Source organism: Streptomyces curacoi (assembly GCF_001513975.1).
GTDB classification, from domain to species: domain Bacteria; phylum Actinomycetota; class Actinomycetes; order Streptomycetales; family Streptomycetaceae; genus Streptomyces; species Streptomyces curacoi.
In genome coordinates this window covers 341067-393633 of sequence record NZ_KQ947992.1, presented here as the reverse complement: position 1 = coordinate 393633, position 52567 = coordinate 341067, and the positions used below count along the sequence as shown (strand labels likewise).

At 70.0% G+C, this 52567-nt stretch carries 39 protein-coding genes (1 of these 39 running past the window's edge); 18 read left to right on the top strand and 21 right to left on the bottom strand.

The features are described 5' to 3' along the window. The 4 genes from AQI70_RS29890 to glgB all read left to right on the top strand — a co-directional run. Positions 1 to 339 (top strand): alpha-glucosidase C-terminal domain-containing protein (locus tag AQI70_RS29890; RefSeq protein WP_244181884.1); only part of this gene is annotated, 339 nt, incomplete at its 5' end. Next, complete coding sequence (gene treS / locus AQI70_RS29885) at positions 336 to 2036, top strand: maltose alpha-D-glucosyltransferase (RefSeq protein ID WP_062155495.1); 1701 nt, start codon at positions 336 to 338, stop codon at positions 2034 to 2036. The genes AQI70_RS29890 and treS, both read left to right, overlap by 4 nt. A gap of 86 nt (positions 2037 to 2122) precedes the next feature. After that, entirely contained in the window at positions 2123 to 3580 is a 1458-nt protein-coding gene (locus AQI70_RS29880; RefSeq protein ID WP_062155493.1) for a maltokinase N-terminal cap-like domain-containing protein, read from the top strand. Then, entirely contained in the window at positions 3577 to 6294 is a 2718-nt protein-coding gene (glgB, locus tag AQI70_RS29875) for a 1,4-alpha-glucan branching enzyme (RefSeq protein WP_079051533.1), read from the top strand. Before AQI70_RS29880 ends, glgB begins: the two co-directional genes overlap by 4 nt. A 108-nt stretch (positions 6295 to 6402) precedes the next feature. Here the strand turns inward: glgB and AQI70_RS29870 are convergent, their stop codons facing one another. From AQI70_RS29870 to AQI70_RS29840, 7 genes are all read right to left on the bottom strand, one after another. After that, a complete protein-coding gene (locus AQI70_RS29870) occupies positions 6403 to 8643 on the bottom strand; it encodes a HelD family protein (RefSeq protein WP_079051543.1) in 2241 nt (746 codons plus the stop codon). A gap of 181 nt (positions 8644 to 8824) precedes the next feature. After that, a complete protein-coding gene (gene trxA / locus AQI70_RS29865; protein WP_244181883.1) occupies positions 8825 to 9133 on the bottom strand; it encodes a thioredoxin in 309 nt (102 codons plus the stop codon). Positions 9134 to 9190: 57 nt separating this feature from the next. Next, on the bottom strand, positions 9191 to 9577 hold the full coding sequence (locus AQI70_RS29860) for a MerR family transcriptional regulator (protein WP_062155487.1): 387 nt from the start codon (positions 9575 to 9577) through the stop codon (positions 9191 to 9193). Positions 9578 to 9688: 111 nt separating this feature from the next. After that, positions 9689 to 12886 (bottom strand): tetratricopeptide repeat protein, encoded by a 3198-nt coding sequence (locus tag AQI70_RS29855; RefSeq protein WP_062155485.1) that lies wholly within the window; start codon positions 12884 to 12886, stop codon positions 9689 to 9691. A 267-nt stretch (positions 12887 to 13153) separates the two neighbouring features. Continuing rightward, positions 13154 to 13441, bottom strand: coding sequence for a hypothetical protein (locus AQI70_RS29850; RefSeq protein WP_062155483.1), 288 nt, complete (start codon positions 13439 to 13441; stop codon positions 13154 to 13156). A 24-nt stretch (positions 13442 to 13465) separates the two neighbouring features. Beyond that, positions 13466 to 13936: a hypothetical protein gene (locus AQI70_RS29845; RefSeq protein WP_062155481.1), complete on the bottom strand. Its 471-nt coding sequence runs from the start codon at positions 13934 to 13936 to the stop codon at positions 13466 to 13468. A gap of 393 nt (positions 13937 to 14329) precedes the next feature. Continuing rightward, positions 14330 to 15718, bottom strand: a complete 1389-nt coding sequence (locus AQI70_RS29840) for a cation:dicarboxylate symporter family transporter (RefSeq protein ID WP_062155479.1) — start codon at positions 15716 to 15718, stop codon at positions 14330 to 14332. Positions 15719 to 15913: 195 nt separating this feature from the next. On the opposite strand from AQI70_RS29840, the gene AQI70_RS29835 reads away from it, so the two are divergent. Beyond that, positions 15914 to 17572 (top strand): sensor histidine kinase, encoded by a 1659-nt coding sequence (locus AQI70_RS29835; RefSeq protein WP_062155477.1) that lies wholly within the window; start codon positions 15914 to 15916, stop codon positions 17570 to 17572. Further along, positions 17569 to 18303: a response regulator gene (locus AQI70_RS29830; RefSeq protein WP_062155475.1), complete on the top strand. Its 735-nt coding sequence runs from the start codon at positions 17569 to 17571 to the stop codon at positions 18301 to 18303. The genes AQI70_RS29835 and AQI70_RS29830 overlap by 4 nt, the downstream gene beginning before the upstream one ends. A gap of 27 nt (positions 18304 to 18330) precedes the next feature. On the opposite strand, the gene AQI70_RS29825 is transcribed toward AQI70_RS29830, so the two are convergent. Further along, positions 18331 to 18891, bottom strand: coding sequence for a hypothetical protein (locus AQI70_RS29825; RefSeq protein ID WP_062155473.1), 561 nt, complete (start codon positions 18889 to 18891; stop codon positions 18331 to 18333). Between the two features lie 68 nt (positions 18892 to 18959). On the opposite strand from AQI70_RS29825, the gene AQI70_RS29820 reads away from it, so the two are divergent. The 5 genes from AQI70_RS29820 to AQI70_RS29800 all read left to right on the top strand — a co-directional run bounded on the left by AQI70_RS29820 (position 18960) and on the right by AQI70_RS29800 (position 25090). Next, the gene (locus AQI70_RS29820; RefSeq protein ID WP_062155471.1) at positions 18960 to 19838 is read left to right on the top strand and encodes a 5'-methylthioadenosine/S-adenosylhomocysteine nucleosidase family protein; all 879 of its coding nucleotides are present in this window, start codon (positions 18960 to 18962) and stop codon (positions 19836 to 19838) included. Positions 19839 to 20025: 187 nt separating this feature from the next. Then, entirely contained in the window at positions 20026 to 21924 is a 1899-nt protein-coding gene (locus AQI70_RS29815; RefSeq protein ID WP_062155541.1) for a tetratricopeptide repeat protein, read from the top strand. A gap of 70 nt (positions 21925 to 21994) precedes the next feature. Next, positions 21995 to 23368 carry an extracellular solute-binding protein gene (locus AQI70_RS29810; protein WP_208607468.1) on the top strand — a complete coding sequence of 458 codons (1374 nt, stop codon included), beginning with the start codon at positions 21995 to 21997 and terminating at the stop codon, positions 23366 to 23368. 10 nt (positions 23369 to 23378) lie between these two features. Beyond that, entirely contained in the window at positions 23379 to 24245 is an 867-nt protein-coding gene (locus AQI70_RS29805; protein ID WP_062155469.1) for a carbohydrate ABC transporter permease, read from the top strand. Positions 24246 to 24250: 5 nt separating this feature from the next. Beyond that, the gene (locus tag AQI70_RS29800) at positions 24251 to 25090 is read left to right on the top strand and encodes a carbohydrate ABC transporter permease (RefSeq protein WP_062155467.1); all 840 of its coding nucleotides are present in this window, start codon (positions 24251 to 24253) and stop codon (positions 25088 to 25090) included. On the opposite strand, the gene AQI70_RS29795 is transcribed toward AQI70_RS29800, so the two are convergent. Continuing rightward, entirely contained in the window at positions 25080 to 27224 is a 2145-nt protein-coding gene (locus tag AQI70_RS29795; protein WP_062155465.1) for a tetratricopeptide repeat protein, read from the bottom strand. The genes AQI70_RS29800 and AQI70_RS29795 overlap by 11 nt on opposite strands. Before the next feature lie 432 nt (positions 27225 to 27656). Here AQI70_RS29795 and AQI70_RS29790 point away from each other — a divergent pair, with 432 nt between their 5' ends. Beyond that, positions 27657 to 28391 (top strand): helix-turn-helix transcriptional regulator, encoded by a 735-nt coding sequence (locus tag AQI70_RS29790; protein ID WP_079051542.1) that lies wholly within the window; start codon positions 27657 to 27659, stop codon positions 28389 to 28391. A 51-nt stretch (positions 28392 to 28442) separates the two neighbouring features. On the opposite strand, the gene AQI70_RS29785 is transcribed toward AQI70_RS29790, so the two are convergent. After that, positions 28443 to 29468, bottom strand: a complete 1026-nt coding sequence (locus tag AQI70_RS29785) for an ATP-dependent 6-phosphofructokinase (protein ID WP_062155461.1) — start codon at positions 29466 to 29468, stop codon at positions 28443 to 28445. 322 nt (positions 29469 to 29790) lie between these two features. On the opposite strand from AQI70_RS29785, the gene pta reads away from it, so the two are divergent. The 3 genes from pta (at position 29791) to pyk (ending at position 34621) form a co-directional block, all read left to right on the top strand. Further along, a complete protein-coding gene (pta, locus tag AQI70_RS29780) occupies positions 29791 to 31896 on the top strand; it encodes a phosphate acetyltransferase (protein WP_062155459.1) in 2106 nt (701 codons plus the stop codon). Further along, complete coding sequence (locus tag AQI70_RS29775; protein WP_062155457.1) at positions 31893 to 33104, top strand: acetate kinase; 1212 nt, start codon at positions 31893 to 31895, stop codon at positions 33102 to 33104. Before pta ends, AQI70_RS29775 begins: the two co-directional genes overlap by 4 nt. An 86-nt stretch (positions 33105 to 33190) precedes the next feature. After that, positions 33191 to 34621, top strand: coding sequence for a pyruvate kinase (pyk, locus tag AQI70_RS29770; RefSeq protein ID WP_062155455.1), 1431 nt, complete (start codon positions 33191 to 33193; stop codon positions 34619 to 34621). 614 nt (positions 34622 to 35235) lie between these two features. Here the strand turns inward: pyk and AQI70_RS29765 are convergent. The 6 genes from AQI70_RS29765 to AQI70_RS29740 all read right to left on the bottom strand — a co-directional run bounded on the left by AQI70_RS29765 (position 35236) and on the right by AQI70_RS29740 (position 44979). Beyond that, positions 35236 to 35658, bottom strand: a complete 423-nt coding sequence (locus AQI70_RS29765) for a hypothetical protein (protein ID WP_062155453.1) — start codon at positions 35656 to 35658, stop codon at positions 35236 to 35238. Continuing rightward, positions 35651 to 40045, bottom strand: a complete 4395-nt coding sequence (locus tag AQI70_RS29760; protein WP_244181881.1) for an RICIN domain-containing protein — start codon at positions 40043 to 40045, stop codon at positions 35651 to 35653. The genes AQI70_RS29765 and AQI70_RS29760 overlap by 8 nt, the downstream gene beginning before the upstream one ends. Positions 40046 to 40625: 580 nt before the next feature. Next, complete coding sequence (locus tag AQI70_RS29755) at positions 40626 to 42008, bottom strand: hypothetical protein (protein WP_062155448.1); 1383 nt, start codon at positions 42006 to 42008, stop codon at positions 40626 to 40628. Continuing rightward, positions 41998 to 42570: a DUF6114 domain-containing protein gene (locus AQI70_RS29750; protein WP_062155446.1), complete on the bottom strand. Its 573-nt coding sequence runs from the start codon at positions 42568 to 42570 to the stop codon at positions 41998 to 42000. Before AQI70_RS29750 ends, AQI70_RS29755 begins: the two co-directional genes overlap by 11 nt. Positions 42571 to 42733: 163 nt before the next feature. After that, a complete protein-coding gene (locus AQI70_RS29745) occupies positions 42734 to 43378 on the bottom strand; it encodes a DUF6230 family protein (protein ID WP_062155444.1) in 645 nt (214 codons plus the stop codon). Positions 43379 to 44004: 626 nt separating this feature from the next. Further along, positions 44005 to 44979 carry a tetratricopeptide repeat protein gene (locus tag AQI70_RS29740; RefSeq protein ID WP_062155442.1) on the bottom strand — a complete coding sequence of 325 codons (975 nt, stop codon included), beginning with the start codon at positions 44977 to 44979 and terminating at the stop codon, positions 44005 to 44007. A gap of 203 nt (positions 44980 to 45182) precedes the next feature. Here AQI70_RS29740 and AQI70_RS29735 point away from each other — a divergent pair, with 203 nt between their 5' ends. Beyond that, positions 45183 to 45806: a TetR/AcrR family transcriptional regulator gene (locus tag AQI70_RS29735; protein WP_003997804.1), complete on the top strand. Its 624-nt coding sequence runs from the start codon at positions 45183 to 45185 to the stop codon at positions 45804 to 45806. A gap of 4 nt (positions 45807 to 45810) precedes the next feature. Here AQI70_RS29735 and icmA read toward each other — a convergent pair whose 3' ends face one another. The 5 genes from icmA to AQI70_RS29710 all read right to left on the bottom strand — a co-directional run bounded on the left by icmA (position 45811) and on the right by AQI70_RS29710 (position 50126). After that, the gene (gene icmA, locus AQI70_RS29730) at positions 45811 to 47511 is read right to left on the bottom strand and encodes a coenzyme B12-dependent isobutyryl-CoA mutase large subunit (protein WP_062155440.1); all 1701 of its coding nucleotides are present in this window, start codon (positions 47509 to 47511) and stop codon (positions 45811 to 45813) included. A gap of 74 nt (positions 47512 to 47585) precedes the next feature. Next, positions 47586 to 47918 (bottom strand): DUF3817 domain-containing protein, encoded by a 333-nt coding sequence (locus AQI70_RS29725; RefSeq protein ID WP_062155438.1) that lies wholly within the window; start codon positions 47916 to 47918, stop codon positions 47586 to 47588. Positions 47919 to 47967: 49 nt separating this feature from the next. Beyond that, positions 47968 to 48477 carry a MarR family winged helix-turn-helix transcriptional regulator gene (locus AQI70_RS29720; RefSeq protein WP_003997807.1) on the bottom strand — a complete coding sequence of 170 codons (510 nt, stop codon included), beginning with the start codon at positions 48475 to 48477 and terminating at the stop codon, positions 47968 to 47970. 64 nt (positions 48478 to 48541) lie between these two features. Then, positions 48542 to 48847 (bottom strand): antibiotic biosynthesis monooxygenase family protein, encoded by a 306-nt coding sequence (locus AQI70_RS29715; RefSeq protein WP_062155436.1) that lies wholly within the window; start codon positions 48845 to 48847, stop codon positions 48542 to 48544. 10 nt (positions 48848 to 48857) lie between these two features. Next, positions 48858 to 50126, bottom strand: a complete 1269-nt coding sequence (locus AQI70_RS29710; protein WP_062155434.1) for a cytochrome P450 family protein — start codon at positions 50124 to 50126, stop codon at positions 48858 to 48860. 144 nt (positions 50127 to 50270) lie between these two features. On the opposite strand from AQI70_RS29710, the gene AQI70_RS29705 reads away from it, so the two are divergent. Together AQI70_RS29705 and AQI70_RS29700 are read left to right on the top strand one after the other, a co-directional pair. Continuing rightward, complete coding sequence (locus AQI70_RS29705) at positions 50271 to 51902, top strand: FAD-dependent oxidoreductase (RefSeq protein WP_062155537.1); 1632 nt, start codon at positions 50271 to 50273, stop codon at positions 51900 to 51902. A gap of 63 nt (positions 51903 to 51965) precedes the next feature. Continuing rightward, positions 51966 to 52567, top strand: partial view of an amidohydrolase family protein gene (locus AQI70_RS29700; RefSeq protein ID WP_062155432.1) — the 5' portion only. It continues 367 nt past the right edge of the window; the window shows 602 of its 969 coding nt (coding positions 1-602); the start codon lies at positions 51966 to 51968; the stop codon falls past the right edge of the window.

Below are 52567 nucleotides of genomic sequence, written 5' to 3'. Positions count from 1 at the left end.
AGGGCGAGTCCGGCCCTGCGACAGCTGCGCGACCTCCACTTCCACCACGCGGACCAGGAAGCGGTGATCGCGTACTCGAAGCGAAGTGGATCGAACACGGTTCTAGTGGTCGCCAACCTCGACCCCCACCACACCCAGGAGGCCACGGTCTCGTTGGACATGCCGCAACTCGGCCTGGACTGGCACGAGTCGGTTCCGGTGCGCGACGAGCTCACCGGCGAGACCTATCACTGGGGCAGGGCCAACTATGTGCGTCTGGAGCCGGGACACAGGCCCGCGCACATCCTCACCGTCCTGCGACCGTCCACCCCGCAGATCGGAGGGTCACCCACAAAATGATCGTCAACGAGCCCGTTCAGGACACCTTCGAGGACACTCCTGCCAAGGACCGTGACCCGGATTGGTTCAAGCGCGCCGTCTTCTACGAGGTCCTGGTCCGCTCCTTCCAGGACAGCAACGGCGACGGCGTCGGCGACCTCAAAGGCCTGACCGCCAAACTCGACTACCTGCAATGGCTCGGCGTCGACTGCCTGTGGCTGCCGCCCTTCTTCAAGTCACCGCTCAGGGACGGCGGCTACGACGTCTCCGACTACACCTCCGTCCTGCCCGAGTTCGGCGACCTCGCCGACTTCGTGGACTTCGTGGACTCCGCCCACCAGCGGGGCATGCGGGTCATCATCGACTTCGTCATGAACCACACCAGCGACCAGCACCCGTGGTTCCAGGAGTCGAGGAGGGACCCGGACGGCCCCTACGGCGACTACTACATGTGGGCCGACGACGACAAGGCGTACGCCGACGCCCGCATCATCTTCGTCGACACCGAAGCCTCCAACTGGACCTTCGATCCCGTCCGCAAGCAGTACTTCTTCCACCGCTTCTTCTCCCACCAGCCGGATCTGAACTACGAGAACCCGGCCGTGCAGGAGGAGATCCTCTCCGCGCTGAGGTTCTGGCTGGACCTGGGAATCGACGGCTTCCGGCTGGACGCGGTTCCCTATCTCTACGCGGAAGAGGGCACGAACTGCGAGAACCTTCCCGCGACCCATGAGTTCCTCAAGCGGGTGCGGAAGGAGATCGACGCCCACTACCCGGACACGGTGCTGCTGGCGGAGGCCAACCAGTGGCCGGAGGACGTGGTCGACTACTTCGGCGACTACCAAAGCGGCGGCGACGAATGCCACATGGCCTTCCACTTCCCCGTCATGCCGCGGATCTTCATGGCCGTCCGGCGGGAATCGCGCTACCCGGTCTCGGAAATCCTCGCCAAGACCCCGGCCATTCCCTCCGGCTGCCAGTGGGGCATCTTCCTGCGCAACCACGACGAGCTGACCCTCGAAATGGTCACCGACGAGGAACGCGACTACATGTGGGCGGAATACGCCAAGGACCCCCGCATGCGCGCCAACATCGGCATCCGGCGCCGGCTGGCGCCCCTGCTCGACAACGACCGCAACCAGATCGAGCTGTTCACCGCCCTGCTGCTGTCGCTCCCCGGCTCGCCGATCCTCTACTACGGCGACGAGATCGGCATGGGCGACAACATCTGGCTCGGCGACCGGGACGCCGTCCGCACACCGATGCAGTGGACCCCGGACCGCAACGCCGGCTTCTCCTCGTGCGACCCGGGACGGCTGTATCTGCCGACCATCATGGACCCGGTCTACGGCTACCAGGTGACGAATGTCGAGGCGTCGATGTCCTCGCCCTCGTCGCTTCTGCACTGGACCCGCCGGATGATCGAGATCCGTAAGCAGAACCCGGCTTTCGGACTCGGCTCCTACACGGAACTCCAGTCGTCGAACCCGGCCGTGATCGCCTTTCTCCGCGAATACGAGGACGATCTCGTCCTGTGCGTGAACAACTTCTCCCGGTTCGCCCAGCCGACGGAGCTGGATCTGCGGAGGTTCACCGGGCGACATCCGGTCGAGCTGTTCGGCGGGGTGCGATTCCCGGCCATCGGTGAACTGCCGTACTTGCTGACCCTGGGCGGGCACGGCTTCTACTGGTTCCGGCTGCGCAAGGACGCCGCCTGAGAGCCCGGGCGGGGCGGTTTCTCCCGCCCCGCCCGGGGCACGCATCAGTAACCACCCCGACCGGCCCGGGGAAAGGACACGACGCCATGTCGGAAGCCGTCACCCGTACCCTCACACCCCCTCCCGGCCTTCTCGGGTCGCTGGACCCCCTACTGCGGGAGTGGCTGCCGCGGCAGCGGTGGTTCGCGGGAAAGGGGCGCCCGGTCACCGGATTCTCGCTGGTGGCGGCCACCGAGCTGCTGCCGCCCGGCGGCAAGCTGGGCCTGTACCACCTGCTGGTGCGCGCCCATCAGCCGCTCGCCCCCGTGCCCGGCGCCCCCGAGCAGCCCGCGGACTGCTACCAGCTCCTCATAGGAGAGCGCGAGGCGCTGCCGCCCCGGCTGGCGCCCGCGCTGATCGGACACGTGGCCGAGGGCCCGCTCGCCGGACGCACGGTGTACGACGCCCTGCACGACCCCCGCCCCACCGAGCTGCTCCTGGAGGCGCTGCGCACCGGGGCCCGGATCGGCGGGCTGCGGTTCGAACGCGACGGGAGCCAGCGGATCCGGTCCGGTCTGGTGCCGCGCCTGGTCACGTCCGAGCAGTCGAACTCGTCGGTCGTCTACGGCGATACGTTCATCCTGAAGCTGTTGCGCCGGATCGTGCCCGGCGTCAATCCCGACCTGGAGCTGCCGCTGGCGCTGGCCCGCGAGGGCTGTGAGCGGGTGCCCGCGCCGACCGCCTGGATCCGGGCGGAGCTGGCGGGCGAGTCGTATGTCCTCGGCGTGCTCCAGCCCTTCGTGCAGGGCGCGGCCGACGGCTGGGAGCTGGCGCTGCGCGAGCTGGCCAAGGGCGAGGACTTCGCCGCGGCGGCCCGAGCGCTCGGGCGCGCCACCGCCGAGGTGCACACGGCGCTGGCCCGCACCCTGCCGACCGTGACGCTGGGGCACACGCAGGTGCAGCAGCTGGTCGACGGCATGGTCGAGCGGCTCGACGTGGCCGCGCAGGCGGTGCCCGCGCTCCAGCCGTACGCGCCCGGCCTGCGCTCCGCCTTCGAGGCGCTGGCCGGCCTGGCCGCCGAGGGCAGCACCTGGACCGCCCAGCGCATCCACGGCGACCTGCATCTCGGGCAGTGCCTGCGCTCGCCCGCCGGGCGGTGGTGGCTGATCGACTTCGAGGGCGAGCCGTCGAAGCCGCTGGCCGAGCGGCGGATGCCGCAGCCGCCGGTGCGGGACGTGGCGGGAATGCTGCGCTCCTTCGACTACGCGGCCCACTCGGCCGACCCGCCGATACCCGGCTGGGCCGAGAGCTGCCGGGCCGCGTACTGCTCCGGGTACGCGCAGGTCAGCGGCGCCGATCCGCGGACCGATCCGGTGCTGCTGCGGGCGTACGAGACCGACAAGGCGATCTACGAGGTCGTCTACGAGGCCCGCCACCGCCCCGACTGGCTCCCGGTACCGCTGTCCGCCATACGCCGCCTCGCCGCGGACGGCGGCACCCCGACCCCCTCCATCCCCGCACCCACACCCGCATCCCCACCTTCGCCGAGGAGGCCCCGCCCGTGACCCCCCGCACCACTCCCTCCAGCGGTTCGGATTCCAAGGAGACCGCAGAGCAGACGGCCGAGCAGACGAGCGTCGCGAAGAAGGCGACGGCGAAGACGGCGAAAGCCGCCGAGAAGGCCGCGGAGGCCATGAGGAAGGGGGCGGCGAAAGCGACGGCGAAGAAGGCGACGACCAAGGCCGCCGCGGCGAAGGAGACGGTCGCGAAGAAGACCGCGGCGAAGAAGACCGCCGCCAAGAAGGCTCCGGCGAAGAAGACGGCCGCCAAGAAGACCGCCGCGAAGAAGACCGTGGCCAAGAAGACCACCGCGAAGAAGACCACCGCGAAGACGACCGCCGCGAAGAGCACGGGGACGAAGAACACGGCGGGGAAGACCACTGCGGCCAAGAGCACGACGGCCAAGAGCACCGGCACGGAAAAGGCCGCCGCGAAGAAGATCCCCGCGCAGAAGACGGCGCCCAGGAAGATCCCCGCGCAGAAGACGTCCCCCGCGAAGGCCGCTCCGCCGCCGGAGGCGCCCGTCGCCGTCTCCCCCGCCCTAGACGCCGCCGACCGCGACCGGCTCCTCAGCGGCACGCACCACGACCCGCACTCCGTCCTCGGCGCGCATCCGGTGCCCGGCGGTGTCGCCTTCCGGGCCTTCAGGCCGTACGCCCTGTCGGTGACCGTCGTCGTGGGGGACCTGCGGGCCGAGCTGCACGACGACGGGGAGGGGTTCTTCTCCGGACTGCTGCCGCTGCGGGACGTACCGGCGGGGTATCGGCTCCTCATCGCCTACGAGGGGACGGTCCAGGAGACCGAGGACGCGTACCGTTTCCTGCCCGCGCTGGGCGAGCTGGACCTGCATCTGATCGGCGAGGGGCGGCACGAGGAGCTGTGGCGGGCGCTCGGCGCCGAGCCGATGACGCACCAGGGCGTGACCGGCACCCGGTTCACGGTGTGGGCGCCGAACGCGCGCGGCGTGTCCCTGGCCGGCACCTTCAACTACTGGGACGGCACCGGGTATCCGATGCGCTCGCTCGGCGGCGTCGGTGTCTGGGAGCTGTTCGTGCCCGGCATCGGTGAGGGCGAGCTGTACAAGTTCGAGATCACCCGGCCCGACGGTTCGAAGACGCTGCGCGCCGACCCGCTGGCCCGCCGCACGCAGGCCCCGCCCGACACGTCGTCCATCGTGCACGCCTCGCACCACGAGTGGGGCGACGCGGAGTGGCTGGCGCGGCGCGGGCAGATCCCGACGCACGAGGCGCCGTTCTCGGTGTACGAGGTTCACCTGCCGTCCTGGCGGCCAGGTCTGTCGTACCGTCAACTGGCCGAGCAGCTGCCGGCCTACGTCAAGGACCTGGGCTTCACCCACGTCGAGCTGATGCCGGTCGCCGAGCATCCCTTCGGCGGCTCCTGGGGCTACCAGGTCACCGGCTTCTACGCGCCCACGGCCCGCCTCGGCACCCCGGACGACTTCAAGTACCTGGTCGACGCCCTGCACCAGGCCGGGATCGGTGTCCTGATGGACTGGGTGCCGGCGCACTTCCCGCGCGACGACTGGGCGCTGGCCGAGTTCGACGGGCGTCCGCTGTACGAGCACGAGGATCCGCTGCGCTCCGCCCACCCCGACTGGGGCACCCTGGAGTTCGACTTCGGGCGGCGCGAGGTGCGCAACTTCCTGGTGGCGAACGCGGTGTACTGGTGCGAGGAGTTCCACATCGACGGGCTGCGGGTGGACGCCGTCGCCTCGATGCTCTACCTCGACTACTCGCGTGAGCCGGGCCAGTGGGTTCCGAACGTGCACGGCGGGCGGGAGAACCTGGACGCGGTGGCGTTCCTGCAGGAGATGAACGCGACGGTGTACCGGCGCGTGCCGGGGGTCGTGACGATCGCCGAGGAGTCCACGGCCTGGGACGGCGTGACGCGCCCTACGCACGTGTCGGGGCCGGGCGGCTTCGGGGGCCTGGGCTTCGGGCTGAAGTGGAACATGGGCTGGATGCACGACTCGCTGGAGTACATGGCCAAGGAGCCGGTGCACCGCAAGTACCACCACAACGAGATGACGTTCTCGATGGTGTACGCGTACAGCGAGAACTACGTTTTGCCGATCTCCCACGACGAGGTCGTGCACGGCAAGCGTTCCCTGGTGTCGAAGATGCCGGGCGACTGGTGGCAGCAGCGCGCCAACCACCGCGCCTACCTGGGCTTCATGTGGGCCCACCCGGGCAAGCAGCTGCTGTTCATGGGGCAGGAGTTCGCGCAGGGCGCGGAGTGGTCGGAGGCGCACGGGCCGGACTGGTGGCTGCTGGATCCGGCGTACGGGGCGGAGGCGGACCATCGGGGCGTGCGGGACCTGGTCCGCGACCTGAACACGGTGTACCGGCACACCCCGGCGCTCTGGCAGCGGGACACCGACCCGTCCGGCTTCCAGTGGGTGGTCGGGGACGCGGCCGACGACAACGTGTTCGCGTTCCTGCGCTTCGACGCGGAGGGGGCGCCGCTGCTGGCGGTGTCGAACATGTCGCCGGTGGTCCGGTACGAGTACCGGGTCGGGGTGCCGGAGGACGTGCCGGCGTGGCACGAGACGGTGAACACCGACGCGGCGAAGTACGGGGGCAGTGATGTCATCAACCCCGACCCCGTCAAGCCGGAGGCCCAGCCCTGGCACGGCCGCCCGGCCAGCATCCGGCTGACGTTGCCACCACTGGCAACGGTGTGGCTGCGTCCGGCCTAGTTTCCTCGCCGCCGGAGGGGCTGGCTTTTCAGCCCCTCCGGCGTTTGAGGACGAGGCCCGTTCAGGGCCGAAGCGGGGGCCTGGGGGCCGCAGGCCCTCCAGGGACGGTCACGCCGGTGCCGGCGAGCTTTCCGCCAAGCGCTGCGGCAGCCGACCCGTGTGCAGTACCCCCAACCGCTGTGTGGCCCGAGTCAGCGCCACGTACAGATCGCTCGTGCCGTACAGCCCCGGCTCCACCACCAGCACGGAGTCGAACTCCAGGCCCTTGGACTGACGCGGGTCGAGGAGGACGACGGTCCGCGTGAGGTCCGGCTCCGCCCCCGCCGTGACCCCGTCCAGCCGCGCCGCCAGCCTGCGGTGCAGATGGCGGGGTGCGATGACCGCGAGCCGGCCCTCGGTGGGCGTCAGTTCCTCGACCGCCTCGGCGACGGCTGCGGGCAGGTCGTCGGTGGCGCGTACCCAGGGCCGTACCCCTGTCGAGCGCACCGAGCTCGGCGGCTCGAAGTCGGGGTTCTCGGCGCGCACGACAGCCGCCGCGAGCTCCATGATCTCGGCCGGTGTCCGGTAGTTGACGCCGAGCCGGGTGTGCTCCCAGCGGTCCTCGACATACGGTTCGAGGATCTTCGCCCAGGAGCCGACGCCCGCCGCCTCCGCCGTCTGGGCCGGGTCGCCGACCAGGGTCATCGAGCGGGTCGGGCTGCGCCGCATGAGCAGCCGCCAGGCCATCGGCGACAGCTCCTGCGCCTCGTCGACGATGATGTGCCCGAACGCCCAGGTCCGGTCGGCCGCCGCGCGCTCGGCGGCGCTGCGGTGGTCGTCCTCCTCATGGCGTTCGGCGAAGCGCTCGGCGTCGATGATGTCGTGCGCCGACAGCACCTCGGAGCCGTCGGGGTCGCTGTCCTCCTTGTCCTCGAACTCGTAGGTCCGGGAGGCGTACGACACGTCCAGCACCCCCTGCGCGTACGCGACCTGCGTCTCCCGCTCGCGCTCGGCCCGTGCCCGCGCCGGCCGGTCGTCCTCGCCGAGCAGTTCGGCGGCCTCGTCGAGCAGCGGTACGTCCGCCACGGTCCAGGCCCGGGTGACCGGGCGGCGGATGGCGGCGGCGTCCTCGTCGGGGAGATAGCCGACGGGGTCGGCGAGGAAGTCCGCTACCAGGCGCTGCGGTGTCAGCCGGGGCCACAACTGGTCGACGGCGGCCCAGACTTCGGGATTCTCGGCGAGTTCGTCACGGATCTGGGTGATGTCGCCGGCGTCGAGCAGGCTCGTGCCGTCGTAGGGGTCGGTGCCGACACGTTCGGCGTACAGCTCGGTGAGCGTGTTGAGGATGTGGCCCTCGAAGTGCTCGCGGGCCACGTTGTGCGGCAGCCGCGCGGCGCGGGTGCGTTCACGGGCCACCCGCACCAGGTCGTCGTCGAGCATGAGGATCTCGCGGTCGTGCTCGATGGTGATCACCGGGTCGGGCAGGGCCTGCCAGTCGCGTACGACGTCGGCGAGCACGTCCGCCATGTCGGCGCGCCCCTTCACCGCGGCGGCCTCACGGGTGTCGGTCGCCGTCGCCCGCACACCGGGGAACAGCTCGCCGACCGTGGCCAGCAGCACGCCCGTCTCGCCCAGCGAGGGCAGCACCTCGCCGATGTAGCCGAGGAAGGCGGGGTTGGGGCCGACGATCAGGACGGCGCGCTTGGCGAGCAGTTCCCGGTGTTCGTACAGGAGGTAGGCGGCGCGGTGCAGGGCGACGGCGGTCTTGCCGGTGCCGGGGCCGCCCTCGACCACCAGCACCCCGCGGTGCGGGGCCCGGATGATCTGGTCCTGTTCGGCCTGGATGGTCTGCACGATGTCGTTCATCCGGCCGGTGCGGGCCGAGTTGAGGGCGGCGAGGAGCACGGCGTCGCCGCTCGGGTCCTCGTGGCCGGTCCTGGTCGCGTCGCCGAGGTCGAGGATCTCGTCGTGCAGGGCGGTGACCGTACGGCCGCTGGTGGTGATGTGCCGCCTGCGCCTGATGCCCATCGGGGTGTGACCGGTGGCCAGGTAGAAGGGGCGGGCGAGGTCGGCCCGCCAGTCGATGAGGATCGGCGTGCGCTCGGCGTCGTCGGTGCGCAGGCCGATACGGCCGATGTGGTGGCTGACGCCGGAGGTGTGGTCGATGCGGCCGAAGCAGAGGGAGCCGTCGACGGCGTTCAGCGCGGCGAGCAGCCCGGACCGCTCGGCGACGAGGATGTCCCGCTCCAGCCGGGCCTGCATGGGCGTGTCGCCCTGGGCGAGCGCGTCCGTGACGCCGGCCTCGGTGTCACCGCGCAGGGCGTCCACGCGCGCGTACAGGGCGTCGATGAATTCCTGCTCACCACGAATTTCATCGCTGTTTGACAATTCCACTCCCGCGCCGATATAGTGTGCTCACTGGACTTGATTGCGACTCAGTCCCCATGAAGTCGCGAACCATTGAATATACGCAAGAAAATCCCCCGAGCGCAATTGCTCGGGGGATTTCTCGTTGTTGGCCCGGGCTTTCGGCCCGGTTGCCGGTCCGGGATTACAGCACGTCGGCGAGTTCCTCCAGGAGCCTGCGCTTGGGCCGTGCCCCCACCATCGACTTCACGGGCTCACCGCCCTGGAAGACCATCAGCGTGGGCGTCGACAGCACGCCGTACGCGATGGTGGTGTCCGGGTTCCGGTCCACGTCCAGCTGGACGATCCGCAGCCGCTCCCCCTCCTCGGCGGCGATGCTGCTCAGCACCGGCGCCAGCTGCCGGCACGGCCCGCACCACTCGGCCGTGAACTGCACCAGCACCGGCAGCTTCGAGCCGATCACCTCCGCCTCGAAGTCCGCGTCCTCCCCCACTCTCGGCTTCGCTCGAGCGGGAGGTGCCCCCATCCTCGGCCACGCCCGCCGCCTTGATCACAGTTCCTGCCCTCCCAGTTCGCACAACGGTGGTTCGCCCTCGGCCATCGCCAGCCGCAGGCCGATCTTCGCCCGCACGGCCTGCAACTCGCCGATCAGCGCATCGAGTTCGTCCAGCTTGCGCCGGTAGACCGCGAGCGACGCCGGGCAGGAGTCGCCCTCCGGGTGCCCGGCCCGCAGACACTCCACGAACGGCCGCGTCTCCTCCAGGTCGAACCCGAAGTCCTGCAGCGTCCGGATCTGGCGGAGCAGCTTCAGGTCGTTCTCGTCGTACGTCCGATACCCGTTGTCGTTGCGTCGCGCGGGCAGCAGCCCCCGTGACTCGTAGTACCGCAGCGTCCGCGTAGTGGTCCCGGCCCGTGCGGCCAGCTCGCCGATTCGCATGCGTACGAACGTAGTCCTTGACGCCGACGTCAAGGCAACAGCGGTTGGCGCTCCACCGGAGGGTGCGTTTCATCTGGTCGCCGACCGCGATGGGAGCCCACTGGGCGGCATCTAGCGGTCTTCCCTCGGCGACAGGCGCAGCTCGTGCAGCAGATGCCGGGTGATGAGCGTGTCGTAGGCGTGCGGGCCCAGCGCGCGGCTCTGGTCGGCGAGGAGGGCGGCGAGGTCGGCCTCGGCACGGGTTTCGTCGCCGGTGTGCAGGCGCCAGTGGGCGAGGTGTCTGCGCAGGGTGAGCGTCTGCGCGTGGAACGGGCCCAGCTGATCCGCAGCGAACGCGATGTACTCGGCGTAGGCGTCTTCGGCGGCGGGATACGCGGTGAGCCGGTCACGGCGGGCGGCGGCCGCGGCGGGCTCGCCGGCGACGTCCTTCTCGTGGGCCTCGGCGAGCAGCCTGAGCAGCCAGTGGCGCAGGGCCTTTCGCCCCCTGTCGACGATGTACTGCTCCGTACCGCCCGACTCCAGCATGTGCAGGGACTCCTGCACGGCTGCCGCGGCACCGGCCAGGTCACCTGCCTCCCCTCGCCAGGCGCCGAGGTGGCTGAGCACGTTGGCCACCGCACTCGAGCCGGGACCGCGGATGCGCCGCGTGTCGTCCAGCAGTTCGGTCAGCAGGGCCACGGCGGTGTCCGCACCGTCCCGCTGCCCGCGCAGGACGGCCAGTTCGAACCGGACGGTCAGGTACTCCCCGTCCTCTTCACCGAGCACCTCCGCCGCGTCGGCGAGCAGTTGCTCCAGCTCGGCGATGGCCTCGTCCACCTGCCCGGCCGTCCGCCGGGCCGCGGCCGCGCCCCGGCGGACATTGAGCGTACGGGGGTCCTTCGCCCCCAGAGCCCTCTGCATGTCGTCCACGAGATCCGCGTAGACGGTCACGGCCTCCTCCACGGCTCCGTCCCGCTCAAGGGCGTGGGCAAGACTGGACCGGGCCGAGAACGTCACGGGGTGATCCGGACCGAACACCTGCTTCGCCCGCCCGGCCCGGTTGCGATAGCCCGCGAGGTCCTGCCCCGTCGGTTCCGGTGCGTGCCACTGCCAGTGTGCGTGGACCTGTTCGAGGTTCAGCGTGGCCGGGTGTTCCTCGCCCAGCACGTGCTGCATGACGGGCAGCAGCTCCGCGCAGGTCTCGACGGCGGCCTGGTAGGCCCCCGTCCTGCCCAGCCACCAGACGCGACGTGCCCGCAGCAGGAGCGTGCTCTCGGCGTCGCGCCCGTTCAGCCTTTCCCCGTCGGCGATCAGCGCGTCGTACGCTGCGAGCGCGCCCGCGTCGTCCCCCGCCTCACCCGTCCACATGGCAAGGCCGGTGCGGACCTCCAGGAGGTCCGCGTGATCCGGCCCGAGCGCCTCGGTCGCCGCCTGCGCGAGCCGGCGGAAGTAGTCGCGCGCCACCGCGGCCTGCCCGGCATGTCCCAGGCTGTGGCCGAAGAGGTTCAGCACGGGAAAGACCCGCTCCCGGTGGAGGGCGTCTCCGCAGTGGCCGGTGAGTGCCGTGGTGTTCGTGCGCAGCACCTGGGCGAGCACCGGGTCCCGGTCCATGTGCGGCCAGACGTCGGCCAGCGCGTCGGCGAGGGACCGGACGAGTGCCTCACGTCGGTCCCGGGTCATCTCGTCACGGGTCGCCCGCTGCACCAACCGGTGGACATGGACGGCCCGATGGGGCGTGCCGGGATCGTGGAGGACCAGGCTGAGCCGGTGCAGCGCCCGCACCGCCTGGCGGGCCTCGCGGGCCGTGACGTCACGGACCTCGCCCGCGTCCGGTGCGAGGGCCCTGCGTACGGCGGTCAGATGGGCCAGCGCCGAGCCGCAGGTCAGGACCGTCTCGGGGATGCCGTCCGGGGAGAGCATCGAGATCAGCTGGAGCATGGGGCGGGCCAGCCCGGCCGGGCCCAGCCGGTCGGCGCGCTCCACGGACAGGGCCCATGCCCTCGCCATGGGAAGGTTCTGGCCGTCGGGCAGGGCGTCGTCCTCGGGCGACAGTTCGTCCAGCGGGACGGCCTGGTCGGCCAGCAGCGCCCGGTACTCGGCGACGGAGATCGCCGCGTCGGTGACGTACGCGCCGGCCTGCGCCAGGGCCAGCGGCAGATGGCCGAGGTCAGCGGCGAGCGCCGCGAGGTCCTCGTCGGATTCCGTGCGCCCGCGTCCGGCGAGCGAGCGCCGCAGGTAGGAGAGGGCTTCCGCCTCGGTGTAGAGGCCTACGGTGACGCGTTGGCGTTCCTCGGTGAACAGGGCCGCGTCCGGGCGCCGGGTGGTGAGCAGTGTGCGGCCGAGGGGGGTACTCGGGGGCCAGAGGTGGTTGAGGGTGGCCGGGTCGGGGACGTCGTCGAGGACGACGAGCCAACGGCAGCCCGGGGCGGGAGCGGCGGCGAGCCACTCCAGGAAGGCGCGTGCGGCGGGTTCGGGCCCGTCGGCCAGTGCCGACTCGGGGAGCACGGCCTTCGCGGCCTCCGCGTAGCCGTACAGTACGGCGTCACGGCTGGCGGCGCTGATCCAGACCAGGAGGTCGATCGTGCGCGTCTCGAAGCGTTCCTGCGCGTAGTGGGCGGCCAGTTGGGTCTTGCCGACACCGCCGAAACCGTCGAGGATCTGGCACACGACCGTCGTGCCGCCTTCGTGCACCTTGTGGCGCAGTGCGCTCATGACCTCGCGGTCCTGGAACCAGGCGGCGGGGGGCGGCGGTTGACCGACCCGCAGCGGCGGCCTGCCGACCCCGCGCGACGGCGCCCCGCGGTCCGCTCCGTCCGGCCGTCGCAGGAGACGGTTGAGCAGCGGGCGGACGCCCTGGTGGGTGAGGGCCCGGAGCTCGTACCGGTGCCGGGAGTTCGGCAGCAGGAAGAAGGGGATGTCCTCGGCCGTGCCTCCGGGCAGCACCACATTGAGCACTCGGTCGGGCCAGTCCTGCTCATGGGTGAAGGCGAACTCCATGAGCAGCCTGGACTCCCAGACGACCCCTCGGCCCGTGCCGGGCTCCTCCTCGCCCGCCGCGCGGCGTTTGTAGGCGGGTGACGCGATCACCAGCACGAAGTCGGCGGTCTCGATCTCGTCGGCCGTCTCCCGGGCCCACTGCGGTCCCCGCTCGGCCTCGATGTCGTCGAGCCACACGTCGGCTCCGCCGTTCCGCAGCAGCCGGGCCAGCTCACCGACCGAGCTCTTGTGCTTCTCGTTCTCCCACGCGTAGGAGATGAACACGTGCGGGCGCCCGGCATCGCCGTCCCGTGCGTCCGCCGCATCCGGCTCCCCGATCGCGCCTTGGGACACCCCTGCACCCCCGTCGAGCGAACTCCGGGCAAACCCTACCCGTCACCCCTTCTCGCCCATGGCCCCTTCCTCGATCCCGCCTTCAAGGAGACTGTGGTGCCCTCGGTGCGGGCCACCACCTCCTCCGCGATGTCCTTGCCGGGGCCGGGAGAGGAGCCGTAGAGGGTGAGGAGGCGGGCGCGGCCCTCGCCGGCCGCTCCCGGTCCTCATCCGACCGCCCCCGGCCCTCATCCGACCGCCCCCGGCCCCCATCCGACCGGCCGCGGCTCAGCGCAGCCGGCCGGCCGGCTCGCCGGCTCCCGGCGCCGGTGTTCCGGGGCGACGAACGCACTGGTCGGCCGCCTTCACCAGCGCCGGTGCGAGCAGGGCAACCGCCACCTTCCACACGGGATCCGGCACCACCGCCACGGCAGCGGCGAGAGCGAGCAGGGGGCCGAGCACCCGAGCGGCGCGGCCGGCCCTGCTCGGCCTCGTGGCCGCCTGTGCGTCGAGGTACCCGCCGGTCAGCACCGCCAGTTCGGCGACGACCAGCACGACGGCCAGGGTGATGTCCACGAGCCGACTCCGTTCGGTCTTCCGTCAGTCTCCGGCCGAGCTGCAGTCCCAGTGCCCCGACGCCTTCGTGGCCGCGGCGCGCGGAGCGAGGTCCGTGCCGCCGCCGGGCGGGTTCGCCACGAACTTGCAGCCGAAGTCCTTCATGAAGTGCTCGAACGTGTAGTTGTGGTACTTCGCCTGAATCTTCTTGAGGCGCGCGATGCCCGCCGGGCTGGCGTTGAACGCCTTGCTGTACTCCTTGGTGTCCTTCACCAGACAGCCGGCGGACACGATCGCGCCGACCCAGCCCGCGCCCTTGGACGCGATGGTCTTCCCCAGCGAGGCGACGCTGACCCCGGTGGCCAGCAGTGAGCCGCAGACGCCGCTGATGCTCTTGTAGTCACGTCCCGTGGACGGCTGGGCCGCCCCCGTGGCCGCCTGCGCCGGAGCCACTCCGGCGGTGAGGAGCACCGCTCCGGCGGCCGTGCCGATCAGTGTCTTGCGAAACTTGTCCATGGGTTCCCCCGGACTTCCTTCTGTGTGCTCGACGGTCGGGACGCCCCCACCCGGTCCAGGTGCGGGCCCCGGCCCCGCCGCTCGACGGCGGGGCCGACAGCGGTTGCTGTCCTGCCCGTGGAGAGGTGCCGAAGATCAGCCGGGTTGGGCAAGAGAGCGCAATCTTCCGGTAACGCGATCTTCCGTAACGCCATGCTCCGGTAACGCCGTCAGGCGCACGGCAGTTGCCGTGCGCCTGAGGTCGAAGGGGTGTGAACCGGGCGGCTGGGCCACGGGGGAGCATCCCAGCCGCCCGGAGTGTGATGGCCGGGCGCCCGGCCCCGGTTCAGGCGGGGCCGGACACCCGGAGCGGGGGGACCGGGCCGGTGGGCCGGCCCGGAACCGTCCGGAACGTCAGGCCTTGGCGAGTTCCTTCTCGCCGCCCTTCTCCGGCACCTCGGCGGGGGCGCCGTGGCCGTCGTCGTCCATGAGGGTCGTCTCGTCGAACGGGAGCTGACCGGTGAGCACCTGGTGGACCTGCTCCTTGTCGATCTCCTTGGTCCAGGTGCCGATCAGCACGGTGGCCACGGCGTTGCCCGCGAAGTTCGTCAGGGCGCGGGCCTCGCTCATGAAGCGGTCGATGCCGACGATGAGGCCGATGCCGTCCACCAGGGCGGGCTTGTGCGACTGCAGACCACCGGCCAGCGTGGCCAGACCCGCACCGGTGACACCGGCGGCGCCCTTGGAGGCGACCAGCAGGAACAGCAGCAGCGGGATCTGCTCGCCGACGGACATCGGCGTACCCATGGCGTCGGCGATGAACAGGGACGCCATGGTCATGTAGATCATGGTGCCGTCGAGGTTGAAGGAGTAGCCGGTCGGGACGGTGATGCCGACGACCGGCTTGCTGACGCCGAGGTGCTCCATCTTCGCGATGAGGCGCGGCAGCGCGGACTCGGAGGAGGAGGTGGACAGGATCAGCAGGAACTCACGGCCCAGGTACTTGAAGAGCGTGAGGATGTTGAGGCCCGCGACGATCCGCAGCAGGGCGCCGAGCACGATGAAGACGAAGAGGAAGCAGGTGACGTAGAAGCCGAGCATCAGAATGGCGAGCTTCTTGAGCGCGTCGACGCCGGCGGACCCGGTGACGGCGGCGATGGCGCCGAAGGCACCGATCGGGGCGGCCCACATCACCATGGCGAGGATGCGGAAGACGAGCCGCTGGATGTGCTCCACACCGCGCAGGATCGGCTCCCCCGACGAGCCCATGGCCTGGAGCGCGAAGCCGGCGAGCAGGGCGACGAGCAGGGTCTGCAGAACCGACTCCGAGGTGAAGGCGGAGACGATCGTGGTCGGGATGATGCCGAGCAGGAACTCGGTGGTGTCCTTGGCCTCCGCGTCGACCTGGGCGTGACCGGCGTCCTTCACGGCGTCCGTGACCGCGAGGCCGGTGCCCGGCTCCAGGATGTTGCCGACGACGAGACCGATGCCGAGGGCGACCAGCGACATCACCATGAAGTAGCCCAGCGCGATACCGCCGACGGCCCCGACCTTGGCGGCCTTCCGTACCGAACCGATGCCGAGCACGATCGTGCAGAAGATGATCGGCGAGATCATCATCTTGATCAGGCTCACGAACCCGGTGCCGATGGGCTTGAGCTCGACCGCGAATTCCGGCGCGGCCAGACCCACGGCGATACCGAGGGCCACCGCGATGATCACCGCGATGTAGAGGTAGTGAGTGCGGTCCCGCTTGGCGACGGGTGCGGCAGGTGCCGTATCGGGGGAACTGGCGGCGGCCACGGCTGCCCTCCTTGACGTCTTCGTCGGTATCACCGGCGTGCGGCTCACGTCCGGGGTGGGGGTTCGCTGATCGGGAGTCGCGCCCGGGGACGGGGGTGTCGTACTCAGCGATGCGGTGACTATCTCCCGCCGTGTGAGGGCGGTCACCCTTCCGTTCATTTAGTTCACAATCGGCCAGGGAGGCAGACTGACGACATGCGCATCCCCGTCCCGAGACCCCGCAGCCTGGCGGCCCAGCTCTTCGCGATGCAGGCCGTGCTGATAGCGGTGCTCGTCGCCGGGTACGCGGTGTTCACCTACGTCAGCGACCGCGGCCAGGCCGAGGAGGCCGCGGGCCGCCAGGCCATGGCGGTGGCCCAGTCGATCGCCGACGCGCCGTCCGTACGGGAGGCGATCGCCACCGCCGACCCGACGGCCGAGCTCCAGCCGTACGCCCTCCGCGTCCAGCACGACGCCCAGGTCGACTTCGTCACGATCATGAACCCCGAGGGCATCCGCTGGACCCACCCCGACAAGCGGCAGATAGGCCAGCACTTCCGCGGCCACACGGAGCGCGCCCTGCGCGGTGAGCCCTTCACCGAGACGTACACCGGCACGCTCGGCCCGTCCGTCCGCGCGGTCGTGCCGATCTACGACGGCGGGCGGGACCCGAAGGACATCGTCGGGCTGGTCAGCGCGGGCATCCGGGTCGAGGAGATCAGCAAGCGGGTGCAGGAGCAGCTGACGGCTCTGCTCGGGGTGGCGGCGGGCGCGCTCGCGCTGGGCGCGATCGGCACGTACGTCATCAACGCCCGGCTGCGCCGCCACACGCACGGCATGAACGCGGCCGAGCTGAGCCGGATGCACGACTACCACCAGGCCGCGCTGCACGCCGTGCGCGAGGGACTGCTGATGCTGGACGGGCAGTACCGGGTGGCGCTGATCAACGACGGCGGGCGGGAGCTGCTCGGGGTGGCCGACGACGTGGTGGGTCGGTCGGTCGCGGAGCTCGGGCTGCCCGCCCCGCTGACCGGGGCGCTGCTGGCCTCGGAGCCGCGGGTGGACGAGGTGCATCTGACGGCGGAGCGGGTGCTGGTGGTGAACACCTCGCCGGTGTCGGGCGGCGAGCGGCGCGGAACGGTGGTGACACTGCGGGACGTGACCGAGCTCCAGTCCCTGATGGGCGAGCTGGACTCGGAGCGGGGCTTCACCCAGGCCCTGCGGTCACAGGCGCACGAGGCGGCGAACCGCCTGCACACCGTGGTCTCCCTGATCGAACTGGGGCGGGCCGAGGAGGCGGTGGAGTTCGCGACCGCCGAGCTGGAGCTGGCGCAGGCCCTCACGGATCAGGTCGTCGCGGCGGTGAGTGAGCCGGTGCTGGCGGCGCTGCTGCTGGGGAAGACGGCGCAGGCCAACGAGCGGGGCGTGGAGCTGGTCGTGTCGCAGGAGAGCCGGCTGGACGACGGGCTGCTCCCGGACTCGCTGCCCGCCCGGGACCTGGTGACGATACTGGGCAACCTGATCGACAACGCGGTGGACGCGGCGCAGGGAAGCGTGGGTGCACGGGTGACGGTGACGGCGTACGCCGAGGACGGCGAGCTGGTGCTGCGGGTGTCGGACACCGGCACGGGCGTGGACCCCGCGCATGCGGAGGCGGTGTTCCAGCGCGGGTTCTCCACGAAGCCGGCCGGGCCGGGGGGCCGTGGGCTGGGACTGGCCCTGGTACGGCAGGCCGTGCACCGGCACCGGGGGGCGTTGTCCGTGACGGAGGCCGACGGGGGCGGGGCGGCGTTCGAGGTGCGCCTGCCGTTGTCGGAGGGCGCCGTTTCCGAGGGCGCGGTCGCTGAGCGCGCGGTTGCTGGAGGCGAGGCGTGACAAGTGGACAGCCCATTCGTGTCCTGGTCGTGGAGGACGACCCGGTGGCGGCGGACGCGCATGTGATGTACGTCGGGCGGGTGCCGGGGTTCGTCGCGGTCGGAAAGGCGCACACGGGCGCGGAGGCGCGGCGGACGCTGGAACGGACGCCGGTGGATCTGCTGCTGCTGGATCTGCATCTGCCCGATGTACACGGGTTGCAGCTGGCGCGGTCGTTGCGGGCGGCCGGTCACCACGCGGATGTGATCGCGGTGACGTCGGCTCGCGACCTGGCCGTGGTGCGCGAGGGGGTGTCCCTGGGAGTCGTGCAGTACGTACTGAAGCCCTTCACCTTCGCGACGCTGCGGGACCGGCTGGTGCGGTACGCCGAGTTCCACGCGGCGGTGGGCGAGGCGAGCGGCCAGGACGAGGTGGACCGGGCACTGGCCGCGCTGCGGGCGCCGGGGCCGGCGGCGCTGCCGAAGGGGTTGAGCGCGCCGACGCTGGAGCGGGTGACCGGGGCGGTGCGGGAGGCCGAGGAGGGGCTCACGGCGGCCGGGGTCGCGGAGGCCGTGGGGATCTCCCGGATCACGGCCCGGCGCTATCTGGAGCACCTGGTGGAGGCGGGGAGGGCCGAGCGCAAGCCGGTGTACGGGCAGGTGGGGAGGCCCGAGCTGGTGTACCGGTGGGTTCCGGGCACGGGCACGGGCACGGGTACGGGTTCCGCAACGGGACCGGGGACGGGCCGGTAGCCGGGCCGTCCGGCGCGCTGCTCCCGCTCAGCCCGCGCTGTTGCTCGCCGACGTGAACGGCACCGCGTACACCACGATGTAGGCCCCCAGCCCGGCCACCGCGAGCGCCTCGAACGCGGAGAGCACCACGAGGCCGGCCGACGTCCCGCCCCCGGTCCAGTACACGAGGAGGGCACTCAGCGGTACGACGCAGAAGGCGAGCAGGTCGACCACGAGCTGCACGGCCTTCCGCGACACCCGCCGGGCGTCCCCCCGGTGGAAGGTCTCCCAACCGAAGGCGGCCTGGGCGCCGGCGAGTGACGCGAGCCGCGGCCCCAGCTCGACCCGCACGTACTTCCCGATCGCGGAGATCTTCTCGTCGTTGACGAGGTAGGTCCACCCGAGCACCACGCACACCGGCGGCAGCGCGAGAAGCATCGACGTCTGCTTGGCCTGCGCGGCAGCGGCGATGACGGCGGCGACGACCGCGAGGGTCACGTACAGCAGGTTGTCCCGGAACCCGATCCGCGCCTTCTGCTCGTCCTTCAGGCTCTCGTACTCGGCGAGCAGCAGCTGCCCGACGGTGACTTCCGGCTCCGTCCCGGCCATGACGGCGATCCTTTCCCCCGCTGACCAACGCCCCGCCCGGGCCGGTCACTTGGCAGTACCTTAAGGGGGTGTCAGAGACTTCTCCCACCGTGGTCGTCCTCACCGCTCTGCCCGTCGAGTACGACGCCGTACGCGCCCACCTCGACGACACCGAGGAACTCGTCCACGACGACGGCACCCGCGTCGAACGCGGCCGGCTCGCGGGCACGCCCTGGACCCTCGCGGTCGCCGAACTGGGCGAGGGAGCGATGAACGCCGCCGCGCTGACCATGCAGCTGGTCTCCTGGCTCCGCCCCGAGGCGCTGCTGTTCGTCGGTGTCGCGGGCGGCCTGAAGGACGACATCGAGCTCGGCGACGTCGTGGTCGGCACCAAGGTGTACGCCGTCCAGGGCGGCAAGGTGACGCCGGAGGGTTTCCAGGCCCGCCCCGAGGTCTGGCACGGCTCGCACCGGCTGGTGCAGGCGGCGCGCTCGGCGTTGCGGGACCTGGCGGTGGAGGGAGTGCGGGGGCACCGGAAGCCGATCGCCTGCGGGGATGTCGTCCTTGCCGATCACGAATCCGCCTTCGCGGACTTCATCCGGCGGAACTACGGCGACGCGTACGCGATCGAGATGGAGGGCTCGGGGGCGGCTCACGCGGCGCATCTGAGCGGGCAGTTGGACGCGCTGGTGATCCGGGGGATCAGCGACCGGGCCAATGCGGAGAAGGCCGACGACGACGCGTCGGGCTCGCAGGAGCGGGCGGCCGCGCAGGCGGCGTGCGTGGCGGTGGGGGTGTTGCGGAAGCACCGGCCGCGGGGCGGGGCGTCCAGTTCCGCGGGGTCCTCCGGCTCTGAGGAGGGTCCCCATCGGGACGGCGGGGGCCGGTACGGGGGCGACCACATCGACTTCCGGGGCGGGACCTTCCACGGGCCCGTCATCGGCAAACAGGTCGGGGGGCAGCGGTAGGGGGACCGCCCATGGGCCCGTGCATGGGACCGTACATGGGCCGGTCCCGCGGGCCAGCGCGACGCTGCCGCCGCGGCCACTGGGCTTTACGGGGCGGTCGGCGGAGCTGGAGCGGCTGCTCGCCCAGCTCTCGCCCGATTCGGGTGACTCGGACTCGCTTCCTGTGCTCATCTTCGCCGTCACGGGGATGGGCGGCATCGGCAAGACCGCGCTGGCGGTGGAGGCGGCGCATCGGGCCTGTGCGACGGGGTGGTTTCCCGGTGGGACGCTCTTCGTGGACCTGCGGGGGTACGACGACGATCCGGTGACCGCGGATCAGGCGGTGCTGGCGCTGCTGGACGCGATGGGTGTGCGGGGCGTAGATCTGCCATCGACGGCGGCCCGGCAGTACGACGCGTATCGCGCTCTGCTGGCCGAGCGGCAGGCCCAGATGCTGCTGATCCTGGACAACGCCTCGGACCCCAGCCAGTTCCTCGACCTGCTGCCCGGCACCGACCACCACCGGGTACTGATCACCTCCCGCGACCGCCCGGACACCCTCCCCGTACGCCTCATCAACCTGGCAACACTGGTACCTGACGAGTCCGTCGCCCTCATCGCCCGGGCTCTGCACGACGCCGACGAACACGACGACCGCCCGGAGCACGAACCGGACGCTGTGTCCGAACTCGCCTCCCTGTGCGACCACTTGCCCCTCGCCCTCCAGATCGCCGCCGCGATGCTGCGCAGACGCCGCCATCGTGACATCGCGTCGCTGGTGGCCGAGATCAAGAAGCTCGGAGACACGCTGGTCGTCCTTGACAACGGCAGCAAGGGCACGGACCAGTACGGCCGCTCACTCGCCCTTCGCCCTGTTCTGGAGACGTCGTACCGCCGACTTCCGCCCGACCAGGCCCGGTTACTACGTCTCCTGGCCCTGGCCCCCGGCGCCGAGACGGGAACGGAGGCCGTGGCCGCCCTGGCCGACCTGGACATGGCTGCCGCCATGGACCTGCTGGAGAATCTGGCCGCCGCCTGTCTTGTCACGGGTGTGCGGATGCGTGGAGATGTGCAATGGCGGCTGCATGACCTGGTGCGGGCCTTCGGAGCCGGCGTGGTGGCGGGGGACGCGGAGTTGAGGAAGGAGGGTCAGGCAGCGCGGAAGCGCCTGCTGGGGTTCTACCTGCGGTGGACGGCCGCGGCGAACGACCGGTTGCGGTGGCTGCCGGGGAGGCCTGAGCCGGAGCGGTTCGCGGACCGGGCACAGGCCCTGACGTGGCTGGACGGCGAGCGGGCGGGGCTGGTCGCGGCGGCGCAGTGGGCGGCCGAGGAGCGGTACACGCCCAAGGCGGCGCAACTGGCCGCATGTCTGGCGGAGTACTTGCGCTGGAGGCGGCACGTCGATGAGGGGATCACTGTCGCGCGCGCAGCGCGGGAGGGCACTCACCGCATCGGGGACCGCATGGGGGAGGCAGAGGCCTGGACAAACCTGGGGCGTGCCCAGCGGGAGGCGGGCCAGGCGGAGGAGGCGATCGACTCCCACACACACGCCCGCGACCTCTACCAGGCCGCCGGTAATCACCGTCTCGAAGCCATGGCGTGGAACAACCTCGGTGTCGCCCTGCAGGCGGCGGGCAGGCTGGAGGAGGCGATACCCGCCTACAACCGCGCCCGCGGCCTCTGCCAGGCCGCCGGCGACCATCTCCGCGAGGCGATGGCGTTGGGGAACCTCGGTAACGCCCTTCTGTTTGAGGGCCGGGGGGAGGAGGCGGTCCACACCCATATCCGCGTCCGCGACCTGTTCCAAGCCGCTGGGGACCGCTTCCGCGAAGGCATGGCGTGGCACAACCTTGGAATCATCCTGCAACAGACGGGCCAGGTGGCGGAGGCGATCAAGGCGTACGACGCAGCTCGGGAGCTCCGCCGCCAGTTCGGGGACTGGTACGGGGCAGGCCAGACCCTGCACAACCTGGCCCTTGTCCACGAGGCCATCCAGCGCCCCGCCGAAGCCCGCGCCTACTACCTCCAAGCCGCCGAGGCCTTCACCCGAGCCAACGCCCCCACCGAAGCCGCCGAAGCCCAATCGGCCGCACAGACATTGACCTGACTAGACCACTCAACCTACGTTCACCAGGCAGCCATCCCCGCGCCACAACGACGTGCGCCCGCAGGAGGTCATGCCCGTGCGCCCCACCGCCGCCCTCACCGCCCTGCTCACGACCGTCCTCGCCGCAACGGCCCTCACGGCCTGCGGCGGCGGTTCCGGCAGCGACCCGGACACCCTCAAGGTCTCCTTCAAACAGTCCACGGACAACTCCATCAAGGTGATGGACACCTACCTCGCGGACATCAAGAAGCAGTTCGAGAAGGCGAACCCCGGCAAGAAGGTCGAGTTCGTCCCCATCAAGGCCCCGGACTCGGAGTACTACACCAAGCTCCAGCAGATGCTCCGCTCCCCCAGGACCGCCCCCGACCTGGTCTACGAGGACACCTTCCTCATCAACTCGGACATCACCAGCGGCTACCTCAAGCCCCTGGACCCCTACCTCGCCAAGTGGCCGGACTGGAACCAGTTCATCGACACGGCGAAGAGCGCGGCCAAGGGCGAGGACGGCAAGACGTACGGCGTCCCGGACGGCACGGACACCCGGGGCCTGTGGTTCAGCAGGGACGTCTTCGAGAAGGCGGGCCTGCCCGCCGACTGGCAGCCGAAGACCTGGGACGACGTCCTCGACGCCGCCCGCACCATCAAGGAGAAGGTGCCCGACGTCATCCCCCTGAACGTCTACACGGGCAAGCCCGTCGGCGAGGCCGCGACCATGCAGACCTTCGAGATGCTGCTCTACGGCACGAACGACGGCACTTCGGACCCGCTGTACGACAGGACGGCCAAGAAGTGGATCGCCGGCGGCCAGGGCTTCAAGGACGCCCTCAGGTTCGTCGAGACCGTCTACAGGGAGAAGCTCGGCCCGGACGTCTCCGACGCCCTCGACCCCAATGTCATGACCCGTGTCCGCGGCGAGTGGCTCCCGCAGGGCGAGCTCGCCATCGCCCTCGACGGCTCCTGGCTGCCCCAGGACTGGCTTCCCGGCAGCGGCCACGAGTGGCCCGAGTGGTCGAAGGAGCTGGGCCTCGCCGCCATGCCCACCCAGAACGGCCAGGCCCCCGGCAAGGTGAGCATGTCCGGCGGCTGGACCTGGTCCATTCCGGCCAAGGCGGCCAACCCCGAGCTGGCCTTCGAGTTCATCAAGACGATGCAGACCAGGGCCAACGCCCAGAAGTGGTACGTCGCCAACTCGGGTATCGCGGTACGCAAGGACGTGGCGAGCGATCCCGCGTACGTCAGCGCCCAGCCCGGCATCAAGTTCTTCACGGACCTGGTCGCCCACACCCACTACCGCCCCGCCTACCCGGCGTACCCCAAGGTCTCGACCGCCATCCAGGAGGCGATGGAGGGCGTGACGACGGGCGACATGTCGGTCGAGGAGGCGGCGAAGGGCTACGACGAGGAGTTGAAGGCAGCGGCGGACGGCCAGGTGATCGAGAAATGAGCTGCCGCTCATGAGGAACGCCGCCCGTTCCCTCACCCGCGCCCTCACCCTCACCCCGGCCGTCGTCCTCCTGCTCCTCTTCCTCGCCGGCCCGATCGCGTACTGCGCCTACATCGCCTTCACCGACCTCCAACTCACCGGGCAGGCACAGGAGTCGTTCGTCGGCTTCGACAACTTCCGTACGGCGTTCGACGACGAGGCGTTCCGCAACGCCGTGTGGCTCACCCTCGTCTTCACCGTCGTATCCGCCCTGCTCGGTCAGAACACCCTGGGCCTGGCCCTGGCGGCACTGATGCGGCGCGCGTCGAAGCCCGTTCGCACGCTGGTCGGCGCCGTCGTCATCGCGGCATGGGTGCTGCCGGAGGTCGTCGCCGGCTTTCTCCTCTACGCCTTCTTCCGCCGCGAGGGCACCTTGAACGCCATCCTCGACTGGCTCCATCTCCCCACCCAGAACTGGCTGTTCACGCTTCCGATCCTGGCGGTGTCGTTCGCGAACGTCTGGCGGGGTACGGCCTTCTCGATGCTGGTGTACTCGGCGGCGCTCGGCGAGATCCCCAAGGAGATCACGGAGGCGGCGGAGGTCGACGGGGCGGGCGGCTGGCGCCGTATGTGGCACATCACGCTCCCGATGATCCGCCGCTCCATCGGCACCAACCTGATGCTGATCACGCTCCAGACCCTGTCCGTCTTCGGCCTGATCTGGGTGATGACGAGGGGCGGCCCGGGAGGCAGGAGCCAGACGCTTCCGCTCTTCATGTACGAGGAGGCCTTCCAGAAGAGCATGATCGGCTACGGCACGGCGGTGGCCCTCCTGCTGCTGGTGGTGGGCTCGTTGTTCTCGGTGGTCTACCTGCGCCTGCTGCGAACGGAGGTCTGACGCCCATGCCCCGGCCCCTCTCGTCCCACAGGACCACTCACCGCCTGGCCGCCGACGCGGGCCTCCTGGCGGTCGCCGCCGCGTTCGCCCTCCCGCTGGCGTGGGTGATCCTGTCCTCCCTGGACACGGACGCCGACCTCCGGGTGAAGGTCCCCGACGGCGTGACCCTGGACAACTTCGACGCCGTCCTGACCCCGGAGATCACCTTCACGCCGCTACTGAACAGCCTGCTGCTGTGCGGCGGGGGGACCGCGCTGACGGTGGTGTGTGCGGCGCTGGCCGCCTATCCGCTGTCGCGGTTCCGTTCGCGCCTGAACCGGCCGTTCCTGCTGACGATCCTCTTCGCGACGAGCCTGCCGATCACGGCGATCATGGTGCCGGTGTACGCGCTGTTCGTGCAGGTGAACCTGATCGACACCCTCCAGGGGACGATCTTCTTCTTCGCCGCGTCCCAATTGCCGTTCGCCATCTGGCTGATGAAGAACTTCATGGACGGGGTGCCGAAGGAACTGGAGGAGGCGGCCTGGACGGACGGGGCGTCGTCGCTTCAGTCACTGGTACGGATCGTGCTGCCGCTGATGGGGCCGGGGATGGCGGTGGTGACGGTGTTCTCGTTCGTGATGATGTGGGGGAATTTCTTCGTCCCGTTCATGCTGCTGCTCACACCGGATCAGATGCCGGCGGCGGTGAGCATCAATGAGTTCTTCGGTAATCGGGGGACTGTGGTGTACGGGCAGTTGGCGGCGTTCTCGGTCATCTACTCGACGCCGGTGATTTTGCTTTATGTGCTGGTGGCCCGGCGGTTGGGCGGTGGGTTCGCGTTGGGCGGGGCGGTCAAGGGGTGACGGGAGGAGCGGCCTGAGGCGTGCCGTCCACCGCTGCGGCACGCGCACGGGCGATGGCGGCTTCGTTGGTGGCCTGGGCCTGGGTGTAGGCGTCGGCGGCCTGGAGCCAGTAGGCATGGGCGTCGGCGGGGAGGCGGGCGTCCTCGTGGGCGACGGCCAGGTTTCCGAGGGTTACGCCGGCCCTGTGCCAGTCCTCGAACTCCCGGTGGATCTCCAGGGCTTTGCCGTATGCCGCGATCTCGTCCGCCACCCGGCCCGCTTCCTCCAGGGCGAGGCCGAGGTTGTTCCATGCTGTGGCCTCCCCGTGACGGTCGCCGTCGGCCCGGAACAGGTCACGGGCACGGGTATGGGCCTCGATCGCCTCCGCCACCCGGTCCGCCTTCCTCAGGGCGAGGCCGAGGTTGTTCCACGCGGTGGCCTCCCCGTGACGGTCGCCCTCGGCCCGGGACAGATCACGGGCACGCCTGTGGGCCTCCATGGCCTCCGCCACCCGGTCCGCCGCCCGCAGGGCGAGGCCGAGGTTGTTCCACGCCGCGGCCTCTCGGTGACAGTCGCCGTCGGCCCGGAACAGGTCACGGGCACGGGTGTGCGCCTCGATCGCCTCCGCCACCCGGTCCGCCTCCCGCAGAGCGAGGCCGAGGCTGGTCCATGCGGTGGCCTCGTGGTGGCGGTCCCCAGCGCGGTGGGCGACCTCCAGGACGGTGCGCATGACGGTGGTCAGGTCGTCGAAATGCCGCCGCCAGTCGAGGTACACCCTCAGACACTGGGCCAGCCGCACCGCTCTGCTCGCGAACCGCTTTTCGCGCCCCCACGACACGGCCGCCACCAGCCCGGCCCGCTCCCCGTCCAGCCACGCCAGCGCCTCAGCCCGGTCCGCGAACCGCTCCGGCTCCGCCGTCCCGGGCAGCCACCGCAACCGGTCGTCAGCCGCCGTCACCCACCGCACGTAGAAGTCCAGCACCCGCTCCCGAGCCGCCTCTCCCTCCTTCCGCAACTCCGGGTCCCCCGCCACCACGCCGGCTCCGAAGGCCCGCACCAGGTCGTGCAACCGCCACCGCCCTCGCCTGCTCCCCCGCTCGACGAGGTGAGCGCGAGTCAGCGCGGCCAAGGTCCGGCTCGGCGGGACGTCCTCGCCGGTCAGGGCCGTTACGGCCGCCTCGGTCACCTCCGCCCCCGGAGCCAGGGCAAGCAGCCGCAGCAACCGGGCCTGATCAGCGGGCAGACGCCGGTACGACAGGTCGAAGGCGGCGCGCACGCTGCGCTCACCGTCGTCAAGGTGGGCCAGCCGGTCGCGGGACTCGGAAAGCCCGGCGGCGAGTTCGGCGACGGGCCTGTCCCCGTCCAGCACCAGCAGCGCCGCCGCGATCTGGAGTGCGAGCGGCAGCTGCCCGCAGCGGCGGGCGAGTCGCATGGCCGCCTCGGCCTCGCCGGCGATACGGCTGTCGGCCGGATCCGCGATCCGCAGGGCACGGTCGAGGAGCTCGTACGCCTCCTGCGGCGCCAGCTCCCCCAACGCCAGCAATCTGGCCCCCAGTTGCGGCAGCTTGCTGCGCGAGGTGACCAGCAGGCGGTGCCGTACGTCCCCGGGAAGGAGTGGCCGCACCTGATCCGGCGAGGAGGCGTTGTCGGCCACCACCAGCACCGCCCCCCGCTCCCGCCCCCGCTCCGCGAGCAGCGACCGAAACAGCGCGCCCCGCTCATCCGCCCGCACCGGAATGTGCTCCGGCTCCACTCCGAGCGCCCGCAGCAACGCCTCCAGCGCCTGCTCCCCCGTCACGGGATCGTCGTCGTACCCGTGCAGATCCAGGAAGAGCACCCCGCCCGGAAACCACCCCTTCGCACACGCCCGGTGAGCCGCCTCCACCGCGAGCGCGGTCTTTCCCACGCCGCCGAGTCCGGACAAGGCAGCGACCAGCACCGGCACCGAGCCGCCGCCGGCCGCGGACGGGTCTAAGGCGTCGAGGAGTCGGCCCAGTTCGTCGTCCCGCCCGGTGAATCCCGCGGCCCGCGCAGGCAGCGCGTCCAACGCCGTGGGCGCCGCCGCCTGCTGGTAGAAGTTCCCCTTGGTCACCACGGGCCCCTTGAAGTCCCCGCCCCGCAGATCGAGATGATCCCCGCCGTACTCGCCGACCATCGCGCGTCCCCCGTGCCGCTCCCGAATTCCGCGTGCCCACACGGTACGCGGGCCCGCACGGTCACGGCAGCGCGGCGAACGTCGGAATCGAGCCGCGTCCCGCCCGCCTCCCTCCGCCGGTCGGCGCGTCGACCACGCCGTACTCACCTTCGAGGCCCGCCCACACGGCCCACCCGCACAACGGCAGGCAATCAGGAGGTCACAGTGCGTACATACTCGCGAATATGCCCCCCGACCTTGCCCTTCATCGACCGTCACCACTCACGGACCTCACCTGGACCGAAGGTTCACCGCCGCCTCCCCGTCACCCCACCCACCGGCAGACGATCTACCACCAGTTCCGAACCCACCAGTAGCCGTATCTTCCTACGATCCGTGATCCTGGCCGAACAGACCGTAGCCACCCCACTCCGCACCGCCTACGTTGTGGCCGTGCGCCGACCCCCAGCTCAACCGAACCAGCCTCACCGTCCCCGCCCGCAGAACCAGCCCGCTCCCCCCTTCAACGCCCCCGCCGCCCGCAGACTGCGCGCCGCCCTCAACATGGGGCCGGAACACGTCGCCTACGGGATGCGAGCCTCGTACGGACTCCCCTACGTCACCCAGGACCTCGTCGTCGCCTGGGAGCGCGGGCTCGCCTCGCCCGCCAACAACGAGCTCACGGCCCTCGCGGGCGTGCTGTGGTGCTCGCCCGCCGAGCTGCTCGGCAAACCGCGCACCCTGCGCGAGCACCGGATCGCCCGCGGGCTCGCCCCCGAGGACGTGGCCCGCACCGTGGGGCACGAGCTCCCCGTGTATCTCCGTATGGAGGAGCACGACGAGTGGCGCGGCACCGAGCGGCAGTCCGCCGCGCTCGCCGACGTCCTCGGCCTGTCGCTGCCGGACTTCATCACGGTCACGGGCCGCGAGACCAAGCTCGCGGAGTTGCTGCGCAGCGCCGTGACGACGCGCTGGCAGGCGTATGTACGGCCGGTCGGCAAGATGGTGCCCCTGGACCGGAGCATCCTGGGGGACACCCTGCAGGCCCTGCACCAGAACTACCAGGGGCAGATGGCCGCCACGCTCAGCTGGGGCGGTGGCGGCAGCGACTCCAGCGAGGGCGGCCGTGCGTTCCTGGACCGCATCGTGGAGCACTTCTGGGGGGCGGTCGAGGGAAGGGGCCGCTGAACCCTCAGTGGTCGCTCCCTCCCATGCCCCCGGAGGGCGGGGCGCCCGGCGCTAGAACACCGACTCCGCCTCGTCCATCCGGTCCTTCGGCACCGTCTTCAGCTCGGTGACCGCCTCCGCCAGCGGCACCATCACGATGTCGGTGCCCCGCAGCGCGGTCATCTTGCCGAACTCGCCCCGGTGCGCGGCCTCCACCGCGTGCCAGCCGAAGCGGGTGGCGAGGACCCGGTCGTACGCCGTCGGCGTGCCACCGCGCTGGACGTGGCCGAGGATGACCGGCTTGGCCTCCTTGCCGAGGCGGCGTTCCAGCTCGAAGGCGAGTGCGGTGCCGATGCCCTGGAAGCGCTCGTGGCCGTACTGGTCGATCTCGCCCTTGCCGTAGTCCATGGTGCCGTCGGCGGGGTGGGCGCCCTCGGCGACACAGATCACCGCGAACTTCTTGCCGCGCGAGAAGCGCTCCTCGACCATCTTGACCAGGTCGGCCGGGTCGAAGGGACGCTCGGGCAGGCAGATGCCGTGCGCGCCGGCCGCCATGCCGGACTCCAGGGCGATCCAGCCCGCGTGGCGGCCCATGACCTCCACGACCATCACACGCTGGTGGGACTCGGCCGTCGTCTTCAGGCGGTCCATCGCCTCCGTGGCGACGCCGACCGCCGTGTCGAAGCCGAACGTGCGGTCCGTCGACGAGATGTCGTTGTCGATCGTCTTGGGCACCCCGACCACCGGCAGACCCGCGTCCGAGAGCATGCGGGCCGCCGTGAGGGTGCCCTCGCCGCCGATCGGGATCAGTGCGTCGATACCGAAGTCGCGCGCGATGTCGGGGGCGTTGTCGCAGGCCTCGCGCAGCCGGTCGCGCTCCAGCCTGGACGAACCCAGGATGGTGCCGCCGCGGGCCAGGATGCCGCCGACCGCCTCCAGGTCGAGGTTGCGGTAGTGGCCGTCCAGCAGGCCCGCGTATCCGTCCTCGAAGCCGATCACCTCGTCGCCGAAATGCGCGACGGCTCGGTGCACGACCGACCGGATCACGGCGTTCAGGCCGGGGCAGTCGCCGCCTGCGGTGAGAACTCCGATACGCATCGTGCTGTGTCTCCTGCTCGCTGTGGATACCGGTGAGCCAATCCGATTGTTTCACGTCCCCCGAGACGATACCGCTTCCGCCCAATGCGTCCGGATCTGCCCCGTTCGACCCTTGATCCCGGCCCTTCCAGCCCTCCCGCCACCCCTGTCCGACCCTCGATCCTGACGGGCGCCTTATCCATCTGCAAGGGTATTGTCAAGAGGGTTTCGCTCACCCCTGTGGGCGATTTTGCGACCCTGTGATCGGATCGGAACCACCCAAAAGGCTCCGCCAAGCCACCGACACACGAACAGCCGCCGACAGACGAAACGGAGAGCACGCGTGACGCGCAGCGTGTACGTGACCGGCATCGACCGCGGCGACGGCCGCCAGGTCGTCGAACTGGGGGTCATGGAGCTCCTGACCCGCCAGGTCGACCGGGTGGGGGTGTTCCGGCCACTGGTGCACCACGCCCCCGACCGCCTGTTCGAGCTGCTGCGTGCCCGCTACCGCCTGTCCCAGGACCCGGCGACGGTCTACGGCATGGACTACCACGAGGCGTCCGCCCTCCAGGCCGAGCGCGGGACCGACGAGCTGGTGTCCACGCTGGTCGACCGGTTCCACGTCGTCACCCGCGACTACGACGTCGTCCTCGTCCTCGGCACCGACTACGCCGACACCCAGCTCCCGGACGAGCTGTCCCTCAACGCCCGGCTCGCCAACGAGTTCGGCGCGTCCGTGATACCCGTCGTCGGCGGGCGGAAGCAGACCACCGAGGCGGTGCTGGCCGAGACGCGCAACGCCTACCGGGCGTACGAGGGGCTCGGCTGTGACGTGCTCGCCATGGTCACCAACCGGGTCGCCCGGGACGACCGGGACGAGATCGCCGAGCGGCTTCGGTCGCGGCTGCCCGTGCCCTGTTACGTCGTCCCGGACGAGCCCGCCCTCTCCGCGCCCACCGTCGCCCAGATCTCCCAGGCCCTCGGCGCGAAGGTGCTGCTCGGCGACGACTCCGGGCTCTCGCGCGACGCCCTCGACTTCGTGTTCGGCGGCGCGATGCTGCCGAACTTCCTGAACGCCCTGACCCCGGGCGCCCTGGTCGTCACCCCGGGCGACCGCGCCGACCTGGTCGTCGGCGCCCTCGCCGCGCACAGCGCCGGCACCCCGCCGATCGCCGGGGTGCTGCTCACCCTGGACGAGCGGCCCGGCGACGAGATCCTCACCCTCGCCGCCCGCCTCGCGCCGGGCACCCCCGTGCTGTCGGTGCCCGGTTACAGCTTCCCCACCGCCGAGCAGCTCTTCTCCCTGGAGGGGAAGCTGAACGCGGCCACCCCGCGCAAGGCGGAGACCGCCCTCGGCCTCTTCGAGCGGTACGTCGACACCGGCGACCTGATCAAGCGCGTCTCGGCGCCGAGCAGCGACCGGGTGACGCCGATGATGTTCGAGCACAAGCTCCTGGAGCAGGCCCGCTCGCACCTGCGGCGCATCGTGCTGCCCGAGGGCACCGAGGCCCGCGTCCTGCACGCCGCCGAGGTGCTGCTGCGGCGGAACGTCTGCGACCTCACACTCCTCGGCCCCGTCGACCAGATCCGCAAGAAGGCCGCCGACCTCGGTATCGACCTGGCCGACGCCCAGCTGATCGACCCGGCCACCAGCGAGCTGCGCGACGCCTTCGCCGAGAAGTACGCCCAGCTGCGCGCCCACAAGGGGGTCACGGTGGAGCTGGCGTACGACGTCGTCAGCGATGTGAACTACTTCGGGACCCTGATGGTGCAGGAGGGGCTCGCGGACGGCATGGTCTCCGGGTCCGTCCACTCGACGGCCGCGACCATCCGGCCGGCCTTCGAGATCATCAAGACCAACCCGGACGCCTCCATCGTGTCGTCCGTCTTCTTCATGTGCCTCGCCGACAAGGTGCTCGTCTACGGCGACTGCGCCGTGAACCCCGACCCGAACGCCGAGCAGCTGGCCGACATCGCCATCCAGTCGGCGGCCACCGCCCAGCGGTTCGGCGTGGAGCCGCGGATCGCGATGCTGTCGTACTCCACCGGTACGTCGGGGTCGGGCGCCGACGTCGACAAGGTGCGCGAGGCGACGGAGCTGGTGCGGCAGCGCAGGACCGACCTGAAGATCGAGGGGCCGATCCAGTACGACGCGGCCGTGGAGCCGTCGGTCGCCGCGACCAAGCTGCCGGACTCCGAGGTCGCCGGCCAGGCCAGCGTGCTGATCTTCCCCGACCTCAACACCGGCAACAACACCTACAAGGCCGTGCAGCGCTCCGCCGGTGCGATCGCCGTCGGCCCCGTCCTGCAGGGTCTGCGCAAGCCGGTCAACGACCTGTCCCGGGGCGCCCTCGTCCAGGACATCGTCAACACCGTCGCCATCACGGCGATCCAGGCCCAGTCCCCCGCCCTGTCCTCCAGCGAGAAGAAGGCAACCGCCCAGTGAGCGCGACCCGCGTCCTCGTCCTCAACTCCGGCTCGTCGTCGGTGAAGTACCAGCTGCTCGACATGCGGGACAGCAGCCGGCTGGCCGTGGGGCTCGTCGAGCGCATCGGCGAGGAGGCCTCCCGGCTCAGGCACACCCCTCTGTCGGGCGGCGGTGAGACCCGGGAGTGGACCGGGCCCATCGCCGACCACGAAGCCGCCCTGAAGGCCGTGTCGGCGGAGCTCGCCAAGGACGGCCTCGGGCTCGACTCGCCCGAGCTGGCCGCGATCGGCCACCGGGTGGTGCACGGCGGCAAGCACTTCACCGAGCCGACCGTCATCGACGACGCCGTGCTCGCCGAGATCGAGCGGCTGATCCCGGTCGCCCCGCTGCACAACCCGGCCAACCTCACCGGCATCCGCACCGCCCGGCAGCTGCGGCCGGACCTGCCGCAGGTCGCCGTGTTCGACACCGCGTTCCACACCACGATGCCGGAGTCGGCCGCCCGCTACGCCATCGACGTCGAGACCGCCGACCGGCACCGCATACGCCGGTACGGCTTCCACGGCACCTCGCACGCGTACGTCTCCCGGGCCACCGCGAGGCTCCTGGGCAAGGCGCCGGAGGACATGAACGTCATCGTGCTGCACCTCGGCAACGGGGCGTCCGCGTCGGCCGTGCGTGGCGGCCGTTGCGTGGACACCTCCATGGGGCTCACGCCTTTGGAGGGGCTCGTGATGGGTACGCGATCCGGTGACATGGATCCCGCCGTCATCTTCCATTTGGCGCGTGTTGGAGGAATGTCCATCGAGGAAATCGACACTCTTCTCAACAAGAAGAGCGGATTGATCGGCCTGTGCGGCGACAACGACATGCGGGAGATCCGCCGGCGGATCGACGAGGGTGACGAGCGGGCCCAATTGGCCTTCGACATCTACATTCACCGACTGAAGAAGTACATCGGCGCCTATTACGCGGTGCTCGGCACGGTGGACGCGGTCGCGTTCACGGCCGGGGTCGGCGAGAACGCGGCGCCGGTACGGGAGGCCGCCATGGCGGGCCTGGAACAGCTGGGCCTCCTGGTGGACGCCGAACTGAACGCCGTACGCGCCGACGAGCCGCGGCTGATCTCACCCGCGGGCGCGCGGGTGGCGGTCGCCGTGGTGCCCACGGATGAAGAACTGGAGATCGCGACGCAGACCTACGCACTGGTCGAAGAGAACGCCTGAGTAACACGGCTGAGCAAAGCGCAGCTCATTTGTATCTTCCGCCAGACGGAATATTCCGTAGCGAAACAAACCGATAGGATCGTCCCATGCGCCGTTCGAAAATCGTCTGTACTCTCGGCCCCGCGGTCGACTCCCATGAACAGCTCGTCGCGCTGATCGAGGCGGGCATGAATGTGGCCCGCTTCAACTTCAGCCACGGCACGCACGAAGACCACCAGGGGCGGTACGAGCGCCTGCGGGCCGCCTCCGCCCAGACCGGCCGGGCCATCGGTGTGCTCGCCGACCTCCAGGGGCCGAAGATCCGGCTGGAGACCTTCGCCGAGGGCCCGGTGGAGCTGGAGCGCGGTGACGAGTTCGTCATCACGACCGAGGACGTCCCGGGTGACAAGTCCATCTGCGGGACGACCTACAAGGGGCTGCCCGGCGACGTCTCGCGCGGCGACCAGATCCTCATCAACGACGGCAACGTCGAACTGAAGGTCCTGGACGTCGAGGGCCCGCGGGTGAAGACGATCGTCATCGAGGGCGGCGTCGTCTCCGACCACAAGGGCATCAACCTGCCCGGCGCGGCCGTGAACGTGCCGGCGCTGAGCGAGAAGGACGTCGAGGACCTCCGCTTCGCGCTGCGCATGGGCTGCGACCTGGTCGCCCTGTCCTTCGTGCGGGACGCGGGCGACGTGCAGGACGTGCACAAGGTCATGGACGAGGTCGGCCGCCGCGTCCCGGTCATCGCCAAGGTGGAGAAGCCGCAGGCGGTCGCCAACATGGAGGACGTCGTGATGGCGTTCGACGGCGTGATGGTCGCGCGTGGCGACCTGGCCGTCGAGTACCCGCTCGAGAAGGTCCCGATGGTGCAGAAGCGGCTCATCGAGCTGTGCCGCCGCAACGCCAAGCCGGTGATCGTGGCGACCCAGATGATGGAGTCGATGATCACCAACTCCCGCCCCACCCGCGCCGAGGCCTCCGACGTGGCCAACGCGATCCTGGACGGCGCCGACGCGGTCATGCTGTCGGCGGAGTCCTCGGTCGGCGCGTACCCGATCGAGACCGTCAAGACGATGTCGAAGATCGTCACGGAGGCCGAGCAGGAGCTGCTCAGCAAGGGCCTCCAGCCCCTCGTCCCCGGCAAGAAGCCGCGTACGCAGGGCGGTTCGGTGGCCCGCGCGGCCTGCGAGATCGCCGACTTCCTCGGCGGCAAGGGCCTGGTCGCCTTCACCCAGTCCGGTGACACCGCCCGCCGGCTGTGCCGCTACCGCGCCGCCCAGCCGATCATCGCGTTCACCACGGACGAGGACACCCGCAACCAGATGACGCTCAGCTGGGGTGTGGAGCCGCACGTGGTGCCGTTCGTGAACAGCACCGACGAGATGGTCGACCTGGTGGACCAGAAGATCGTCGAACTCGGCCTGTTCAGCGAGGGCGACATCGTGGTGATCACCGCCGGCTCCCCGCCCGGCGTGCCCGGCACCACCAACATGGTCCGGGTTCACCACTTGGGCGGCGGCGCACGGGACTGACCGCCGAGCCACGGCACTGAGGGCGCCCCCTGGAGCAGGGGGCGCCCTCGTCCTTGTGCGCTCAGCGGCTCGCGCCGGGTGCCACGCCTCGGCCGCCGCGCGGACGACGGCATACGCCAGGGCGTCGAAGTTCTCCCGGTAGAAACCCAGCCGGATGTGGAACGGCTCCCGCGCGAAGAGGCCACCGCGCTCGATGAACATGGTGGGGGGCGGCGGTCAGCGCGCTGTGCACCATATGGAGCTCTTCGATGGTGAGCCGGAAGTCGCGTGACTCCATGTGCCGTCCGGCCAGACGTTCCAGGAGCGCGTCGACCGCCTCCGTCCCGCGCCGACCAACAGGGTCAGCTCCGTGTCACGGGAGTCGCGCCGGCGCAGATAGCTCAGCGCCTCGTACATCGCCGACGCCTGACGGGGTGTGAGCCGGACGGTGAACGCGTCGCCGTCGCGGGTCGCCTTCAACTGGCTTCTCAGACCGCGCCACTTGTTTACGGAGTTTGAACGGGTGGTGGCTGGGTCGGTCATGCCGAATGGTGGTCAAGCTCGGCCGGTGAGTGCGGCAGGCCCCGCCGAAGCCAGTACAGCTCGGCTTCGGCGGGTCCTGAGAAGCGGATCGATCAGCGCCGGAGGCCCTTCACGTGGACCATGCTTCCGTGCCCGTGTCTGTCTGGTTCTTCGACCTCGAATCCCGCCGAGGTGAGAATCCCCAGCAGAGCGGCCTGCATGTGGTTGAGCACCGTTTTGTGGTGGCGGACGATCGGAGGCGGCTTCGAGTAGTCGATCCCTTGCGAGAAGAGATCGAGAGCAGCATCCCTCAACTCCGCTTCTGTGCGCCAGTCCGCGTAAACCCCGCCTTCGAGGAAAGGCGCAACGTGCACGTCCACACCAGGCCGACTGTGTGGTTCACCGCTGAGGTCACCCCGGTACACAGGAAGACCGGCGCGTTGCAGTTCCCGACACACGCGCTCGGCCAGCGCCTGGCGCTCCTTGATGACCTCCGGTGAGGCCTTCGGGTGTAGGTCGAATTCGGACTCAGTCATGGACCTCTTGCTCCTCGCCCTGCTGGTCGGTCGTCGCAGCGCGTGCTGCACGCCTCCCGTCGGCCTGCCTGACGTATTTGTCCAGCAGTTCTCTCGCCGCGTCCGCGAAGTCCGGGTGGTAGGGGACCGACCAAGTGACCGGTGTGCCCGGTTTGAGGTTATCGGTCAATTCGTCAGCACATTTCGGGCAGGGCTGACGCTCAGTGTACAGAGCCTCGATGTCCTCGGCCTTGAATCCCTTTTCCTTCAGCTTCGCCAGAATCGTTGTCTCCGAGTGGCCGTTGAAGCCGCTGCTGGCGACTATGAAGTGACCGGTCTTGGGATCGTTCCATCCCTTTACCTTCGCGACAGCGACGTTGTGGTCCCCCTCGTAGAACCCGGAATCCTTCCTGAACTGGTACGCCAACCGGCTCAACTCGTCGCTGTTGTAACGGATCAACCCCGTGGGGCATCCCTCTGCGGCCATGGCCGCTCGTGAGACTAGAGGCGTGGGGGCGCTCTTGAGGCAGGTCTTGACGACTCCGTCGAGTCCCTTGACCCCGATGTTGAAGACGACTTCCTCGGCCAGACCGAGGGCCCGAAGGGCCTTGTAGGCGTCGGCGAAGCCAATGCCGGTCCGCATGGCGGCGTCCATTGCCCTGACGGCGTCCGCGACGGGTTTGAGGATTTTGCCCGCGAAGAGGCTCGCGACATCCACGGCTGCCCAGGCGCATCCGCCCCAGCTTCCTCCCGCACCGCCCGGGGTGATCTTCTGGATGCACTTGATCCAGCCGCCGAAAAGGATGTTGACCGGGTCGATGTTCTTGTTGTATTCCGCGATCGTGATGTTGTGCGTGACCTCGGTGGACAGTTCCTTGGTCCTGTGCTCGCCCAGGTACACCGTCGCGCTGGCGGGGCACATGTACCGCATCGGGTCCAGATCCTGCGCGGTGCACATGTACAGGTCGAGGACCGCCTTGAACCGGATCTTCGAGGTGATCGTGCAGTCGCCCTTGTAGACGAGCTTGTCGTACCAGCCGTCGCAGCCGTCCGTCTTTTTCACAACCTGCGGATCGCCGATCGTCTCAAGATGGTCGACGACGTAGAACATGCCACCGATGGCGGCACCGGTCTCGCCGACGACGGTTCCAGTCTCGATCTGATGCCCGTTGTCCTGCTTCTCGGCCCTGTCGGCTGCTTCCTCGGCTTCCTTGGCGTACTTGTCGGCGTCCTTCGCGGCCTTTTCGGCCTCGGTGGCAGCCGTGTCGGCGCGGTCGGCGGCGGCGCGGGCGTCCTTGGCGGCCTCCTCGGCCTCCGAGGCAGCCTTGCGGGCGGCTTCGGCGTCGAGGGCCGCCTGGTCGGCGGAGTCGCGGGCTTCCTTCGCGTAGCCTTCGGCGCGGCCGGCTGCCTTGTCGGCAGCTGCGGCGTCCGCGGTGGCCTGGCGGTCGTACTCGATCGTGCGGGCCAGTGATGCCGCGGCCTTGGATGCGGCCGTGGCAGCGTCGGCGGCGTAGCCGAGGGCCTCCTTCGCGTAACCCCGGGCGTCCGAGGCGTGCTTGGCGGCGTTCGCGGAGTGCTGATAGGCGGCCTTCGCGTCGCCGTTCGCCTGGTCGGCGATCGCCTTGGATGCGGCGGCCTCCTCCTGGGCGTTCTTGGCGTGGGCCTCGGCGACGGCCTTCTGCTGCTCGGCGATCGTCTTCGACGCCTGCCCGGTCAGGACCACCAGGCCCGCGGCCGAGTCGGTGGTGACGTACGGGGAGCCGAGCTGGATGGCGTCGTTGGCCGGCTTGGCGACCTGCGCGGCGGCCTTGCTCGCGTCCACCGCGGCCTGGGCGGTGACGTGGGCGAAGCCCGCGGCCTTCGCCGAGGCGACAACGGCCTTGGCGGCCTCCTTGCGTGCCTCGTCCGCATGCCCCTTGGCGGCCTTGGCTTCCTGCTCCGCCTCGTCGGCCAGCTTGACCGCTGCCTTGGCCTCCGAAGCGGCGTGCTGCGAGGCCTTGATCGCGTCGGCAACGGCGCTGGTCGCGGTCTTCACCGCCGCGTCGGCCTTCAGCTTCGCGGCCTGCGCGGCATCGGCATCGGCACGCGCCCGCTTGGCAGCCGCCTCGGCGCGGGTGGCCGCCGCGTCCGCGTCTGCAGCTGCCTTGGTGGCTGCGTCGGCCTCCGAACGGGCCTTCGTGGCGGCCGATTCGGCGTTGTCCGCGTGCTTGTCGGCGTCATTGGCGGCGGCGCGGGCGGCGTCGGCTGCCTCGCCCGCGTCCAAGGAGTCGGCGTAGGCGGTCTTGGCGTCGGCCTTGGCACGCAGGGCGTCGGCCTTCTGTTCGGCATCCCAGGCATCGTCCCGCATGGCCCTGGCGTGGTCGCGGGCCTTGACGGCGTCGTTCTTCCGCTGAACTGCCGTGGCTTCGGAGGACTCGGCCTTCTCCTTGGCGTTCTTCGCCTTGGTCGCCTCGGCGTCGGCGTTCTTCTTGTGCTGGGCGGCCTCGGCCTGCTTGGCGGCGGCCTTCTCCTTCTCCGCCTTGGCCGTCTTCTCCTCGGCCTCGGCAGCCAGGCGCCTCGCGTGCGCCTCGTCTGCGGCCGCCTTCGCCTCACCCTCCGCCTTCAGGGCCACGGCGAGTTTGGCCTCCGCGGTCTCCTTGTCCTTCTTGGCGTTGTCCCGGTGCAGCTTCGCGGCGTCGGCCGCGGCCTTGGCCTGCAACTCGGCCGTCTCCGCGGCCTTCTTACGGAACTCCGCCTTTACCTGCGCGGCCTGCGCCAGCGCACGCTGCGCGATGGTCTGGCTGTCGGCGGCGGAGGCGCGGGTGGCGGCCTCGGCGGTCTCGCCGGCCTTCACCATCGCCTCGAGCGCAGCGACCGCACCCTTGGTGACCTGTGCCTTCTGCTGGCCAACGAGCAGGCCGCGACCGCGAGGCGCGCCATTGCCATCGGCGATGGCGTAGGCGGCCTGCTCGGCCGTGTCGCTGGCCGTGGCGGCTTTCTTCGCGGCGGCGAGCTGCGCCTTGAGTGCGACGAGTTGCTTCGCCGCGCCCGTCTGCGTGGCCGTGATGCCGGCCTTGGCCTTGTCGAACTGCGCCTTCGGCGGAACCGTGCCGTTGTGGCCGGACGGCTTGATGGTGAACTTCTGCGGGGTGCCGCCGGAGCAGGTCCACAGCCGGGAGTCCTGGCTGTTGTCGTACGTCTTCAGGTCCAGGCACTTGCCCGTGCCCACGTTCTTCAGCGGCGTACTGGCTCGGACGTTGTACTCCCAGGTCTGCGCCGGGGAACTGTTGCACGTCCAGAGCTGGATCTTCGTGCCGTCCGCCGAGTTGTTCCCGGAGACGTCGACGCACTTGAGGGATTTGACGTTGCGCAGGTGGAGGCCTTTGTCGTCGCCCTCGACCGTCCACTTCTGCCCGGCAGAGCCATTGCAGGTGTAGATCTGGACCACGGTGCCGTTGGCCGTGCCGCCGCCCGCCGCATCGAGGCACATACCCTTCTTGCCGTCCACCTCGATCGTTGTCGGCGCATCGCCGATGTAGCCGACGCCGCCGGCGGACCAGTAGTCCTGCCAGCGGGCGAGGTGGTCGGCGCTCCAGGAGTGACCGATCAGGTCACCGAGAGCCTTCGCTCCGGTGGCGAGAGCCTTGGTGGCGTCCTTGTTGGCATTCAAGATCTGGTTGCGCTGGGTGGCCTGAGAGGTGATCTCCTGCTGCCACTCTGACGCTGCGGTGGCGGTGACATCACTGAGGGCGTTGCCGGGATCGAGCGGGTCACGCCAAGCGCAGGCGGAGAAGCGGGACTTCAGATCCTCGACCGCGATGCGGTATTCGGGGGAGCCCTGTTGCGGAGCGCTACGAGGGAAGCCTCCGGAGGCCAGGAAGATGCGGGCGTCGTCGGCGCCAGCGGGATTGGCCGAGTCCCCGTTCAGCCACCGGAAAGCGTCGCGCTCGGCGAGGGCCCGGTTCCATTGGTCGCTCGGCAGGCTCGGGTCCGGATCCTTGCCGTACAGGGGGGTGCCGAGGTCGCTGACGGCCTTGCGCGTCACCGCGTCGGCGACAGGAGTGGGGTCCTTGTAGAAGCTCCCCTCGTCCTGCCAGAAGCGGTCGGAGATCCACTGGGACAGGCCGGTCTGGGTGTAGAAGCCGGGCTTGCCGTCGCTGCCGTCGGGCGGCCACTGGAAGTCGGCGACCGTGAAGCCGGCCGGGTTGGTCAGCCCACTGAGGGGCTTCGCCCAGCCGTCTCGCAGGGCGTTGAGGGCGTTCACCTCCTTGGCAGCCGCATCCCGGTCCGTCTCGTACGCCGTGGCCAGCGGGGTGTTCTGCCAGTGCTGTCGGTCGGCGAGTGTGTGCAGCTTGTCGGCGGGCTGGTTGAGGCCGTCCTGGGCGGTGGCAGCCATGGCCGGACCGCCGAGACGCAGGACGTCGGTCATCAGGCACTGGTCCTGCCGCAGTTGCTCTGAGGGGGTGTCCTCGATCCAGGGAGACGAGTCACCCGCGGGAGCCGCTTTGAGGGGTGTGGGCCGGGTGAGCAGGTCCGGGCTCACGGCGAGGCCGGTGAGGAGGGTGGCGGCGAGAGGGAGCGGAAGGAGTCGGGTCAGGCCGGCCCGCTTCATTATCGGTGTCGGTCTGGGGAACCCTCGGGGTCTGGAGCGCAAGGGGGCATCCCTTCCTGCATGTGGAGGGAGACCAGGGGGCCGACGTTCGCTAATGGGGCTCGAAAACGAGCATCGAGGGGCCAGTTGGGCACGGCGAACGCTCCCCCTCCCCGTGTGACGACGCAGTTCCCCCGGTCGCAGATGGTCGTGCGCAAACGCAGATTGGTCAGATCCGGAACATGCGCAGCGCAACCATAGCCAAGGTCGGTCATCTTGGGGCAGGAATCACGGAGGATGCGTGAAGAGGTATGCAGAACTTTCGCGTGAGTTACACACAACTGTGGCCCGGCCTCCAAGGTATGGAGGACCGGGCCACAACCGGGTGTGCGGCTCCCGAACGGGCCTGTACGGACGCTCAGTCGGTGGTGAACACGTGCATCCCGGGCACGTGCAGCGTGCCACCGAACTGGGCGGCCTGCGTAACCTTCACGTTGGTGAAGTAGATCAGCGGGATGTTCAGCGGCGGCGGGTGCTCCGGGTCGAACGTCACCGGGATCAGACCGAGCAGGTTGCCGGAGATGCTCTCGGTGTACATCACCGTCTGGCCGTCACGGATCGTGGACGTCGAGCCCTTGGCCGCCTGCACGTGATAGGTCTTGCCGGACTGCTTGTCCTTCACCAGCTGGTGCAGGTCGCCGATGTCCGTGCCGTCGGATATGACGTACTTCAGCACCTTCTTCTTGGTGCCGTTGGCGGTCTTCACCTCGACGATGCCCTGGTAGTCCGCGCCCTTCAGCAGCAGCGAGCTGGCCTGCAGGTACCAGGGGTCGTCCGCCACCGGCACCTTGTTGTCGACGCCGCCCTCGTCGTCCGTGGCGGCCGGGCAGTCCTCGGGGTTCGTGGTGGAGCTCGCGGAGGGGCTGGGCGTGGCGGTGGCTTCGTCTGCCGCCTCCTCGGCCGCCTGCCCGACGGCCTCGGTCGTGTCCTCGGCCGCCTCGGACGCCGTATCGGTGGTGTCCTCGACGGTGCCCTTCGCCGTGTCGGTGACCTTCTCGGCGGTCTCCTCGGCGGTGTCGGTGGCGCCGGAGGTGCCCGTGCCGGAGTCGGAGGATCCGGCGGACGCCCCCTCGCTCGCGCTCGCCGAGGGGGTCGGCGTCGGGCTCGCGCTCTCCTCGGCACCGGCACCGCCCGTGAAGATGCCGGTGATGGCGTCGCCGATCTCCTCCAGCACGTTGCCGCCGCTCTCGGACGGCGAGGGGGACGGCGTGGTCGTGTCGCCGGACTGGGCCTCGCTCGACTTGCCCGGGGAGGGCGTCGGCGTCGGCTCGGCCCCGTCGGAACCTGAATCCGACGAAGAGGGGTCGCCCGCGGAGTCCGACGGACCCGAAGAGTCCGAAGAAGCCGAGGAGTTGGAGGGCTCCGAGGAGTCCTGGCCGGCGGAGGCCGACGGCGACGGGGTCGGCTCCGCCGTCTCGTCGCTGCCGGTGGACTCACTCGCGCTCGGGGACGGCGACACGGAGTCACCCTCCTCCAGAGCCGCCACGCACTCCTTGTACTCGTCCGCCGTCAGGCTGTTGGACGTCGGCTTCGTCGCGTTGTCGCTGTCGGCCTGGGCGAGAGTGGGCGTGAAGCCCATCCCCATGAGGACGGCGGTGGGCATGGCAGCCAGCGCGATCGCCTTGCCGGCCGGCATGTGGAACCTGGTGAACAGCGGCTTCTTGGGTGCCGCGTGACGCGGCCCGGTTCTCACACGGGACTTGTCCACCTCAGTCCCGTGGGTCACCTCGTCAGCCGGCACTGTGCCTCCCGTTCGCCCCGTTCGCCGGGCTCGTTCCTGACAGATCGTTCGACTTGCCCACCTCGGCGTCGTCCCGGACCGGCTTCAGGACCGTGGTGTCGGGGTCCAGGCCCTTGGGGGAGCCGCCCGCTGCCGTCGTGTCCTGCTGCGCCGGCTCCGACTCGGGCGGGGTGCCCGGGGCCCAGGACACCGCCATCGCCCCGCCGATGAGGGCGAGGAGGAAACCGATGAGGAAACCGCCGATGTTGGACACCGGGATGGACACCAGGGCCAGCAGGATCGCCGCGACACCCGCGAAGGTGCGCACGTGCTTCTGGAACCAGAGGCTGATGCCCAGGACGACGAGCAGCACGCCGATGATCAGGGACCCGGCGCCCGCGGTCGTGGCCATCGCCAGGGTCAGGTGGCCGATCTGGAGGTTCGCGTACGGGAAGTAGGCGATGGGGAGTCCGCCGAGCAGGACGAACAGACCCGCCCAGAACGGCCTCGTGCCCCGCCAGGCGCGGAACTGCAGCCTCCGGCGGGTGAACTGGCCGGGTACGGCAGGAGTCTCGGCGCTCATGGAAAACAGCTCCCTGGTACGGCGTTGCTGTGGTGGTGGTGCGGTGGTGAGTTGTGGTGTGTGCGGCCGCATGCGACTGAAGCGGCCGGAGATGTGAAGAAGCCGAGCGGAGAGGGGACGGGCGGGGGGCGCTTTCGGCTCCCCCCGCCCGTTCATCGAGCGACTAGTAGCACTCGACACCCTTGCCGCTGCCGACATTCAGCTTCATGCTCAGGCCACTGAGCTTGAAGGTTCCGGCGGTGGTCGCCCACGCCGTCTGCTTCACGTCGGTCAGTGTGGCCTTGGTCGCCTGCTGGGCGAACCCGTACGGGTTGGACTGCTCGCCGCCGCCCTTCATGCCCGGACCCTTGCTGGCGTCCTTGGCGGCCACACCGATGTCGATGTCCTCGAACGTGGCGTCGGCCTTGAGGTCGGCGATATCGATGTACAGGTTCTTGGCCTCGACCGGCTTGTCACCCCCGCCAGCCTTCAGGGTCAGGGTGACATCCCCGATCAGCGGGATGTTCGGGGTGACCACGGACTGACACAGGTTGGTGATAGTCGCGTTCTCGAAGGCCGAGACAGCGACGGGGTGAACCGTCTTCTTGCCGGAGAGCGTGTAACCCTCGTCAAGAGCGCCGTACTGCGAGAAGCCCGTGCCGACGAGCTTGTCGGTCGTGACCTTGAACGACTGACCGGAGACACTGAACGACGCGGCGAGAGCGCCCTGCGCGAGGGCGACACCTATCGCAGCCGTAGCGGCAACGCTGGGCACCATGACCACAGCGAACCGCTTCCATCTGGTCCCGCCACGCACCTGGGACTCCATATTTCCTCCTTCTCGGACGTACATCTCCTGGCCTCGGCCGGCCCCCGGTGGTCGGAAGGCTCGCCGGGCAGGGATGGGAGAAGTGCTACGTCCTCGGGAAGGAGAGCGCCCGCGCTCGGCGGCGCGAACCGCGCCCGAATCACCGGCGATCACCCCCGAGCGACAACCACTGGTCGCGCCTGACACGCATCACGCACAACCCTGCTGGACAGGCTTCGCCGGGTGGGCGAAGACCCCCCTGTCCAAGAGCCGGCGCCACTGCCGCCGACTCTGCTCGGTGGGGACCCAGGAACTCCCGTGACCCGACCGGCTGTCGGGGTACGGGAATGGACCGAGCGTGGCCGATCGTGGTGCATTCTCGCCGCCCGCACAAGGGGCTTCGTTACTCAGTAGTAACGGGCGGATAACCGAACAACGACCCGTCGATCTCGGACAGCGACGCACGGTGGCGTCAAGCGACGGACAAATCCGGGAATCACCGGACAGGATCTGACAGAAGGAAGCCAACGACTTACTGGCAGTAACAGCGGCCGCGATTACCAAGATTTGGCAAAACGCGGCCGCAGTGACCCTCTGTCGGCAAATGTTTCACTCGGGCACCACAGGCCCGCGCGTTTAGCGACTGGTCAGAACAGGGCGCGGGCCAGCGCCCTGCGCGCCGCCGTCACGCGCGGATCCTCGGCGCCCACGACCTCGAACAGCTCCAGCAGCCGAAGCCGTACGGTGTCCCGGTCGTCACCCACCGTGCGCTGCACGGTCTCGATGAGCCGCCCGAAGGCGTCCTCGACATGGCCGCCCACCAGATCCAGGTCGGCGGCGGCGATCTGCGCCTGCACATCGGCCGGCTTGTCGGCGGCTTCCTTGCGCACCTGCTGCGGGTCGACACCCTGCACCCGCTGCAGCAACTCGGCCTGCGCGAGCCCGAGTCTGGCCTCCGTGTTCGCCGGGTCCTCGCTCAGCACGTTCGTGTACGCCTGGACGGCACCGCCCAGGTCGCCCGCGTCCAGCGCCTGTACGGCTGCCTCCAGCAGCGCGTCGTACGGACCGGCCGGCGCCGCCGGGGCGGCCTGGACACCACCCGGCTCGGCGTCCGGGTCGACGGTCAGGCCGGTCAGGCCGAACCGCTGCTCGGCGACGGTGACGAGCTGATCCAGCGTCTGGCGGATCTGCGCCTCATCGGCCGCCCCCTGGAAGAGCGGCAGCGCCTGCCCCGCGACGACGGCGAACACGGCGGGAATGCCCTGCACGCCGAACTGCTGCATCAGCATCTGGTTGGCGTCGACGTCGATCTTGGCCAGGAGGAAGCGGCCGTTGTACTCGACGGCGAGCCGCTCCAGCACCGGGCTCAGCTGCTTGCAGGGCTGGCACCACTCGGCCCAGAAGTCGATGACGACGGGCACCTCGGTGGACCGCTGAAGGACCTCCCGCTCGAACCCCGCCTCATCGACGTCGATGACGAGGTCCGCGGGCGACACGGCCCCTCCCCCGCCCTGCCGGGCGGTCTCGGCACGCGCCTGCTCCGCCTTCGCCTTGGCCTCCTGGGCCGCCTTCACCGCGGCGAGGTCGACGACTCCGCTCATGGACATGTTCCGTGGCTGCATGCGTCTATCCTCCCCCGTCCGCGCGCGTGAGTGAAAAGCGTCCTGAGAGCCGGTCGAGCTCTGCGTGTTCGGCGCCGGGTCCCCACCCCACGCCAGTGGTTTCGCTACGAGTCGTAGCGTAATGGCACCGGGTGCCCGCGGAACACCACTCTCCGGTGATCTCCCTCACGGCCCCACGGGAACCGCCGCCTTATGGTCATGGCATGCAGAGCCGCACTCCCGCCCCCCGGGCCACCGGGCGCCCTCGCAGCGCCGCGGCGAACGCGGCGATCCTCGCGGCCACGCGGGCGGCCCTGGTGGAGCTGGGCTGGTCCAAGCTCACGCTGGGAGACGTCGCCACGCGGGCGGGGGTTGCGAAAACCACCCTCTATCGCCGCTGGGCCGGCAAGAACGAACTGGTCGTCGACGCGGTCGCCGAGCTCTTCGACGAGCTGGAGCTGCCCGACCGGGGCACCCTGGCCGCCGACATCGAGGGTGTGGTCCTCCAGTTCGCGGCGATCCTGGCCCGTCCGGAGGCCAAGAGCGGCCTGATGGCGGTCGTCGCGGAGTCGACCCGCGACGACCTCCTGCGCGAACGCATCCGCGCCTCCATCGTGGAACGGCAGAAGCGCCTGGTCCTGGAGGGCCGGGCGCGCGCCCAGCTGCGCGGCGAGCTCCCCCTGGAGCCAGATCCCGGGGAAGCCGCGCGCACGGTCGACCTGATCTTCGACGTGGTGGCGGGCGCCGTGGTGCACCGCACCCTGGTGAGCGCGGAGCCGGCCGATGAGGAGTGGGTGCGCGGCTTCACCCGCCTGCTGCTCCTGGGCCTCACCGGCGCGGCCTCGTAGGGCTTCAGAACCCGGCGGGCTCCGTGTACACCCCCCACTCCTCGCGCAGCACCCCGCAGATCTCGCCCAGCGTCGCCTCGGCCCGTACCGCGTCCAGCATCGGCTCGATCATGTTGGAGCCGTCCCGCGCGGCGTCGAGCATCGCGTCGAGCGCGGCCCGTACGGCACGGTCGTCCCGCGCCTCCTTACGGGCGCCCAGCACGCGCACCTGCTCGCGCTCCACCTCGTGGCTGACCCGCAGGATCTCCAGGTCGCCGGTGACGGACCCGGTGTGGGCGTTGACGCCGACGACCTTCTTGTCGCCCTTCTCCAGCGCCTGCTGGTACCGGAACGCCGACTCCGCGATCTCCCCGGTGAACCAGCCGTCCTCGATCCCGCGCAGGATCCCGGAGGTGATCGGCCCGATCGGATGCTGCCCGTCGGGGTGCGCCCGCAGCCCACGCTCCTTTATCTCCTCGAAGATCTTCTCGGCGTCGGCCTCGATCCGGTCGGTCAGCTGCTCGACGTACCAGGAGCCGCCCAGCGGGTCGGCCACGTTGGCGACCCCGGTCTCCTCCATGAGCACCTGCTGGGTGCGCAGGGCGATCTCGGCCGCCTGCTCGCTCGGCAGCGCGAGGGTCTCGTCCAGGGCGTTGGTGTGCAGCGAGTTCGTCCCGCCGAGCACGGCCGCCAGCGCCTCCACGGCCGTACGCACGACGTTGTTGTACGGCTGCTGGGCGGTCAGCGAGACACCGGCGGTCTGCGTGTGGAAGCGCAGCCACTGCGCCTTCTCACTCTGCGCGCCGTACACGTCCCGCATCCAGCGCGCCCAGATCCGGCGGGCGGCGCGGAACTTGGCGATCTCCTCGAAGAAGTCGACGTGCGCGTCGAAGAAGAAGGACAGCCCGGGCGCGAAGACGTCGACGTCCAGCCCGCGCGAGAGGCCCAGCTCGACGTACCCGAACCCGTCCGCCAGCGTGTACGCCAGCTCCTGCGCGGCCGTCGCCCCGGCCTCGCGGATGTGGTAGCCGGAGACGGACAGCGGCTTGTAGGCGGGGATGCCGGCCGCGCAGTACTCCATGAGGTCGCCGATGAGACGAAGGTGCGGCTCGGGCTGGAAGAGCCACTCCTTCTGGGCGATGTACTCCTTGAAGATGTCGGTCTGAAGCGTGCCGTTGAGCACGGACGGGTCGACACCCTGCCGCTCCGCCGCCACGAGGTACATGCAGAAGACGGGCACGGCGGGCCCGCTGATGGTCATGGACGTGGTCACGTCGCCCAGCGGGATGCCCTTGAACAGGACCTCCATGTCGGCGGCCGAGTCGATGGCGACACCGCAGTGCCCGACCTCGCCCAGCGAGCGCGGATCGTCGGAGTCCCGTCCCATCAGCGTCGGCATGTCGAAGGCGACCGAGAGACCGCCCCCGCCGTTGCCGAGGATCATCTTGTACCGCTCATTGGTCTGCTCGGCGTTCCCGAACCCGGCGAACTGCCGGATGGTCCACGTCCGCCCTCGATAGCCGGTCGGGTACAGCCCGCGCGTGAAGGGGTACTCCCCGGGCCACCCGATCCGCTCGAAGCCCTCGTACCTGTCCCCGGGCCGGGGTCCGTACACCGGCTCCACGGGATCGCCGGAGAGCGTGGTGAAGTCCGCGTTGCGCTTGCGTGCGGCGTCGTACCGGGCCTGCCAGCGACGGCGGCCCTCCTCGATGGCGTCAGCGTCCATACCTTTGAATTTACTAGGACGTCCTAGTAAATGTCGATGGGAGAACCGCCGCACGCATCCGTACGGCGGTTTGGTCAGGCCTTGGCGACGGCCGGGGCCGGCTCGCCGATCAAGGGCTCTACCTTGCGGGTGACCTTGCGCTCGACGAAGAAGGCGGCGAAGGGGATCGTCCCGGAGAGCAGCACCCACAGCAGCTTGCCGAACGACCACTTGGCCTTGGAGCCGAGGTCGAAGGCGAAGACCAGGTAGATGATGTAGAGGAAGCCGTGGACCTGGGAGACGGCGAAGGTGACGTCCTCGCCCTTGTCGAAGCCGTACTTGAACACCATGCAGGTGCACAGCACGAGCAGCATGACGGCGGTGACGTAGGCCATCACCCGGTAGCGGGTCAGGACGCTCTTCTTCATGCGCACGAGCGTAACCACCCGTTCCGGGAGATCTTGCCCCGGCCCCCGGTCAGCTCTCCTCGAAGTCGTGTGCCGCCACCCGCAGCGGTCGCAGCATGGCGAAGATCTCCGCGCACTCCTCGGCGTCGTAGACCCCGAGCCCGAAGTCCATGGCCATCAGGTCGCGGGTGGCCGCCTCGACGACCTCGCGGCCCTTGTCGGTGATCGAGGCGAGCGTGCCCCGCCCGTCGTTGGGGTTGGGCCGCTTGTCGACCAGACCGGACCTGACCAGCCGGTCGACGGTGTTCGTCACCGAGGTGGGGTGCACCATGAGGCGCTCGCCGATCTTGGACATCGGCAGTTCGCCGGCCTTGGAGAAGTTGAGCAGCACCAGGGCCTCGTACCGCGCGAACGTCAGCCCGTACGGCTTGACCACCGCGTCGACCTCGGCGAGCAGGATCTGGTGCGCGCGCATGATCGAGGTGATGGCGGCCATGGACGGCACGTTTCCCCAGCGCTGCTTCCAGAGTTCGTCGGCGCGGGCGATGGGATCGAAGGGGAGGCTGAGCGGCTTCGGCACGGAACCGACCTTACCGGCCGGTCACATGCTGGTCAGCCCTGTCTCGCCTTTCGGTCCCACCGCCCTACTGGGCCGCCATGTCCCTGACCTTGAAGACCGCCGTCCACCGGTCGTCGTGCAGACAGGCGTTCATCGGCTCGACCAGAGCCGTGTGGTCAGGGTCGGTGCGCCACTTCCTGACGGATTCCAGGCTCTCCCACTCGCTGGTGAGCAGCCACCGAGTGGGATCGTCGACCGAGCGGCACAGCTGTTCGCCGAGGTGACCGGGGAAGCGCACGGCGCGATCGAGCACGCCCTGGTAGGACGCCACGAAGTCCGCTTCTCTTCCCTCTCGCACGCGGAGCAGCCGGATGACGCGCACGCGTTCCATGGTTCTCCCGTCAGGACGGTTCGAGGACGACCGGCAGCTCGGCCAGCCCGCGGAAGGCGGGGAACGGCACGGTCAGCCAGCGTGCCTCCTGCGGCGCCACGGCCAGAGCCATGTCCGGGAACCGCCCGAAGAGGGTGGTGAGGGCGGTCTGCATCTCCAGCCGGGCGAGCGCCGCGCCGATGCAGTAGTGCGGGCCGACGCCGAAGGCGATGTGGGTCGCCTGGACGTTCGGGCGCGTGACGTCCAGGCGGTCCGGATCGGCGAAGGCCTCGGGGTCGCGGTGGGCCCCCGTGATCGAGATCTGGACGAGCGCACCCTTGGGAATGAGGGTGTCGCGGATGACGAGGTCCTCCTTCGCATAGCGGAACGTCGAGTTCTCCACGGAGGTCTCGAAGCGGAAGATCTCCTCGACGGCCGCGGCGGTCGCGCTCGCGTCCTTGAAAGCCAGCCGTTTCTGCTCCGGCTGGGCCAGCAGATGGTAGACGCCGTTTCCGATCTGGTACGCGGTGGACTTGTGCCCCGCGAAAAGCAGCACCCAGGCGGTGGACACGAGTTCGTGGTCGGTGAGCGCGCCTTCCTCGTCCCGTGCGGCGACCAGTGCGCTGAGCAGTCCGTCGTCCGGCTCCTGGTGCTTTCGCGCGATGAGGTCGACCAGATAGTCGCGCAGGTTTCCCTCGGCCGTTTCCAGCGCTTTTCTCGCCTCCGGGCCGAAACCGGTCTGCGCGACGGTGGCGGACCATTTCTGGGCCTGCTCGCGTTCGTTCTCCGGGACGCCGAGAAGCTCACAGATGACATGGAGCGGCAGCGGGAAGCAGAACTCCGGGAGCAGGTTCACCGGCTCCGACTTCGGGCACTGGTCCAGCAGATCATCGGTGATCTTCTGGACCCGCGTACGCAGCGACTCCACCCGCTTCGGGGTGAAGGTGTTGCCGACGATCCTCCTGAGCCGGGTGTGCTTCGGCGGGTCCGAGAACAGCATGTTGTCGTCCAGGGCGATGGACGAGTCACCGAAGATGCGGTGGTAGGCGTCGATGGCGCCGTACATGTCCTTGCTCAGCCGGGGGTCGGCCAGGGCGGCCCGGGCGTCGTCGTACCGCGTGATGAGGTACGTCTGGACACCGTGCGGGGGCGACAGCGGGCATACCGGCGCCGTCTCCCTCAGCGCGGCGTAGACGGGATGCGGATTGGCGCGAAATTCCCGGCTGCACGACGAGGCCGCGGCCGCGGCCTCCTCGGACGAGAGTTCCTCGGATTCCTCGGATGCGAACGCTTGCGTCATGAGTGGTCCCGGGGTCGGCGTGGATTTCCGTGGTCAGTGCCACCGTTTCCCGGGCGGTACCGCGCCGCAAACGGCGCTGAGCCATACGGGTCGGCTCGTCCTACGACGTGTGTGTGGGAGTCCGGCTTGGTAAACATCGTCGACGTGAGCGGACACGAAGCGGAATCTGTACCAGTTCTCATCGTCGGCGGATCCCTGGTGGGCCTTTCCACGTCCGTTTTCCTGGGGCGCCTCGGAATTGAGCACATGGTCGTGGAGCGGCATGCCGGGACATCGACCCACCCGCGGGGCCGCGGCAACAATGTGCGCACCATGGAGATCTACCGGACCGCCGGCCTCGAATCGCGCATCCGGAAGGCGGCCGGCATTCTCGCCGGAAATGACGGCATTCTCCAGGTGGACACCCTCACCGGGACCCAGCGCCGCTGGATCATCGGGGACATCTCGGGGGGCATGGACATCTCCCGGGTCAGCTCCTCCGACTGGTGCCTGTGCAGTCAGAACGATCTGGAACCCGTCCTGCTGGACTACGCCCGCGAGCAGGGTGCCGACATCCGCTTCGGTTCGGAGCTGCTCTCCTTCACGCAGGACGGCGAGGGGGTGCGGGCCCAGGTCAGGGACCGGGACACCGGTGAGACCCGTACCGTCACCGCCGGCTTCCTGGTGGCCGCCGACGGCCCCCGGAGCCCCGTCCGCGAACGTCTGGGGATCGGCCAGTCAGGTCCGGGCGAGCTGTTCCACAACGTCAGCGTCACCTTCCGGAGCAGGACGCTCAGGCACCACGTGGGAGAGAAACGATTCGTCGTCTGCTATGTCACCAACCCCCAGGGGGAGGGTGCCCTGCTGCCGGTGGACAACGAGGAGCGCTGGGTGATCCATGTTCCTTGGTATCCCGACCGGGGCGAGACCCTGGAGGACTTCAGCGACGAGCGGCTGGCCGCACACATCCGCGCCGCGGTCGGCGTCTTCGACATCGACGTCGAGATCACCGGAAGAGCGCCCTGGCACGCCTCGAAGCGGGTGGCGGACAGCTACGCGCAGGGCCGGGTCTTCCTGGCCGGCGACTCGGCCCACGAGATGCCGCCCACCGGGGCGTTCGGCTCCAACACCGGAATCCAGGACGCCCACAACCTCGCCTGGAAACTGGCCGCGGTGCTCCGCGGCCACGCCGGCCTGCCGCTGCTCGGCACCTACGAGCGGGAACGACGGCCCGTCGCCCTCGCGACCGGCACCCGGGCGTGCGTCCAGGCGGCCGACGAGCAGCACCCGGGATTCAGTCCCGCCGCGGGCCGCAACGACGACCCGGCGGACCTGATGACCGTCGCCCTGTGCTACCGGTACGCCTCCGATGCCGTGCTGGACGCCCCTGCCGAGCGGCCGATCGTCCCCGAGTCGTTCCAGCTGGGCGGTGAGCCGGGAAGCCGTGCGCCTCACATGTGGGTCGCGAGGCAGGGCCGCAGGATCTCCACGCTGGATCTGTACGAGCGTTCCTTCGTGCTGCTCGCCGGATCCAGGGGGCAGGCGTGGCGGAACGCCGTGGAGAAGGCCTCGTTGAAGCTGGGCGTCCCGGTCGAGGTGTATCTCGTGGGCACGGGACCCGACCACGACCTGGTCCCCGATCCGGACACCGACTGGGCAGAGCTGCACGGCACGGCCGAGGACGGTGCCGTGCTCGTACGGCCGGACGGATTCGTCGCCTGGCGCGCAGCCGCCGCGATGCCGGACGCCGATCGCGTCCTGACGAACGTGCTGCAGACCGTGCTCTGCCGCGACTGACCCCGCCTTCCCCCTCACCCTCCCCTCCCCTCCCACTGAACGACCCACACCGAGGACGTGGTTATGACCATTGCCGGACGCGTCGACGTCCATCACCACTTCACCGCCCCGGCCTGGCTGGACTGGGCGGAGGAACGAGGTGTCGTCAACCGCGAGAAGCTGCCCTGGTGGACCCGCTGGGACCTGGACACGGCCCTGGAGGTCATGGACAAGACGGGCATCGGCACCGCCGTCATGACCGTCGCGATGCTCGGCCGGCTCCAGGAGCGGGCGGAGCGTCAGGAGAGCGCACGGGTCGCCCTGCGGGCGGCGGCCGACGTGGTGGCGGGCAACCCCGAGCGCTTCGCGTTCTTCACGCCCGTGTTCCTCGACGACCTGGAGCTCTCCTCGTGGAGCCTGCGGTACGGCCTGGACGAGCTCGGGGCCATCGGGGTGAGCACGAGGACGAGCGTGAACGGCGTCTTCCTGGGAGACGAGTCGCACGACCGCCTGCTGCAGGAGCTCAACGACCGGTCCGCGGTCATCAGCACGCACCCCATGGAAGTGCCCGCCGGGGGCCCGGGCGGCAGTACGGGACTGCCGGGAATGCCGCCCTTCGTGTGCGACTTCCTCATGGACACCACCCGTGCGGCCGTCAACCTCATCAGGAACGGCACCCTGGACCG

Excerpts from the sequence above, each read along its gene's own strand:
- AQI70_RS29710 (WP_062155434.1), bottom strand. The coding sequence starts at position 50,126 with ATGACGCAAGCGTTCGCATCCGAGGAATCCGAGGAACTCTCGTCCGAG.
- AQI70_RS29880 (WP_062155493.1), top strand. The coding sequence starts at position 2,123 with ATGTCGGAAGCCGTCACCCGTACCCTCACACCCCCTCCCGGCCTTCTC.
- AQI70_RS29800 (WP_062155467.1), top strand. The coding sequence starts at position 24,251 with ATGCCCCGGCCCCTCTCGTCCCACAGGACCACTCACCGCCTGGCCGCC.
- AQI70_RS29845 (WP_062155481.1), bottom strand. The coding sequence starts at position 13,936 with ATGGACAAGTTTCGCAAGACACTGATCGGCACGGCCGCCGGAGCGGTG.
- AQI70_RS29715 (WP_062155436.1), bottom strand. The coding sequence starts at position 48,847 with ATGGAACGCGTGCGCGTCATCCGGCTGCTCCGCGTGCGAGAGGGAAGA.
- AQI70_RS29805 (WP_062155469.1), top strand. The coding sequence starts at position 23,379 with ATGAGGAACGCCGCCCGTTCCCTCACCCGCGCCCTCACCCTCACCCCG.
- AQI70_RS29760 (WP_244181881.1), bottom strand. The coding sequence starts at position 40,045 with ATGACCGACGTCCTGCGTCTCGGCGGTCCGGCCATGGCTGCCACCGCC.
- AQI70_RS29810 (WP_208607468.1), top strand. The coding sequence starts at position 21,995 with ATGCCCGTGCGCCCCACCGCCGCCCTCACCGCCCTGCTCACGACCGTC.
- pyk (WP_062155455.1), top strand. The coding sequence starts at position 33,191 with ATGCGCCGTTCGAAAATCGTCTGTACTCTCGGCCCCGCGGTCGACTCC.
- AQI70_RS29860 (WP_062155487.1), bottom strand. The coding sequence starts at position 9,577 with ATGCGAATCGGCGAGCTGGCCGCACGGGCCGGGACCACTACGCGGACG.
- AQI70_RS29815 (WP_062155541.1), top strand. The coding sequence starts at position 20,026 with ATGGGCGGCATCGGCAAGACCGCGCTGGCGGTGGAGGCGGCGCATCGG.
- treS (WP_062155495.1), top strand. The coding sequence starts at position 336 with ATGATCGTCAACGAGCCCGTTCAGGACACCTTCGAGGACACTCCTGCC.
- AQI70_RS29740 (WP_062155442.1), bottom strand. The coding sequence starts at position 44,979 with ATGCAGCCACGGAACATGTCCATGAGCGGAGTCGTCGACCTCGCCGCG.
- icmA (WP_062155440.1), bottom strand. The coding sequence starts at position 47,511 with ATGGACGCTGACGCCATCGAGGAGGGCCGCCGTCGCTGGCAGGCCCGG.
- AQI70_RS29750 (WP_062155446.1), bottom strand. The coding sequence starts at position 42,570 with ATGAGCGCCGAGACTCCTGCCGTACCCGGCCAGTTCACCCGCCGGAGG.
- AQI70_RS29725 (WP_062155438.1), bottom strand. The coding sequence starts at position 47,918 with ATGAAGAAGAGCGTCCTGACCCGCTACCGGGTGATGGCCTACGTCACC.
- AQI70_RS29835 (WP_062155477.1), top strand. The coding sequence starts at position 15,914 with ATGCGCATCCCCGTCCCGAGACCCCGCAGCCTGGCGGCCCAGCTCTTC.
- AQI70_RS29765 (WP_062155453.1), bottom strand. The coding sequence starts at position 35,658 with ATGACTGAGTCCGAATTCGACCTACACCCGAAGGCCTCACCGGAGGTC.
- AQI70_RS29825 (WP_062155473.1), bottom strand. The coding sequence starts at position 18,891 with ATGGCCGGGACGGAGCCGGAAGTCACCGTCGGGCAGCTGCTGCTCGCC.
- AQI70_RS29795 (WP_062155465.1), bottom strand. The coding sequence starts at position 27,224 with ATGGTCGGCGAGTACGGCGGGGATCATCTCGATCTGCGGGGCGGGGAC.
- AQI70_RS29785 (WP_062155461.1), bottom strand. The coding sequence starts at position 29,468 with ATGCGTATCGGAGTTCTCACCGCAGGCGGCGACTGCCCCGGCCTGAAC.
- AQI70_RS29745 (WP_062155444.1), bottom strand. The coding sequence starts at position 43,378 with ATGGAGTCCCAGGTGCGTGGCGGGACCAGATGGAAGCGGTTCGCTGTG.
- AQI70_RS29735 (WP_003997804.1), top strand. The coding sequence starts at position 45,183 with ATGCAGAGCCGCACTCCCGCCCCCCGGGCCACCGGGCGCCCTCGCAGC.